We start from the raw sequence: 51,652 nt of genomic DNA, 5'->3' as shown, positions 1-51,652 counted from the left end.
ACCAGCATGATGGAAGAAGAATCTTCGGAAAGGATGTTTAGAATTATCCTTCTGTCTAATCAAAAAAAGAATAAGTCTGTAAGCTGTTTTTCTTGCTTACAAACTTATTATACGAGGAGCGAGAATTATGACCTTTTATCAGGAACTGCAACTGAGTTCTGTGGGCTCGAAGCAGTTGATCAAAAATACCACAGATTCGAAGGAAAAAAGACGACACATTCTGATCTACAATTTCAAAGTATACCTCGTGATGGCATTCTGTGTGGCGGTTGTCTCTTTATACAGCAAACTCACCGGCAGCAATAACAGCGTGGTTGGAGTAACCGTCCTTCTGGCAGTGCTGGTACTCAGACAGGCAGATTTTGGAATACGGACGACACATGGGCTTTTGTGTATTGCAGGTATTTACGGGATTCTGATGGTAGGTCCAGGGATTGCAAATTCAGTATCCGCAGTACCGGCATTTGCAGCGAACATCATTTGCATCATGCTTCTGATGATTCTGGGTTGCCACAACGTGATTATGTATAATCATTCCACATTTGTTCTGGGATATCTTCTTCTACTGGGATATGATGTGACCGGAGCTGAATACATAAAGAGAGTAGAAGGGCTTCTTGTTGGAATGATACTGTGTATGGTGATCTTTTACAAAAACCAGAAAAACCGTCTCTACAAAAGAACATTCCTGGATCTGTTTCGCGAATTCAACCTGAATTCTGCACGCGGCAGATGGTATCTGAAGCTGACTTTGATTGTTTCCAGCGCAATGCTCTTCATGAACCTTCTGGGACTTCCGAGAGCGATGTGGGCAGGAATTGCCTGCATGTCTGTGTGCCTGCCCTTTACCGAAGACTGCATGGGACGCGCAGGAAAACGAGGAATCTTCAATATTGTAGGATGTGTTTTATTTATCGTATTGTATCTGATCCTGCCGGAATCCATGTATCCGTATATTGGCATGATCGGTGGAATAGGCGTAGGCTATTCAGCAGGATATGCCTGGCAGACTGCGTTCAATACTTTTGGTGCCCTGTCTATTGCAGCAGGACTGTTCGGCATGCCGGCAGCAGTAGCGCTTCGTATTGGTGCGAATGTATTTGGTGCGGTTTATACGGTAATCTGCAACAAAATCATTGACAGAGCAGCAACATATTTTACAGTAAGAAAAAGTGCAGAAGCATAAAAGCAGGCTTAAAACTATATATAGAAATTACAGAATCCGGAAGCAGATAAGAGAAAAGTGCTTCCGGATTTTTTTGATAGGAAATTACTCTGTAATGTTCAGATAAAGTAAAAAATAGAGAATTTTGCAGTGCTTAGAGGGGGATTTTATCATGTGTCGTATAAAAGCACGAAAGATAGTGTGATATTACTGTGGGAAAATGACCTGAGTAAGAATAAATGCAGATTAGACCAATGGAAATTCAAGCGAAAAATGACCAGCAAATAAGTAAGTTCAGCGGAAGTCCACAAAAATTTGTTGTGGTCAAGCCTTTTTGTAACAATTACTGGTAGATAGCTGTCCATAGAAATTCTACTAACATAACCGATGAGCAAAAGAGTGTTATCGCCCCTAATACACTGTATGAGTATACTCAATTAGGAAATACTAAAAATATATTGAGCTACTCAGTTGCAAAAATGTCCCGAATAATATATAATATTCGGGACAAAAGGAGGCGAGCATAGTGGCAAAAGGATTCTCAAAACAAATACAAGAGAGAATTGGAAACGCAGTCGATGGCACAATTTTTGTGAACTCTGATTTTGCGGATATTGCTGATCAGGAAACGGTCAGACGAACTCTGAACAGATTAACACAGGCTGGTAGGCTCCGCAGAATACTAAAAGGTGTCTACGAAAAGCCGAAGTACAGCAAGTTGCTTGATGAATATGTAGCGGCCGACCCGGACGCTGTCGCAAAGGCATTGGCGCGAAGTTACCACTGGACCATTGCTCCATGCGGAAATACGGCCCTGAATCTGCTGGGCCTTTCTACACAGGTAACAGCGGTCTGGTCCTACATCAGCGACGGCCCGTATAAGACCTATGAGTGGAATTCCACCAAGCTGGAATTTAAGCATAGAACCAACAAAGAAATCACCGGCCTGTCTTACATGACGAGTTTGGTGATTCAGGCGTTGAAAACTCTGGGAAGAACCAATGTGACGCCGGAGATTATACAGACGCTTTCTGAAAAGCTTTCCGAGGATGAAAAGCAAGCCTGTCTGAGAGAGGCAACGGAATCCACGGATTGGGTTTATGATACGATACGAAAAATGTGCGGAGGTGACACACAATGAGAAATGTAGCACGATTGCCGGAAAGTGACCGGCGCGAACTGTTCCGAAATACAGCAGATAAGATGGGCTTGAATGATGCCATCGTGGAGAAAGATTTTTGGGTATGCTTTACTTTAGATTATCTGTTCCTCCGCTGCCCCTGGAAGAACGCTATTACCTTCAAAGGCGGCACCAGTCTTTCTAAGGCATTCAATTTGATCAGCCGTTTTTCCGAAGATATTGACCTGATTCTGGATTGGCGGGTACTGGGATATAGTAAGGATGAACCATGGGAAAAGCGCTCTAATACGAAGCAGGATGCGTTCAACAAAGAGGCCAATGCGCGGGCGGAAGTTTTCCTTGCGGAGCAGTTTTGTCCCACCATTCAGGTAGAACTTTCTCAAGAGCTTGGCTGTGAGGCAAACATCTACATAGACGAGAAGGATAAGCAGACCGTTATCTTTGCCTATCCGCACCTGTTTACGAATTCCGCTACCTTACAGGTCATTCGTTTGGAAATTGGTGCGTTGGCTGCTTGGACGCCTGCAAAAATTGCTCAGATCGAGCCCTATGCAGCAATCTATTACCCCAAAGTATTTGCGCAAAAGGACACAGCGATTTTGACTGTTGCGCCGGAGCGGACTTTCTGGGAAAAGGCAACGATCCTGCACCATGAAGCCAATAGGCCTGAAAGTTCCGAAATGCCTCAGCGTTATTCACGGCACTACTATGATCTGTACCGCATGTCTATGACACCTGTGAAGGAGGCAGCCTTTGCACAAGTGGAATTACTGAAAACAGTAGTAGACTTCAAAATGAAGTTCTATCCAAGAGCCTGGGCAAAGTACCAAGAAGCAACTCCAGGGACCCTGAAGTTAGTTCCACCGGAATATCGCTTAGATGCTCTTGCGGAAGACTATGCGAATATGCGCGATATGCTCTATGGTAATATTCCTTCTTTTAAGGAAGTCATGAAGGTGATACAGAATTTAGAGAAGGAAATTAACTCAATAAAGAAGTAGGTGAAAAGAGCAATATGAGAAATGAGGTGAATTACCTTTGAATGTAGGGAGCGAGTGTGTGTTCGAGAGCATTGTTGCAAAAATTTTTGAAACTGCTGGATATTCAGTAAACCAGAATGTTAAATTGCAGCACCGGTCAGGAGACATAGATATTGTTGCTGAGAAGGATAATAAGCGTTATTGTGTTGAGGTAAAGTATTTACAGTTATACGAAAGAGCCGTGGAGCGGATCTATTTGACTGGAAAAACATTCGAGATGACGCCTGCAGTTGTGGTGGGAAGCAAAATTGATGAGAGAAAACGTAGTTATTATCTTGAAAAATATCCGGACTTGATTTTGATAGATATAACGAATAAGATGAAAATCAAAAAACCTTTTGGTCCATTTTAGAAAGGTATTTTAAGTCCAAATATGTTATTTTTGAGTTTAAGAATTATAGCGAGCCGATAACTCAAAAAGAAATATATACTACTGAGAAGTATTTATACGCAAAGGCATTGCGCAGTGTAGGAATAATTATTGCCGCACATGGATATGATGAGCACGCCTACTGGGCGGCAAAGGGATGCCTGAGAGAGAACGGAAAACTCATTATTCTTTTAGACACAGATGATTTAATTGCAATGAATAAGCTAAAGGCAGACATGGAAGATCCTTCAATTTACTTATTAGACAAATTAGATAACATGCTTTCAGAATTGGAAAAATAACTGAAAAGTGATAAGGTCAAAGCAAGAGAATAGTCTAAAGATAAGTAAGTGAGCAGCAAGTCAAAAGAATGCCCGGAAATGGATGACCTAAGGATAAGTAAGTATAGAGAGAGTCAAAAGAATGCCGTGAAAGAATACATTTACAAGTTTGAGATAGTATGAGAAAATCTATACAGTACACAAAGGAGGAAACAGCGTATGAAAAAAACAAAACGCGTGGTCTGTATCTTGCTTAGCCTTCTGCTTCTGGCGGGCGTGTTGGCGGATACAGGTGCAGGAGAAAAGACAGGATCAGGCATGGTACAGACTGTACAGGCGGCATCTATCACAAAAAACAAATATACCGGCTGGAAAACAGTAAAAGGAAAACGCAGTTATTATCAGAATGGAGTTATAAAAAAAGGATTCAGCAAAATCGGAAATGACTATTATTGTTTTGATATGAAAGGCGTTCTTCATACCGGGTGGCAGTATACTGGAAAACATTACCGTTATTTTGATAAAAAGAGCGGCAAAATGAAAACAAATACAACTATTCAGGGAAGAAAGATTGACCGAAATGGTGTCTGGACCCCGGTGGTTGTTTTGGATCCGGGGCACTCCGGTAAAGTTGCAAAAGGGTACGAACCGCTTGGACCGGGTTCACGGGAGCGCAAAACAAAAGATACCTCCGGAGCGCAGGGATGCAGTACAAAAGTGAATGAATATCAGCTGACGCTGAACGTGGCAAAAAAACTGCAGAAAGAACTGCAAAATCAGGGATGCAAAGTCATTCTGACGCGCAAAGACAACAAGACGGCGATCAGTTGTGTACAGCGTGCCAGAGTTGCAAATAAAGCGAAGGCAGATGTATATCTCAGAATCCATGCAAATGATGTGGATTTTTCCAGTGCGAATGGCGCTCTGACGATCAGTGTCAGCAGCAGAAACCGTTTTGTTTCCAGAAAAATGGCAAAGCAATGTTACACACTTTCCAAAACAGTACTGGATTCTTACGTCCGTGCGACTGGATGCCGCAAAGAGTATGTATGGGAAAATGATTCTATGAGTGGAAATAACTGGAGTCAGGTGCCAACAACATTGATTGAACTTGGATATATGTCTAATCCTTCAGAAGACCGGAAGATGCAGACTGCTTCTTATCAGAAAAAGATGGTAAAGGGGCTCTCAGATGGAATCAAAAAATATCTGATATCCTGAGCAGGCAGGACAGATGCAGGGAACAAAGACACTGATACAGGCAGAAGAAAAAATCTGAAAGACAGAGAAAGTTTGCCATATCAGAAAAATGTGCTAAAATAAAAAAGATACCGTGACGGCGAACAACGGCAGTTACGAAATATAAAAAGGAGGATATCCCTATGGCATATTTAGGAGAAGAAATCAAGAAACTTGGATTTGGACTGATGCGTCTGCCGAAACTTGATGATGACACGATTGATATTGAGCAGACCAAAAAGATGGTAGATCTTTTTATGGATGCCGGATTTACTTATTTTGATACGGCATGGGCTTATGCGGGAAGTGAGGATGCAATCCGCCAGGCTCTGGTAGAGCGTTATCCACGAGAAAGTTTTAAACTTGCAACAAAGAACGCAGCATGGATCAACTGCAAGACAAGAGAAGATGCGACAGCACAGTTTGAAACATCTCTGAAACAGACAGGAGCAGGATATTTTGATTTTTATCTGCTTCATAATCTGGGCGAAGCACGTACCAAATATTTCGATGATTTTGATCTGTGGAGCTGGGTGCAGGAGAAAAAAGCACAGGGCCTGATCAAACATGTGGGCTTTTCTTTCCATTCCACCCCGGAAGAACTGGAAGCAATCCTGACTGCACATCCGGAGATGGAATTTGTACAGCTTCAGATCAACTACGCTGACTGGGAAAATCCGGCAATTCAGTCCAGAGGATGTTATGAAGTTGCACGGAAACATGGCAAACCGGTAGTCATCATGGAGCCGGTCAAAGGCGGCATGCTTGCAACTCCGCCGGAAAGTGTAGAAAAGATTCTCAAGGATGCAGAACCGGACGCATCTGCAGCATCCTGGGCAGTACGTTTCGCAGCAAATCTGGAAGGCGTGATCACCGTTCTTTCAGGAATGAGCAACATTGAACAGATGCAGGACAACCTTTCTTATATGAAAGACTTCAACGGACTTTCTGACAAAGAAAAAGAAACTCTCGACAGAGCTCAGGAAGAATTAAAGAAAATTCCGTTGATCCCATGTACTACCTGTAATTACTGTGCAAAAGTCTGTCCGAAAGAGATTGGAATATCCGGTTCCTTTACCGCAATGAATTACCTGACATTGTATGGAAGCAAGCCACAGGCACTGCATCAGGAAGAATGGCTGGTTGGCGGACACGGAAGGAAATCTGCGACAGAATGTGTGAAATGTGGAAAATGTGAAGAAGTCTGTCCACAGCATATCAAGATCCGTGATGAACTTGTGAAAGTTTCAGATGAATTGCTGAAGTAAACAGGTATAGAAGCAGTTGACAAAAGAACTACAGAAAATTTAAATAAACTGTTTATAAAACAAAACTCCGGGGAATTCGTTTCTCCGGAGTTTTGTTTGCAATATAAAGAAAAAATGGTAAAAATAGCAGATCAGTCATTTACCTTCCAGTTTTCCAGAAGCTTCAGCTCAATTTTTGTTCCGTCAGGAAGAGAGAACCAGTGATCGTTGATGGCTTTTACCGGATAAGATTTGATCTTTTCCATAATCTCTTCTACAGAATCTACAGCGAGAGAAATGTGATCATATCCGTTTTCAGCAGTGGTATTGATCTCTGTGGTCTCGCAGAGCTGGATACCCTCACGGAACCAGCATTTGCGGGCCGGTTTTTCACCGATCTCGCGCCACATATGCATATCAAATACGTTTTCAAAGAATTTCTGCGCGTCTTCATAAGCGCAGGTACGAATCGCTGCATGGTCAATTTTAGTCATAGAGGAACCTCCTGTAAATATGAAATTAATTAGAATGGTCGGTCTGATAGTAATTCGGGATATATCAGAAATATGTGTTCGACTTGAATAAGAATAGTACAAAACAACAGACTGTGCAATGAAAAAGCAGCAGTATTTCGAAAAATACAATATGAAAATCGCATTTTGCATCGGAATATCTTTACGTACTGCGCTTTTCCTTGACAGACATGCTTTAACTTGCTAAAATATTAAAAGATATAAAGATTGAAACGGCGTTGATTTGATCTGAATCAGCGCCGTATTTTATTTTGAGGAGGTAGTAGCAGAGATGTTAAAAGTATGGATTGCGGGGGCAAGCGGGTAGATTGGCCGGGCACTGAATGATGTACTGGATCCGATGCAGATCGAGGCACTGAACACAGATCTTGATGAACTGGACATTACAGATACGGATGAAGTGATTAATTTTGGTACAGTCAACCGTCCGGATGTGATCATCAACTGTACAGGTATTACAGATACCGATGAATGCGAAAGAAATCCGGAGCATGCATATCGTGTCAATGCACTTGGTGCAAGAAACTTAAGTATCGTTGCCAGAAAGTGCGGTTCTAAGATCGTACAGCTTTCTACAGATGATGTATTTGATGGACAGAGTAAGAAACCGTATACGGAGTTTGATGACACCAATCCGCTGACTGTTTATGGCAGATCCAAGAGAGCCGGTGAATATTATGTTAAAGAATTTACACACAAGCACTTCGTTATTCGCAGTAACTGGGTATACGGACAGGGCGGACGTAATTTCGTAAACCGTGTTCTGGAGGCCGCAGAGGCCGGCAGATCTCTTTCCGTAGCATCTGACCAGTTTGGCTCTCCGACCAGCGCGAAGGATCTGGCAAGAATGATCCTGTATCTGATCAGCACAAATGAATATGGAACTTATCATGTGACCTGCAGCGGTGTCTGCAACCGTTATGAATTTGCACAGGAGATTTTACGGCTTGCCGGAAAGAATATCGAACTGAAATCTGTTCCGACCGAGCAGTCAGACCTCTCTTCTGTCAGACCACCATATGCAGTTCTGGACAATTTCATTCTCCGTATCATTGAGATGTATGACATGCCGGACTGGAAAGAGTCTCTGAAAGAATACATGGATGAAAGAACGGAGGACTAAGATGAAAGAAAAAAACACAAAAGCAAAGACTCCGAACAAAAAAGCAATCGGTCTGACGACCAAGATCTTTATCGCCCTGATCGCAGGTGCAATCCTTGGTATCATTCTCTGCTATCTGGTTCCGGACAGTAGCTTCAAGAAAGATGTAATTATTGAAGGTATCCTTTATGTCATTGGACAGGGCTTTATCCGTCTGATGAAGATGCTGGTTGTACCGCTGGTATTCTGTTCTCTGGTCTGCGGAAGCATGGCGATCGGAGATACCAAGAAACTCGGAACCGTAGGTGTGAGAACACTGGCTTTTTATCTTGCAACCACTGCACTGGCAGTTTGCGTTGCGCTTGGAGTCGGAAACCTGATCAATCCTGGTGTCGGACTTGATATGAGTGCGATTCAGAGTTCAGCAGCGTCTGTAGAAACGATGGAGGCAACTTCCCTTACCGATACGATCCTCAACATCATTCCGGACAACCCGATCAATTCTCTGGCAAGCGGAACCATGCTTCAGGTTATCGTATTTGCCCTGATCGTCGGCGTAATCCTTGCAAAGATGGGAGAGCGTGCAGAGACAGTAGCAAACTTCTTCAGCCAGTTCAATGACATTATGATGGAAATGACCATGATGATCATGAGCCTTGCACCGATCGGAGTTTTCTGCCTGATCAGCCGTACGTTTGCAAACATCGGTTTCAGCGCATTCATTCCGCTGGCAAAATATATGATCGGTGTACTGCTTGCCCTGGCGATCCAGTGCTTCGGTGTATATCAGATCCTGCTCAAGATCTTTACAGGTCTGAATCCGATCCGTTTTATCAAGAAATTTTTCCCGGTTATGGCATTCGCATTCTCAACTGCTACATCCAATGCGACCATTCCGATGTCTATTGATACTCTTTCCAAGAAGGTCGGTGTATCCAAGAAGATTTCTTCCTTCACCATCCCGCTTGGTGCAACGATCAACATGGATGGTACTTCCATCATGCAGGGTGTTGCGGTAGTTTTTGCGGCACAGGCATTTGGCATCCACTTAAGCCCGATGGATTACGTAACTGTTATCGGAACAGCAACACTTGCTTCTGTAGGTACCGCAGGTGTACCGAGTGTTGGTCTTGTAACCCTGACTATGGTATTCAACTCTGTAGGTCTTCCGGTAGAGGCAATCGGTCTGATCATGGGTATCGACCGTATCCTGGATATGACAAGAACGGCAGTCAACATTACAGGTGATGCTGTCTGCACAACTATTGTTGCACATCAGAATGGTGCTCTTGACAAAAAAGTATTTAATGAAACAGACTGAAAATGAAATGATCTGAAAAAAGCGACTGTACATATCAAAACGTGTACAGTCGTTTTTTTTCTGTACGGAACAATTTGGTTTGCCGTATGGACAACGCGAATACAAAACAGGTTGCATTCATGATATGGCTTCGGCTATAATACGAAATATCAGGATTGCAGAGGTGTGAACCTGTATGGCAATCCACAGATATCACTTTAAGAAAGCGAGAATAAAATATGAGTATATTGAATGTAGAACATCTGACCCATGGCTTTGGAGACAGAGCTATCTTCTCAGATGTTTCTTTTCGGCTCCTCAAAGGAGAGCATATAGGGCTTGTCGGTGCAAATGGCGAAGGTAAGTCTACTTTTATGAGCATTGTCACAGGGAAGCTGATGCCGGATGAGGGTAAGGTAGAATGGGCAAAAAATGTGCATGCCGGATATCTCGATCAGCATGCGGTCCTTGAAAAAGGCATGACAATTCAGGAAGTCCTGAAATCTGCCTTTGATCCACTTCTTCAGAAAGAACAGAGAATGAATGAAATCTGTGATCTTCTCGGAAGTGCAGATGAAGAAGAGATGAATACACTGATGGAAGAATTGGGAACCATTCAGGATGAACTGACTCTGCATGATTTTTATGTGATCGATGCAAAGGTAGAAGAGGTTGCGAGAGCACTTGGACTTCTTGATCTGGGACTTGACCGTGATGTAACAGACTTAAGCGGTGGTCAGAGAACAAAGGTGCTCCTGGGTAAACTTCTTCTGGAGAAACCGGACATCCTTCTTCTCGATGAGCCGACCAACTATCTTGATGAGGAACATATCGCATGGCTGAAACGCTATCTGCTGGATTATGAAAATGCGTTTATCCTGATCTCTCATGACATTCCGTTTCTGAATGAAGTGGTTAATATCATCTACCATATGGAAAATCAGGAACTGAACCGTTATGTGGGTGACTATGATCATTTCCAGGAAGTGTATGCAGTTAAAAAAGCACAGCTGGAAGCGGCATATCGTCGTCAGCAGCAGGAGATCAGTGAACTCAAAGATTTTGTTGCGAGAAACAAAGCTCGTGTCTCTACCCGAAATATGGCAATGTCCAGACAGAAGAAACTGGACAAGATGGATGTGATCGAACTGGCAGCAGAAAAACCGAAGCCGGAATTCAATTTCCGTTACGGAAGAACTCCGGGCAAGATGCTTTTTGAAACACATGACCTTGTGATCGGCTATGAGGAACCGTTGTCAAAACCACTGAATTTCACCATGGAACGCGGACAGAAGATCGCACTGGTCGGAACAAATGGTATCGGAAAAACAACTCTTCTCAAGAGTATTCTAGGACTGATCCCGTCTCTTAAAGGCAGCTGCGAGCGTGGAGAAAATCTCCAGCTGGGATATTTCGAACAGGAAGTAAAGGGGGATAACCGCACAACCTGTATCGAAGAACTCTGGCAGGAATTTCCGTCCTATACACAGTACGAAGTGCGTTCTGCCCTTGCAAAATGTGGCCTGACGACCAAACATATCGAGAGTCAGGTAAGAGTCTTGAGTGGTGGCGAGCAGGCAAAAGTCCGTCTGTGCAAACTTGTCAACAGAGACACCAATGTTCTGCTTCTTGACGAGCCGACCAACCATCTGGACGTAGACGCCAAAGATGCATTAAAGAGTGCTCTCAAAGAATACAGAGGAAGCATCCTTCTGATCTGCCACGAACCGGAATTTTATCAGGATGTGGTAAATGAAGTCTGGGATATGAGCAAGTGGACGACCAAAATCTTCTAAATGGAGGACATATTGTGAGGAATACAAAAATGAAAAAGATACTGGCAGTTGTTCTTGCATCGACAGCAGTATTTGTGGGTATGACCGGCTGCAGCGCACCGGGACATACGATACGAGCAGGTTCGGCACCGGTTGGTGGTGTCTACTATATGATGACCAATGCACTGGTAGACATGGCAGAAAAGGAAATTACAGATTATGAATTTGATATCCGGACGACGACAGGATCGGTGGCCAATCTGAGACTTCTTTCTGAGGATTATATCCAGATGGGAATCGCACAGGCAGATATCATTAACAACGTTTATTATGGAGAGGGCGATTACAAAGGAAAAAAACTTCTTCAGGGATACAGTGCGATCGGAAGTCCGTATACAGAGGTGATGCAGATCGTGGTCAGAGCAGATTCCGGGATTGAATCTCTGGATGATCTGCAGGATAAAACGGTCAGTGTAGGAGCGGAAGAATCAGGAAGTGAGCAGAATGCAGAACAGATTCTGGCAGCCTGTGGTCTGACGGATGGTCTTGTAAAAACCGTAAATCTGGATTATACAGAATCTGCGAAAGAACTTGAAGCAGGAGAAATCGATGCTGTTTTCTGCACTTCAGGTCTGAAAACAACCATGATCGATGAACTTTCCAGACAGTGTGACATCCGGCTACTGGACATTGATCATACAGTTGAAAAAAGAATGAAAGGTGAGTATCCGTTTTACTTAAGAACCGTGATTCCGGCCGGAACATACATCGGACAGGAGAAAGAGGTTTCCACACTGGGAGTCAAAACAGTTCTGTGTGTAAGTAATAAAATGTCAGAGGATGTGGCATATTCCCTGACAAAGATCATGAATACCAGAGAAAAAGAACTGCAGTATTCTACCGGTGTTACGATTGAGCAGGACGACAGCCGTGCAGCATCGGGAATTACGATCCCATTCCATCCGGGAGCACTTAAGTATTACGAAGAACAGGGAATTCAGGTTGAAAATACTTCAACAAAGGGAACAGAGAGGTAAAGACGAGAATGAATATTACACTGGATATGTATCAGACCATTGCGGTTGCCGTGGTGGCACTGATGCTTGGAAAATTTTTGCGAAACAGGATCTACCTGCTGGAAAAGTTCTGTATTCCCTCACCGGTTATTGGCGGACTGCTTTTTGCCGTGTTTACCTGCGTCTGCTATGCGACAGGAGTGGCGGAGTTTTCGTTTGATGATACTTTGAAAGAAGTGTGTATGGTATTTTTCTTTACATCAGTAGGATTTCAGGCCAATCTGAAAGTCCTGAAACAGGGAGGAAAATCACTGGTCGTATTTCTGGTACTGGTACTGACACTGATCATATCCCAGAACTTCCTGGCAATCGGTCTGGCGAAGCTTCTCGGAATTGATTCTTATATCGGGCTTTGTACGGGCTCGATCCCGATGGTAGGAGGTCACGGAACAGCCGGTGCATTCGGACCGGTTCTGGAGGATTTTGGTGTTTCCGGTGCAACGACATTCTGCACAGCGGCAGCAACGTTCGGTCTGATCGCCGGAAGTATGATCGGCGGTCCGATCGGAAGCCGTCTGGTAGAAAAGAAAAATCTTCTGTCTACGGTAGTGCCGGTGGATGACAGCATTCTGGCAGAAGATGAAAAGAAACATGAACGACATGTATCGATGTATCCGTCGGCTGTTTTTCAGCTGATTCTTGCGGTCGGTGCAGGAACGATCGTGTCTTATTTTCTGTCTATGACCGGAATGACATTTCCAATCTATATCGGAGCGATGATCTGTGCTGCCATTATCCGTAACATTTCTGAATATACCGGAAAATACACGGTTTATATGGGCGAGATTAATGACATGGGTGGTATCTGCCTGTCACTGTTCCTGGGAATCGCAATGATTACCCTGAAACTCTGGCAGCTTGCGGCACTGGCGCTGCCGCTGGTAGTCCTTCTGACGGGGCAGGTGCTTCTGATGTTTCTGTTTGCAAGATTTGTGGTATTCAATATTATGGGAAGAGATTATGATGCAGCAGTTCTGGCGGCGGGAACCTGTGGATTCGGTATGGGTGCGACACCGAATGCTATGGCCAATATGCAGGCAATCTGTGATAAATACGAACCGTCTGTAAAGGCGTATCTTCTGATACCGCTGATCGGAAGCTTGTTTGCAGATTTTATCAACAGTCTTACGATTACGTTTTTTATTAATTTTCTTTAACTGAATTGGGGGGAAGGGAACCATGTTTGGATTTGGTAAAAAAATCAAAGAAAGAAAAGAAAAAATAAAAAAATACAGAGTGGATACAGAAAATCTGGCTGTTCCGGAAATCCACATAGGAGATAAAAAAGAAGAGTCGGGTGAAAGCAGAGAAGACGAATCCATCACCTATGATGAAGTTGCTGTTCCGGAAATCCATGTACGTAAAAAGAAACATGAATGAAAAGATGTGGTTACTGTTAACAGGTAATATCCCGCGAGGTGTTTTGACCAATAATTGACTGTGGACGGAGTGAACAGTAAATTATTATGTATAGAGGAAAGAACATGACAGGGCATGTATGTCCATGATACGATAAAACAGTAAGTAACGCTGAAAAAAACGTTTTATGGGAGGTTTTTATGCACAAGGAGGTTAACCATCGAATCCGTAAGCATTTTAACGAGGGCATCTATAATGTTGCCCGCTACACAGAGATCGTGCTTTCTATCGTGATCCTGATCGTGATTGCACTTGCCGGTATTCGCCTGATCTATGCAATTACAGAGACATCCGTCATGGATATGGATATTGACTTTTTTACAAGGTTTCTGGCGAATGCCCTGTCACTGGTAGTCGGTGTGGAGTTTGTCAAGATGCTCTGCCGGCATTCGGCACAGACAGTTGTAGAAGTCCTGATGTTTGCAACCGCCAGACAGATGGTCGTGGAACATATGGCGCCTGCACAGACTCTGATCGGGGTCATTGCCATTGCCATCCTCTTTGCCATCCGGAAATTCCTGATGACAGAGGACAGCGATATGGCACATGCACCATTTAAGAAAAGCAAAGACCAAAAAGAAGTGGCTGAGGATGTGTCCTGCTGTGAACAGGAAGAAAAATAAGAATTACTTTCTTCCTCTGCTCAGCGTACTGTTGTGATATTCTGTGGAGAACGTCACATCACGTCCGAACCATGCCGGCGGTGTGTAGGAATTTGCGGCGTCTTCGGATGCAAATTCCACCTCTGCAAGCAGCAGCCCTTCATAATCATCATGAAAAACATCCAGCTCGATCGTGAGCCCGTCTTTTTCGGGAATCAGATAACGGGTTTTGGATATGACAAGTCCGTCTGCTTTGGGCTTCAAATGTTCATAGGCCTCCTGTGTCAGTGGAAGATTATATTCTTCTCTGGACATGAGGCCTTTTGATTTGTATGTCAGGTAGTAGTCATTATCCTGTCTGCGGATGCGGACGACCGGGGAAGTACAGAGATATCCCTGTTCGATTCTGTGGAACGGGTATGCAGAAAGGTTTTCCGGAAGCTGTTCTTTTTCAATCAGATATTTTCTTTCAATTTCCATATACAAGACTCCTTTAAATGCTGGTTTTGAGAAAAAATGATTTATTATTTGTGGATTTAGTATATCCCTTTTGGAGCAGAAATGCTATACTGAATACCAGTATGGCTATTCAAAAAGGAGGAACTTTTTTATGAGCAAAAAAGTATATATTTTTCTTGCAGACGGATTTGAAGATATTGAAGGCCTGACCGTAGTGGATCTGATGCGCCGCGCAGACATTGACATAAAGACTGTTTCAATCAGAGATTCCAGGGAGATCACGACTTCTCATGGAATCAACATGCAGACAGATCTGCTGTTTGCAGAGACAGATTTTACAGATGCAGATATGCTGGTACTTCCGGGAGGAATGCCGGGAACGAAGTATCTGGGTGAATATCAGCCGCTCCGTGATCTTCTGACAGATTTTTATAAAAAGGGCGGAAAGGTTGCGGCTATCTGCGCAGCACCGACTGTACTGGCTTCTCTTGGATTTCTGGATGGAAAAAAAGCAACTGCATATCCTTCCTGCATGGATGGTCTTGCCGGAGCAGAGCGCTCCTCTGACAAAGTTGTTGTGGATGGCAATGTGACGACCAGCAGAGGACTTGGAACAGCCGTAGACTTCGCACTCAGTCTGATCGGACAGCTTCTGGGAGAAAAAAAGGCAGATGAAATTGCTGAATCCGTGGTTTACAGCCGGAAATAAAGGAAAACAGGGCTTTTTCGTAAAAAAATACTGGTGTTTTTAAATACGTTGTGCTATACTACGATAATGACTGTAATTGTATCTCTTAATACAGGGATACAGATGCCTGAACTATAGAAAACAGGCACAGGGATAAAGATTATAGGTAGAAGATAAGTAGCTGTGAACTACCGATCAGCTACGATTATAAGAAATCTAACCTGAAAATTAAGGAGGAACAGGAAACATGAGTTTACAGGTGGAAAAACTGGAAAAGAACATGGCGAAACTTACAATCGAGGTTTCTGCTGAAGATTTAGAGAAAGCTATGCAGGCTGCATATCAGAAAGCAAAAGGAAGAATCACTCTTCCAGGATTCCGTAAAGGAAAAGCTCCAAGAAAAATGATCGAGCAGATGTACGGCAAGGGAATCTTCCTTGAAGACGCTGCAAATTCTCTGATTCCGGAGCACTACAGCAAAGCACTGGAAGAATGCGACCTTGAGATCGTATCCCAGCCGGAAATCGACGTAACACAGGCTGAACCAGGAAAAGCTTTCATCTTCACAGCAGAAGTAGCTGTAAAACCGGAAGTTATTCTTGGTGAGTACAAAGGTGTAGAGGTTCCGAAGTCTGAAACAGAAGTAACAGACGAGGACGTTGAAGCTGAACTGAAAAAAGAGCAGGAGAAAAACTCCAGAACAGTTACAGTAGAAGACCGTGGAGCAGAAAACGGTGACATCACAACAATCGATTTCGAAGGATTCGTTGATGGCGAAGCATTCGAAGGCGGCAAAGGAACAGACTATCCGCTGACACTTGGTTCCGGTTCTTTCATCCCGGGATTTGAAGATCAGCTGGTTGGATCCAAAGCCGGAGATCATGTAGAAGTTAAAGTTACATTCCCGGAAGAATACCAGGCAAAAGAACTGGCTGGCAAAGAAGCTGTATTCCAGTGTGACGTTAAGAAAGTAGAAGCAAAAGAACTTCCGGAACTGGATGATGATTTTGCACAGGACGCTTCTGAATTCGATACTCTTGCAGAGTACAGAGAAGACATCAAGAAGAACCTGACAGAAAAGAAAGAAAAAGAAGCACGCGCTGCAAAAGAAAATGCAGCTGTAGATAAAGCAATCGAAAACGCTGAGATGGAAATCCCGGACGCTATGCTGAATACACAGGTTCGCCAGATGCTGGATGATTTCTCCAGAAGAATGCAGTCCCAGGGACTTACCATGGAGCAGTACTTCCAGTTCACAGGAATGACTCTTGAGAAAATGCAGGAAGAAATGAAGCCACAGGCTCTGAAGAGAATCCAGACAAGACTTGTTCTTGAAAAAATTGCAGAAGTTGAAAACATTCAGCCAACAGATGAAGAAGTTGAAGAAGAATTCAAGAAAATGGCTGATGCATACAAGATGGAAGTGGAGAAGATCAAAGAACTGCTTGGTGACCGCGAGTTAGAGCAGATGAAGAAAGATATGGCTGTACAGAAAGCCGTAACTCTCGTTGCTGACGAAGCAAAGGAAGCCTGAGCAGACGTTAATCCTGAACCACTGGAATCGACGAATGGAGGCATAGTATATATGAGTTTAGTACCATATGTCATTGAACAGACAAGCAGAGGAGAGAGAAGTTACGATATTTATTCCCGTCTTCTGAAAGACCGCATTATCTTTCTTGGAGAAGAAGTAAATGACGTAAGTGCCAGCATTATCGTGGCACAGCTTCTGTTCCTGGAAGCAGAGGATCCGAGCAAGGATATTCAGCTGTATATCAACAGTCCGGGTGGCTCTGTAACAGCAGGTATGGCTATTTATGATACCATGAAATACATCAAGTGTGATGTTTCCACAATCTGTCTCGGAATGGCAGCCAGCATGGGTGCTTTTCTTCTGGCAGGCGGAACCAAGGGCAAGAGATATGCCCTGCCACACTCTACGATCATGATTCATCAGCCGTCAGGCGGTGCACAGGGTCAGGCAACAGAGATTCAGATCGTTGCAGATCACATCGCCCAGACCAAACGAACCCTGAATGAGATTCTGGCAGAGAACACAGGACAGCCTTATGAAGTAGTGGAAAAAGACACAGACCGCGACAATTATATGACTGCTGAAGAAGCAAAAGCATACGGACTGATCGATGGTGTTGTCGAGCATAAATAAAGCAGACAGAAGGAACCTCTTTTCAGGGGGTTCCTTTTGTGCCATATCAATACGGAAAGGAAACGAGAATTATCTATGGCAGAAAAAATGAGAGATGGAAAAGTCAGATGCTCTTTTTGTCACAAATCAGAAGACCAGGTCCGCAAGCTGATCGCAGGACCGGAAGGAGTCTTTATCTGTGATGAGTGTATAGGCATCTGCTCAGAGATTATGGAAGAAGAACTGGCTCAGTACGAAGCAGAGAATGTTTATGATTCTGATATCAATCTGCTGAAACCAGAAGAGATCCATAAGATTCTGGATGACTACGTCATCGGACAGGATGAAGCGAAGAAAGCACTGTCTGTGGCAGTCTATAACCATTATAAGAGAATTACCGCATCCAAAAATCTTGATGTGGAACTGCAGAAAAGTAATATTCTGATGCTTGGACCGACCGGTTCCGGTAAAACACTTCTGGCGCAGACACTTGCCCGCCTTCTGAATGTACCGTTTGCGATCGCAGATGCTACAACACTTACAGAGGCCGGCTATGTTGGTGAGGATGTAGAGAATATCCTTCTCAAGATCATTCAGGCGGCAGATTATGATATCGAACGTGCACAGTATGGAATCATCTATATTGATGAGATTGACAAGATCACAAGAAAATCCGAAAATGCATCGATCACCCGAGATGTATCTGGTGAAGGTGTACAGCAGGCTCTTCTGAAGATTCTGGAAGGTACTGTGGCAAGTGTTCCGCCACAGGGTGGACGTAAACATCCGCATCAGGAATTTATTCAGATCGATACAACCAATATCCTGTTTATCTGCGGTGGTGCATTTGATGGAATCGAAAAGACCATTGAGGCACGGCAGGATACCAAATCCATCGGATTTGGAGCAGATGTATCTGTGCAGGAAGAAAGAAATATCGGAGAAGTTCTGAAAGATGTTATGCCGGAAGACTTTATCAAATATGGTCTGATTCCGGAATTTATCGGACGTGTGCCGATCGTGGTTACGTTAGACGGACTGGATGAGGAAGCACTGATCCGTATTCTCAAAGAGCCAAAGAACTCTCTGACCAAACAATATCACAAATTATTCGAACTGGATGGAGTGGAACTGGAATTCCAGGAAGACGCGCTGAAAGAAGTTGCCAGAAAATCTCTGGAACGCAAAACTGGTGCCAGAGGACTTCGTTCTATCATGGAGAAATCTCTGATGGATCTGATGTACCGTACTCCTTCCGATGATACGATATGCAAATGCATCATCACAAAAGATGCAGTAGACGGAACCGGAGAACCGGAAGTGGTTCATGGTGAACAGCCTGCTGTACAGCAGAGTACCACAAGAAGAAAATCCCGTTCCAGAAAGACAGGAAAGCCGGAAACGGCTTAAAGAAGGGACTGAAGATACATGAAACAGCCAATTAGCATTCTTCCGGCGATTGCACTCCGCGGAACGACCATCCTTCCGGATATGATCGTACACTTTGATGTCAGCAGAGAACGCTCGATCAAGGCTATAGAGGCAGCAATGCTTCATGATCAGAAGATTTTTCTGGTTACACAGAAGGATTCGGAAGTAGAGAAGCCGAAAATGTCTGATCTGTATCAGGTGGGAACCGTTGCCTACATCAAACAGGTAGTGAAGCTTCCACATGATCTTCTCAGAGTACTGGTAGAGGGAGTTGAGCGTGCAGAACTTCTGGGACTGGAACAGGAAGAGCCGTTTCTCAAAGCAGAGACGGCACTTTTTGAGCCGGACGGAGCACATTATGCAAATTCACTTCGGGAAGCCATGTTCCGCAGTATTCAGGAACTTTTCCAGAGATATTGTATGGAAAGTGGCAAGATCAGCAAAGATCTTGCTGCACAGATCATGAATATCACAGGACTGGAAGAACTGATCACGCAGATATCCGTGAATGTGCCACTGACCTATCAGAATAAGCAGAAGATTCTGGAGGCCGTCAGTCTTGAAAGTCAGTATGAGGTCCTTGCGGCAATTTTAAGCAATGAGATCGAGGTACTTCAGATCGGTCATGATCTGCAGCGAAAACTGAAGGCACGTGTGGACAAGAATCAGCGAGACTATATTCTGAGAGAGCAGTTAAAACTGATCAGAGAAGAACTTGGCGAGGACAATACAGCGGATACGGCAGAAGAGTACCGTCAGAAAGCAGAGGCACTGGATGCACCGCAGGAAGTAAGGGATAAGCTGAATAAAGAAATTGACCGCTTTAGAAGTATGAATAATGGTGCTGCCGAGAGCAGTGTGCTCAGCACTTATATTGAGACACTTCTTGGACTTCCGTGGAATAAAAAATCCGAAGATTCCACAGATCTTAAAGAAGCATGGAAGATTCTGGAAGAAGGACATTATGGTCTGAAAGATGTCAAGGAACGTATCATGGAATTCCTGGCAGTGCGCAAACTGACATCCGGTGGCAAGAGTCCGATTCTCTGTCTGGTAGGACCTCCTGGAACAGGTAAGACTTCCATTGCCAGGTCCGTAGCAGAAGCTTTGCACAAGAAATATGTGCGTATCTGTCTGGGTGGAGTCCGTGATGAAGCGGAGATTCGTGGCCATCGCAAAACTTATGTCGGAGCCATGCCAGGACGTATTACGACAGCTCTTTCACAGGCAGGGGTCAGCAATCCACTGATGCTTCTCGATGAGATTGACAAGACGAGCAGTGATTACAAGGGAGATACTTCCGCAGCACTTCTTGAGGTGCTGGATCCGGAACAGAACAGTCATTTTAACGATCATTATGTGGAAGTTCCACAGGATCTTTCCGAGGTGCTTTTTATTGCAACGGCCAATGATATGGACGGCATCCCGAGACCACTTCTTGACCGTATGGAAGTGATTGAGATTTCCGGATATACAGAAAATGAAAAAGAACATATCGCAAAAGAGCATCTGATTCCGAAGCAGCTGGAAGTCAATGGTATTCCAAAAGGCAAGCTTGTCATTCAGGCACCGGCACTCCGTAAGATCATTACACTTTATACCAGAGAAGCCGGTGTGCGTAGTCTGGAGCGTAAGATTGGACAGATCTGCCGTAAGGCAGCACGTGAGATCATGGAAAATGATCAGAAGAAAGTGACGGTCAACAGCAAAAATCTGGAGAACTATCTTGGTAAAGCCAGATACAGCTATCTGATGGCAAACAAGAAAGATGAAGTTGGAATTGCCAGAGGACTTGCATGGACACAGGTTGGCGGTGATACACTGCAGATTGAAGTCAATGTAATGCCTGGCAAGGGAGAACTTGTCCTGACCGGACAGCTTGGAGATGTGATGAAAGAATCGGCACAGGCGGGGATTTCCTATATCCGTTCTGTGGCAGACAAATATGATATTTCCCCGGAATTTTTCCAGGAAAATGATATCCATGTACATATTCCGGAGGGAGCCGTTCCAAAAGACGGACCTTCTGCGGGTATTACGATGGCAACTGCCATGCTTTCTGCAATCATCGGCAGAGAAGTGCGTGCAGATGTGGCAATGACCGGTGAGATCACGCTTCGCGGACGGGTACTTCCGATCGGCGGACTGAAAGAAAAACTTCTTGCAGCGAAATACGCCAGAATCAAACAGGTACTGGTACCGAAGGAAAACAAACCGGATATTCAGGAGATGGATGCCGAGATTCTTGACGGACTGAAAATCTCCTTTGTAGATAACATGAATGAGGTGCTTCACGAGGCACTTGCACGATAATCGAAAGAGGATTTTGAGTTTATGGTTATAAAAAGTGCAGTTTTAGACATTGTATGCGGCATTACCAGCAAAATTCCGGATACCGGACTGCCGGAAGTCGCATTTGCAGGCAAGTCAAATGTCGGCAAATCATCTCTGATCAATGGACTGATGAACCGTAAGGCACTGGCACGTACCAGTGCACAGCCCGGTAAAACACAGACGATCAATTTTTACAAGATCAATGAAGAGATTGATCTTGTGGATCTTCCGGGATATGGATATGCCCGTGTGACACCGGCAGAAAAAGAAAAATGGGGAAGGATGATTGAGAATTATCTTCATACTTCCCGAAATCTCAAAGCCGTTTTTCTTCTGATCGACATCCGTCATGATCCATCTGCAAATGACAGACAGATGTATGAATGGATTCTTCACAACGGATATGAACCGATCATTATTGCAACGAAACTGGATAAACTGAAACGCAGCCAGGTTCAGAAGAACCTGAAAGCCATAAGAGAAGGTCTTGGTCTTAAGAAAGGAACAACTGTGATTCCTTATTCAGCAGAGACAAAGCAGGGAAGAGACGAAATCTGGGAACTGATCGAATCTCTGACCGGCGAAGAACCTTCCGAGGAAGCCTGAAAGGACTAAAAAGATGGGAATCATCAAAGCGGCAAAACTTGCATTTGACTATTTAAGATATGACGAAGACGGAAATGTAGAAGCTACGCAGCGAGCAGTTGATGGAGTAGATCTGGATATTCAGGCTGGTGAATTTGTAGCTGTGCTGGGACATAACGGTTCCGGAAAGTCTACATTTGCAAAACACATCAATGCACTGCTGATCCCGACAGAAGGTACAATCTGGATAGATGGGATCGATACGGCGAAAGAGCCGGAGCTCTGGAAGGTCCGTCAGAAGGCGGGAATGGTATTTCAGAACCCGGATAACCAGATCATCGGAACCGTAGTGGAGGAAGATGTGGGATTCGGACCGGAAAATATGGGGATATCTACCGGAGATATCTGGAAACGTGTGGATGAAAGTCTTCAGAAGACCGGAATGACAGCATATCGTCATCATTCACCGAATAAACTTTCCGGAGGACAGAAGCAGCGTGTGGCGATCGCCGGTGTGATGGCAATGCGTCCGCAGTGTATTGTTCTGGATGAGCCGACTGCCATGCTGGATCCGAACGGACGCAAAGAAGTGCTGGAAGCTGTTCACCAGCTCAATCGACAGGAGAATGTCACAGTTGTTCTGATTACACACTATATGGAAGAAGTCATTGATGCCGATCGCGTGGTTGTTATGGATGGCGGTCATGTAGTGATGCAGGGAACACCAAAAGAAATCTTTTCTCAGGTCGAAACACTGAAAAAGTATCGTCTGGATGTGCCGCAGGTCACATTGCTGGCACATGAACTGAAACAGTCCGGAGTGGATATTCCGGATGGAATCCTTACTACGGAAGAGTTGGTAAATGCCTTATGTCAATAGAATTAAAAAACGTAACATACACATACAGTCCTGGAACTTCTTATGAGATCCATGCATTAAAAGACATCAATCTGAATATTCCTGACGGACAGTTTATCGGTGTGATCGGACATACAGGCAGTGGGAAATCCACGTTGATCCAGCATCTGAATGCACTGATTCAGCCGACATCCGGTGAAGTGCTGTACAATGGAGAAGATGTGTGGGCAGAGAACTATAACAGACGTGCACTGCGCAGTGAAGTAGGTCTGGTATTCCAATATCCGGAGCATCAGCTTTTTGAAAGTGATGTGCTTTCTGATGTCTGCTTTGGACCGATGAATCAGGGAAAGAGCAGAGAGGAAGCCGAGGAAGAAGCAAAGAAAGCGCTTCAGCAGGTTGGTTTCAAAGAAAAAAATTTCAACAAATCTCCGTTTGACCTTTCCGGAGGCCAGAAGAAACGTGTGGCGATTGCCGGGGTTCTGGCAATGAATCCGAAGATCCTGATTCTGGATGAGCCGACTGCCGGTCTGGACCCAAAGGGAAGAGATGAGATTCTGGATCAGATTGCAGAACTTCACAAAGTTCGTGGCATCACGATCATTCTGGTATCACACAGCATGGAAGATGTTGCCAAATATGTGGAACGCCTGATCGTAGTCAATCACGGAAAGATTGCTTTTGACGATACACCGAAAAAGGTTTTCTCACATTATAAAGAGCTTGAGGAAATGGGACTTGCAGCTCCTCAGATCACCTATATCATGCATGCCCTGAAGGAAAAGGGACTTCCAGTAGATCCTTCTGACACGACGGTGGAAGAGGCGAAAGAAGATATCCTGCGTGCACTTCGGGAAATGAACTCTCCTTTGCTGAAGGGAGGCGCTCAGAATGATTAGAGATATTACGATCGGACAGTATTATCCGGCAAAATCGGTGATTCATAAACTGGATCCGAGAACGAAGCTGTTTGGCACACTTGTTTTTATTGTATCCGTATTTTTGTTCCATACAGTGGTGGGATATGCAGTTGCAACGGTATTTCTGGCAGGAATGATCCTGGTATCTACCGTTCCGGTGAAGTTTATCTTTAAGGGTCTGAAAGCGATTTTTATGATTCTTCTGATCACGATGGTCTTTAATATCCTGCTGACACCGGGAGAAGCAATCGTTACTCTGGGAATCTTTAAGATCACCAGAGAGGGTATTTCGATGGCAGTGCGTATGGCAATCCGACTGATCTATCTGGTGATCGGATCTTCACTGATGACACTGACAACGACACCGAATCAGCTTACAGATGGTCTGGAGAAAAGCCTTCGTCCATTAAACAAGATTCATGTACCGGTACATGAGATTGCGATGATGATGTCAATCGCACTCCGTTTTATTCCAATCCTTCTGGAAGAGACGGACAAGATCATGAAGGCGCAGATTGCCCGTGGTGCAGATTTTGAGAATGGTAATCTGATCCAGAAAGTCAAAAATATGGTTCCACTTCTGGTACCACTGTTTATTTCTGCATTTCGCCGTGCGAATGATCTGGCGATGGCGATGGAAGCACGTTGCTATCATGGCGGGGACAATCGTACGCAGATGAAACCGCTGAAATATAAAAAGAGAGATCACATTGCATATCTGATTCTGTTTGCATATCTTGCAGTGGCAATCGGATTTCGCGTGGTTGGTTTATAAGAATAGAGATGGTTCTTGCTGTAAAAGGCGAGAGCCATTTTTACCATAAATGGAGGATAAGATGAAAAGAGTTGGACTTGTAGTTGCGTATGACGGAACGAATTACAGTGGCTGGCAGATCCAGCCGAATGGAATCACCATTCAGGGTGTGCTTAACGATGCACTGACAGATCTTCTTGGCGAAAAAATAGAGATTATGGGTGCCAGCCGTACCGATGCCGGAGTGCATGCACTTGGTAACGTAGCTGTGTTTGATACGAATACGCGCATTCCGGGAGAAAAGATTTCCTATGCGCTGAACCAGAGACTGCCGGAGGATATCCGGATCCAGTTGTCAGAAGAAGTGGAAGCAGATTTTCACCCAAGGTACTGTGACAGTGAGAAAACATATGAATATCGTATTCTGAACCGTAAATTTCCGGTTCCGACCGAGCGCCTGTATTCGTATTTTTATCATTATAAGCTGGATGTGGACAAGATGCGGGAGGCGACATCTTATCTGATCGGACGTCATGATTTTGCAAGTTTCTGCGGAACAGGTGCACAGGTCAAATCCACAGTCCGCACGATCACCGGAATTGATGTCTGGAGAGATGGAGATATTGTGACGATCCGTGTCAGAGGTGAGGGATTTCTTTACAACATGGTGCGCATCATTGCGGGAACGCTGATCCAGGTTGGAAACGGACAGTATCCGCCGGAACGCGTAAAGAAGATCCTTGATGCATGTGACAGATCCGTATCCGGACCGACCGCACCGGCACATGGACTGACATTGATGGGAATTGAATTTTTTGACTGAAAAGTAAATGCATATACACAGGAAAGACAGCACTTTATGTTCTGTCTTTTTTGTGTGCTGAAATCTGCTGATTCGTGGTTATAACCACATCTTTAGGATGGAATGTATATTATATTAGATTTGCGTAGAAAATATACAAGACCATAAGGAGGGTTTATCATGGGTAATACAGAAAATAAGATGTTTTGCTTTCAGTGTCAGGAAACGGCAGGCTGCAGTGGATGTACGGTATCAGGGGTGTGTGGTAAGAAACCGGATGTTGCAGCCATGCAGGATCTGCTTGTTTATGTGACAAAAGGATTAAGTGCTGTGACCACAAGACTTCGTTCTGAAGGAAAAGAAATTGAGGATTATGTAAATGAGATGATCATCGTGAATCTGTTTACAACAATCACGAATGCGAATTTTGATAAAGATTCCATTATTGAACGAATCAAAAATACCTTAGAGAAAAAAGAAGAACTTTTTCAGAAAGTGACAGATACAGAGAATCTTCCGGAAGCTGCAATCTGGAATGGAACAGAAGCAGAATATGAAGCAAAAGCTTCTCAGGTGGGAATCCTTTCCACAGAGAATAAGGATATCCGAAGTCTTCGTGAACTGATTACGTATGGCCTGAAAGGACTGGCTGCCTATGCGAAACATGCAGCAGCACTGGCCCATACAGATGGTGAGATCGATGCATTTTTGCAGAAAGCACTTGCGGCAACGCTGGATGATTCTCTGAGTGCGGACGAACTGACGGCACTGACACTGGAAACCGGAAGTTATGGCGTGAAAGTAATGGAACTTCTGGATAAGGCCAATACGGATACGTATGGAAATCCGGAGATCACAAAAGTTAATATTGGGGCTGGAAAGAATCCAGGAATCCTTGTTTCCGGACATGATCTTCGTGATCTGGAGATGCTTCTTGAGCAGACACAGGGAACTGGCGTAGATGTTTATACACATTCCGAGATGCTTCCGGCACATTATTATCCGGCCTTCAAAAAATATCCGAACTTTATCGGAAATTACGGAAATGCATGGTGGAAACAAAAAGAAGAGTTTGAGAGTTTTCATGGACCGATCCTGATGACGACAAACTGTATCGTTCCGCCAAAGGACAGCTACAAAAACCGTATGTATACGACCGGAGCGGCTTCTTATCCTGGATGTGTGCATATTCCGGGCGGTGTCGGGGAGGAAAAAGATTTTTCTGCAATTATTGAACAGGCGAAGAAATGTCAGGCACCGGAAGAAATTGAGCATGGTGAAATTGTAGGAGGTTTTGCGCATGCGCAGGTACTTGCCCTGGCAGATAAAATTGTCGAAGCAGTCAAATCCGGGGATATCCGCAAATTTGTTGTCATGGCAGGATGCGATGGACGTGCAAAATCCAGAAATTATTATACCGATTTTGCAAAAGGCCTGCCGAAAGATACGGTGATCCTGACAGCCGGCTGCGCAAAATACAAATACAATAAACTGGATCTGGGAGATATCGGTGGAATTCCGCGAGTCCTTGATGCAGGACAGTGTAACGATTCTTATTCTCTGGCAGTGATCGCGCTGAAGTTAAAAGAAGTTTTTGAACTGAATGATATCAATGAACTTCCGATCGTGTACAACATTGCGTGGTATGAGCAGAAAGCGGTGATCGTGCTTCTGGCACTTCTTTCTCTTGGAGTGAAAAACATTCACCTGGGACCGACTCTGCCGGCATTCCTTTCTCCGAATGTTGCAAAGATTCTGGTAGAGAACTTTGGAATCAGCGGAATCGGGACAGTAGAGGAAGATCTTGAGAATCTGATTGGATAAAAAATGATGTTATGCTTGACTAACCGCACCTGTATATGATTAAATCAACAAGAATCAATCATATATATCTATTATATGAGGGAGTAGTGGCGCATAGCGTGGCAAGTCAACATCCTGACCGCTGGTCTGGCTTGTCTTAAATAACGAGACTCATGTATGGCAAAGTTACTGTAAAGGTAACGTTCTGTTTGCTGTACATGGAGTCTCGTTTTTGCGTTATAAGGAATTATAAAGCTACACAAAACTCAAATAAAAACAGGAGGAGACAAAATGAAAGATGCATTTATGATGTCCCGGGAAGAACTGCTTGCCAAAACCGGTACAGACAGTGAAAAAGGTCTGAATCCGGAGCAGGTCGAAAAATCCCGCAGCACCTATGGCACAAACTCTTTTGTCCGTCAGAGTCACGAATCTCTGGCAAAAAGAATCTGGGATGCATCCACGGAGCCGATGCTGGTCATGCTGATCTTTGCGGCGATCATTACACTGGCAGTCAACATCACAAGATATTTTACCGGTGGAGAATACAATTTCCTGGAGTGTGTCGGTATCTTTGCTGCGATCGCACTGTCTGTTGTGATCACGATCATTACAGAAGGCAAAAGTGCAAAAGCATTTGAAGCATTAAATAAAATCAATGAAGATACACTGATCAAGGTCATTCGTAACGGAGAACCGCAGCTGATCACGCAGAAAGAGATCGTTGTGGGTGATATCATCATGATCGAGACCGGTGATAAGATCGTTGCGGATGGACGGCTTCTGGCAGGTAATGATCTTTCCGTAGATGAATCGGCACTGACTGGAGAAAGCCTTCCGGTCAAAAAAGATGCCGAATTTGTCTGTCAGAGTGGAACACCGGTAGCAGAACGTGCAAATATGTTGTACTCAGGATGCTTTGTTTCCGGTGGAAACGGTCAGATGCTGGTTACAGGTGTTGGTAATGATACTGAGTTTGGTCAGATCGCACAGGAGCTTTCTTCTATCGAAAAAACAACCACACCGCTTCAGGAAAAGCTGGATAAACTCGGCAAACAGATCACAGTTCTGGGAGCATCCGCAGCAGCGATCGTTTTTGCAATCGAGGTCATTCAGTTTGTAATGAACGGACAGCTTAATCTGGATACGGTATCAGATGCTTTTATCACAAGTATCGTCCTGATCGTAGCGGCTGTTCCGGAGGGACTTCCGACGATTGTGGCAGTTTCTCTGGCACTGAATATCATCAAAATGTCCAGAGAGAGTGCACTGGTCAAAAAGATGATTGCATGCGAGACGATTGGCTGTGTCAATATCATCTGTTCTGACAAAACCGGTACGCTTACCGAGAATAAGATGACTGTTCAGAAAATTTATACGAAGGGTGAATTGATTGATCCGGAACAGTTAAAAGAGGAAGTTCTTCTTAAAAACTACTGCATCAACAGCAATGCAAACATTTCCATGGAAGACGGAAACTGGTCCTTCATCGGAAATCCGACCGAATGTTCTCTGCTCGCGGCTGCCTCAAAAGCCGGTGTGGATTATCAGAAACTTCGTCATGAAGCAGACATTGTCCGTGTATTCCCGTTCTCTTCTCAGAATAAGGATATGAGCACGATCGTCCGTGAAAACGATAAAGAAATCCTGTATGTGAAGGGAAATCCGGAGAAAATCCTTTCTCTCTGTACCGGGATTTCTGAAGAAGAAAAAGAAAAGAACTTCCGCCTGATGGAAGAATTCCAGAGCAAAGCGGGACGTTTGCTTGCTTTTGCACATAAAGAACTGGATGGTCCTTACGATGACGAGGCACAGGAAGACGTGGAACAGGGATTGATTTACGATGGCTTTGTTGTAATCTCTGACCCGCTGAGTCCGGATGTGTATGAATCCATTCGAAACTGCCGTAGTGCAGGAATCGAAGTAAAAATGCTGACAGGAGACAATATCCGTACAGCAAGAGCCATTGCCAATGAACTGCATATGCTGGATGATGACCACATTGCAGTGGAAGCATCTGACATTGAAAAGATGACAGATGAAGAGCTGAAAGAAGCCCTGAAGAAGATTCAGGTAATTGCAAGAAGTACCCCTCTTGTCAAGATGAGAGTTGTAAAACTTCTCAAAGAGCAGGGAAATGTCGTGGCTGTTACCGGTGACGGAATCAATGATGCACCGGCGATCAAACATGCCGATGTCGGTATTGCCATGGGTATTGCAGGAACAGATGTTACCAAGGAAGCAAGTGATATGGTACTTCTTGATGATTCTTTCTCCACGATCATCAAGGCGGTACAGTGGGGACGTGGAATCTATGAGAACTTCAAACGTTTTATCCAGTTCCAGCTGACCGTTAATGTATCTTCTGTAGTGGTTGTTATCTGTTCGATCCTTGCTGGATTCAGTGCTCCGTTTACCGCACTGGAACTTCTGTGGATCAACATTATCATGGATGGACCGCCGGCACTGACACTTGGTCTGGAACCGATCCGTCCGGATCTTCTGAAACACAAACCGACAAAAAGGAATGAAAACATCATTTCAAAGAAAATGTTGCTTCGTATCTTTGTAAACGGAATTTATATTTCAGTAATCTTTATGATACAGCATTTCAGGAATTTCCTTGGTGCAGCACCGGAGGAAGAAGCAACCGTACTGTTTACATTGTTTGTACTGTTCCAGTTATTTAATGCATTTAACTGTCGTGAGCTGGACGATACACCGATGTTTAAGAACCTTCTGAAAAACAAACTGATGCTTGGAGTATTCCTTCTGGTTTTGATTCTGCAGGGAATCATCACACAGTTTGGGGCTGCTGTATTTGAAACAGTGCCATTGTCTGTGGGCATGTGGGGCAAGATGCTCCTGACTGCTTTTACTGTGATCATTCTGAATGAAGGGATAAAAGCAGTGAAGAGACTGTTCAGACGAAAATAGAGATCAGATACACTTATATGCAATGATCGTTACTGTGCCTTTGCCAGGGTAGCGTTTCATTGCATATCTTTTGGGAAAAGCTTCGATGAGATCAGGAAGCTTGACATAACCATAGGTACGGGCATCAAAGTCAGGTTTTGCACGTTTGATATACTGACCGGCAGAGCTGACGTTGACGTAGCTGTCATCATCCTGGTATTTGTCCCAGGCAATACGCAGTAATTTGTGGATTTCCCTTAATTCCTTTGCTTTGCGGCGTTCTTCTGCGGCTTCCTGGAGATTGCGTTTTTGATTTTTGGAAGTTTTGGAGACAGAAGAAGGGTGGCTGTCAGGATCTTTGTTCAGGTTTTCAAGATAAACAAATTCGTCGCAGGCATTACGGAAAGGTTCCGGGGTTTTCTTTTCGCCTACTCCCATAACATAAACACCAGATTCATGAAGTTTGATTGCCAGAGGGGTATAGTCACTGTCGCTGGCGACGATGACAAAAGCATCGTAGATGCCACTGTGGAGCAGATCAAGAGTATCGATCACAAGTGCCATGTCGGTGGCATTTTTACCGGCGACGTAATCAAACTGCTGTTCAGCTTTGATGGCGAGACGTTTGAGTTCATTTTCCCAGTTTTTGAGTGAACCTTTGCGCCAGTTTCCGTAGGCTCGCTTTACGACAATGCGACCGTTTGCGGAGATTTCCTGGATGACAGCTTCCAGTTTGGAGAGCTGTGTATTATCCGCATCAATCAACATTGCAATATTTTTAAGATTTTTCATCAGATAATTTCTCCTTAAGTTGTATAAAAGTTATCAATAAGACTATAGCATTTTCAGAAATGATTTTCCAGTAAGATTCTTTATAATTATGGATGTATCGGGAAGAATGTGTTATGATTGGAGGAATATCTGCAGGAGGTATGTGTATGATCACGTTTTTAGCATCATTATTTATAAAAGACAGCAGAAATTACAAGGAGCCTGAGGTGCGGCAGGCTTATGGTGTCCTGAGTGGGGCAGTAGGGATCGGGTTGAATATTCTGCTGTTTCTCGGTAAATGGATTGCAGGAACCATCAGTGGTTCGATCGCCATTACGGCAGATGCATTTAATAACCTTTCGGATGCGGGATCTTCGATCATTACCCTGATCGGTTTTCGACTTTCCGGACAGGAACCGGACCCGGAGCATCCGTTCGGACATGGAAGGATGGAATATATCTCAGGGCTGCTTGTCTCAGTGGCAATTCTGGTTATGGGATTTGAGCTGATCTGGTCATCATTTGGGAAGTTGAGAGACCCGGAACCAATCGAAAGCAGTGCACTGGTATTTGGCATTCTGATCTCTTCGATTCTTGTGAAACTGTATATGTTTTTTTACAATCATTCCCTGAGCAAAAAACTGGAAAGTGCAGCGATGAAAGCAACTTCGGTGGACAGTTTGAGTGATACTGTGGCAACGACACTTGTTCTGATCGCGACTGTGATCAGTAAATATACAGGATTGATTCTGGATGGCTGGTTTGGTATTCTGGTCGGATTGTTTATTGTTTATACAGGTGGTTCTACACTGAAGGAGACCATTGATCTTCTTATCGGACAGCCGCCGAAAAAAGAATTTATTGATGAAATCAGGGAAATTGTTCTGGAGCATTCCCTGGTATATGGGATGCATGATCTGATCGTTCATGATTATGGGCCGGGACGAAGAATGATCTCACTTCATGCGGAAGTAGATGTAAATGGTGATATTCAGGACATTCATGAACAGATTGATCATATTGAGCATGAACTACAGGAAAAACTGCATTGTTCAGCAACAATCCATATGGACCCGATCGTAACCGATGATAAAGAGGTTCTGGAAATGAAAGCGAAGGTTGAGGAAATGGTTCATTTTCTGGATGAATCGTTCAGTATGCATGATTTCCGAATGGTAAAAGGCCCGACCAGAACAAATCTGATCTTTGATGTGGAGGTTCCGAGGAAGACATCGTTTACAGATAATGAGATCATGAACTGGCTGAAAGAACAGATACATGGTCTGCCTGGAAGTAAATATTTCGCAGTGATACAGATCGATCATGAGTATTATTAGATGAGAGTATGATAACAGGCAGGGACGAGAGAAAGATAATTCGTTCCTGCCTGTTATATGCATAAGACACTGGCAGAACCTGTGCTGCGTTTCTGGATTTCTCTGCTCATCTATTAATCACTGCTTTTGCAAACTCGCACCTGAAGGTGCTCAGACAGAGCAACGCAGTGATAATTAGAGCATTCGAAATCCTAGAAGCCTCGCAGGGTTCTTTCCGCGTCTTATGTATATAATTCGGCAGGAGAAGTTTGGCTCCACTCGTCCCTGGTTGTTGAATCATGGAGATGAGGAGCGGATTGTATTAGGGCAGTGTGTTGGAGTTAGGGAGAATGTGTCGAGCGAAATTTCCAATGATTTAGCACTTTGAAAACGGAATACGGGGTTTACATGTGTGTTTAAATCACCTATAATGAAAATGTATAAGAACGATATGTGCTGAAAGGCGGTGGAAGTATGGAGGGTAATGATATGCCAGATCAGGAGTTAAAAACAATGTATATCAGTTGGTTTATGGATTTGCAGCGTATTAAGAAATCCAGCAATGGAGCGGACATCCCGGAACTGGAGTATCAGATTAAAGGAATGATTGCCAGACTTTCTTCTATGGGAGTAAATGTGGAAGATCTGACATTGTGAAGTGAAATAAGAATGACGATGTAACTAAGAAAAGAGTGTAGCCCTGTAGTTGGTTTAACGGGAACTACACTCTTTTGTTTTTGTACCTGCATGGAGTTGTCAGAGGTGTCTATTTTTCATGAAATTTCATATAAGCGAGTCCGGTAACATCGGCAAGCACCCATCCGATCGGAATCGCCATCCAGATGCCGGTTTCTCCAATATATGCGGAAAGGATATACGCCAGAGCTACACGGGTTCCGAGTGATATGACGGTCAGGACGACGGACATGACCGGTTTCTTGACTGCACGATAGTAACCATACAGCAAAAACAGACAGCCGATTCCGCAGTAAAAAGCTCCCTCGACCCGGAGATAACGTACACCGGAAGCAATAACTGCAGTTTCTTTTGCACTGACAAAGATCCGCATCAGCGGTGCGGCAAAAATACATACTACCGCTGAGATTACAATACAGAAAAGAAAACTGATCAGGAACGATTCTTTCGTTCCCTTGCGGATTCGATCTTTTTTGCCAGCACCGTAGTTCTGGGCGATAAAGGTAGAATATGCATTACCGAAATCCTGCACCGGAAGATAAGCAAACGTATCAATCTTGACAGCGGCGGCAAAAGCAGCCATAATGACCGGTCCGAAGCTGTTTACCAGTCCCTGCACCATCAGAATACCAAAGTTCATGACAGACTGCTGGATGCATGTCATAGAAGACAGATTTCCAATTTCACCAAGGATCTGGTGGTTGAATCGCAGATTCTCTCTGGAAGGCAGCAGATCACGGCATTTCAGCAATACATAGAGCGTAATGCCGATGCCTGAAACATACTGAGCGATGACTGTCGCCAGTGCTGCCCCACGGATACCCCATGGGAGCACAGCCACGAACAAAAGGTCAAGTCCGATATTCAGGACAGCAGAGATGGCAAGAAATACCAGTGGGATCGTGGAGTTTCCAAGAGCACGGAGCAGACAGGAAAAGTAATTATACAGCGAGGTGGCAATGATACCTGCAAATATCACAAGCAGATAAGCCTTCATGCCATCCCATACCTCGTCCGGCACCCGCAGGAAATGCAGGATCGGATCAATTCCTATGTACACCAGGACATTCAGAAGCACAGTGACAGCCATGATCAGCACAAAAGCATGTACGATTGCACTGCACAGAGAATCCTGGTCGTTTTTTCCCCTATAAATAGAAAAAAGAGCTCCCGATCCCATGCTGAGTCCAAGAAAGATAGAAGTCAGAAAAGTCATCAGAGTATAAGCAGATCCCACCGCCGCCAGCGCATTGCTTCCGAGCACACGCCCGACGATCAGCGTATCCGCAATATTATAGAACTGCTGCAGAAGATTGCCGGCCATCATCGGCAGTGCAAACAGCAGCAGCGAGCGGGAAATTTTCCCCTCGGTCAAGTCATGATACATTTTTTGTTACCTCATCCAAAATCTCAAAAATTCAATACAGGGTTTACACTTTTCTGGCAAACCACTATAATGATTATATCATAAAAAAATAATCTGAAAAGGTGGTGAAATTATGGGAGAAGGTGAAGAAATGACAAGGTTGGAACTTTTAACAGTACTTTTGTCGATCAAGGCATTACTTGAGGGCGATAACCAGGAAAAAGCACTGGAACTTGTAAATGAAGTCATTGCAGAGGCAAAAAGAAAAGATAACTGATATAAGTAACTGATGATAGAGAGTGTAAATCCTGTATTGAGTTTCTGAGATTTACACTCTTTTTTATGTGTCGGGTGAAAAAGTCAGAGAATTTTATATTATGTATACAATTTTAAAATATTAACAAAAATAAGAGCTAAATAAAATAATATTTGGTTAATCTGTTTTGGCACTCAGTGCTATACTTCTAACCGTAAAAAGTAAACAGAACTTAACAAAACCTCCTTTCACAAAACAAAGTTGAAGGCTGCTAAGCATCAGATTTTTGGAGGAAAAGACAAATGAATACTTTAAAAGCTGAAAAAAGAAGCATGGACGTTAAGGCAAAAAGACTGAGAAGAGAAGGATACGTTACAGGTAATGTATTTGGTCGTGAGATCGAAGGTTCCATCCCAGTAAAAATGCTGAAGACCGAGGTTGACAAACTGTTAAAGACTGACCACAAAGGAAGCCAGGTTATGCTGGATGTAGATGGTCAGACATACGATGCACTGATTAAAGAGGTTGACTTCAATCCACTGGCAGGCAGAGTAGATGAGATTGATTTCCAGGCACTGGTAAGCAATGAAAAAGTACATTCCGTTGCTGAGATCGTAATCGTAAACCACGACAAAGTAGCAGAAGGTGTTCTTCAGGAGAACATGGAAGAGGTAAACTACAGAGCTTATCCATCCGCACTGGTTGACAAAGTAGAAGTAGATGTAGCCGGACTTAAAGTCGGTGACACCATCCGTGTCAAAGACCTGAGCCTTGCAAAAGATGCAGATATCGACATCAAAGATGATCCGGAAGCTGTTGTACTGACTGTTGTGGCTGTACACAACGGAGCCGTTCCGGAAACTGTAGCACCTGAGGAAGCAGCTGAAGAGTAATGGGAACGGCCCAATTGTCCGTTTGTTTGTAAACTAGAGAAACTTCTGCGCTGGGAGGACACTCGAAGTTACATTTGCTGGGAACTACCCAGCGGCCCGCCAGTTTGACAACTGAAGACCCTGAGGGGGACTATCTTACAGTTGCGAAAGCCGAATGTCCCCCTCAGACACACCCTTTTTGGCCACGCCTGGTTCATCAAGACAGAACAGTGTTGATGCTAACTGTCGAGGCTGTTTCGCTGGCGCGAAAGGCGCGGCAACTTGAGTTGGTAATAGGTGTAGTTCCCGCGAGCACGCCGAAGGCGTGGCGTCGACGGGCTAGTAGTATGATAAAATAACAGGATATCTTCTCCATACGAGAGAGAAGACTCCTGTTATTTTTATTTTGTAAAATCTATAAATTAAGAAAACAAAGACTCAGGGAGCATCAGTGCAAGCCTGAATCCCATTCATACGAAAGTCTTCCGGCCTGAAACACCAGGAGAATTTTTCAAAGGGCTCCACATAAGACAAAATTTCCGTCAGACATTTAGCCCAGGGGTTGTCAGGGGACTGGCCAAGTCCCTTGACGGTTTTCTTATATCCCAATATAAACAAAAGTCCCCAGAGAAATTCCTCTGCTAAAAAATGTCAATATAAATTGACGGGCGCATGGGAAGTTCCCAGGATTTCCTCAATCCTATCCTGCATCTCCGCAATCGTATGTTTCCTTGACCGTGCACATTCCTGTGCCTGACAGTCGCAGATCAGGCACTTGCGGTACGATGGACGGGAAAGTTTATGTCCATCTGTTCCAATTACATCCATATCAAATAAACGTCCATAAGGATGGGACTCCTCAATCTGTTGGGTGAGATCTTTGATTTTTTCTGCAGAAGCGTCAACACAGAGCAGCATCTCATCTCCTGTAATATCATGGAAAACACGAGACTCAAGAACTTCCATATCTGCTGCGGAAAGATCATGCAATAAAACATCTTTTCCTGCTTCGAATCCTTTCCGGATCAGAGGCGTCGTCTTGATCGGACCTGGAATATTCATACAAAAAGAAATTACAGGCTTCTGATATTTTTCTATAAATTCATTCTGAATCTGCACGCGCCTGTCACGGCAGAACATCATATCGGTGATAGTAACTTCCTGACCTTGCATATCTTAAAATTCCCTTCAGTAAGTAAAATAGTTGTGTTCAGTTAAAATCTATCCCAGCTGTTAAAAATCCTGTTTTTATAAGTGATGAGTAGTAATAAACAGGTGCCTGATTTGTATATTTTCAGAAATGTCGGACCCAAATCAGGAGCATAGACATTTGGAATATTGTTTATGAAATGAAATCGTCGGTCTGCCTGAAGAATTAATAATGTATTACATTTTCACACTCGCGAATCCGTTCAAGTACCGGCTGTGCCTCCGGACTGCGGAAATAGTTCAGTGTAGTTTCTGGAACAAGCTCCTCAAGAAGTTCCCAGTTTTCTTCCTTCAAAGCCTGACGTACCGTGGACGCACTGATCGCTTTTCCGTTATTTTCTTTACGTGGGACGATCACACATTCAATTCCGTTCTCCGGCAGTTTCTCAGACATGATCTGATTGTAGATGCCAGTAACAAGACTTGTCGGTTCCTCTCCAACATAACGCCGATTGATTCCAAGTGCAGCTGCGATCCTGGTAAAAACAGTCAGATCCAGCATGGCATGGCTTTCGATCACTGCCTTTTCGTCTTTCTGGAAATAACTTGGAAAAGTCGCATTGCTGATGATGTACGGGCCGCTGTCATGATAACGGATATTTGTAAGATGAGCAGTCCCTTCCATGACCAACTTCTTACGTACCGCAAAAGGAACCAGACTGGCATCTTCGCTGACAATAAACAAATGAAGAATATCATTTTCGGCAGCAGCTTTTTCTACCAGATACTGATGACCGAGGGTAAAAGGATTGGCGTTCATCACAAGAGCAGCCACCCGTGGTGCATCTTCTTTCTGTTTTTCCAGAGTATTCAGATAACCGGAAAAACCGGTACGCTTATTTTCCATAAAGACAATCTGTCCATTGATCCGGGCAATCTCATAAAAGCCAAGATCTCCGAAAAATCTGGCAGAATCACATTTCGTATAAAGAAACAGATGCGTATTTCCTCTGGAAAACTGCAGCTCGATCAGATGACTGACGATCGAATTCATCAGCCCCTCACCCTGATGCTCATGACTGACCGCCATACACCGAAGCGTATTTCCAAAACAGCTTCCCGTTGCGATCAGGTTCATTTCATCATCATACATCCCGCAGGTATAATCCAGATTTCCGTCTCTGCGGATTCCCTCTGCCGTAAGCAGTTCATCCACCAGACGGTTGCCGCGCTTATCTGATGCGGCGATTTGTGTTATAAAATAATCGGACATAAAACTCTCCATTCCGCCGCCTTCCACCGCGGCACAAAAATATTATAATAATTTTATAACAGTCACAAAAAGATGTAAAGAAAAATACAATTCGTAAATGGAATGCCGTAAATGGAATGAGGATATATACAGATTTTTTTGTAACATTTTCCGCATTCAGATGTTATATTGGTGAAAGAGAAAAAATCAGGGAAGGGGGAAAACAGATGTGGATAATGAAATCTTATTAAAGCTTTACAGTCTTTATCAGAAAGAACTTTACCTGTATCTGTATTCCCTCTGCGGGGACAGACATCTGGCGGAAGATCTGCTGCATGAGACATTTCTCAAAGCACTGCTGGCATTGCCGGAGGGGCATACGAACATGCGGGCATGGCTTTATATGGTGGCGAGAAATTTGTTTTATAATCAACAGAAAAAGAAATCCCGGGAGATTCTGCTGGAAGGACAGGAGTATTTTCCTGAGAAAAAAACGGACGAAGATCTGCTTGAAAAAATTATCGAGGAAGAAAACTGGCGGATGCTTTACCAGGCAATCCGCAGACTGGAGATAAAGAAACGGGAAATTATTCAAATGCAGTATTTTGGCGGAATGTCTCAAAAAGAGATCGCGGCGGTTTTACATATCACGCCGGAGAATGTGCGTGTACTGGCATACAGGGCAAAAAAAGAGCTGAAAAAGGATTTGACAGAGTTAAAAACGGAATAGCAAGATAAGTGAAAAGCGTAAAAACAGTGCAGCGTATGTAAGCAGAATCTGATTAAACAGAGAGGAGGAAATGCAATGACATATCGTGAATTACTGAAATTATATAAGCAGGGTAAACTGGAAGACAGCGCAAAGAAACAGATAGAAGCGGAAATCGAGAAACAGGATGCAATCAGTGAATTTCTTTATGAAGAAGGTACGATACCAGATTTTTCAGATCTGGAGGGAGAGCAGGACTATTTCAATGATTTAAAAGGCGAAAATTCGATGTCGGAACGACAGGACAGTAAGATAGGGGACAGCGTAGAAAAACAAGCGAAGAATCAGATCATAGAAAAAAGTAAGTCTGCCGAAGACTCACAAAATGGTCAGGAGGATGAGCTTAACAGGCAATTCATAAAAGAAATCCAGCGTTCTATCCGCAGAGCCTTTATCAAAATGGGACTGGCAGTAGGAGCCGCAGTCCTCGCAGTTGTTCTGTGTGCAGTTTTTATCCTTCCAAAAGCTGTATCCAAATTTTATTATGACCCTAATGAAGTTGCAGGAAAATACGAAGAAATGATCACGACCAGGATGGAACTGGATCTGTCCGTTTATTCGGAGCTGTTTCTGCCTGGAAATCACCGGGATCAGGTCAATGCAGTATCGAGGGGTTACGGTGAATACGATATCGTCATTCCGCAAACCACCAGCTGGACCGGAAAATCTACTTCTGTCAGCGGACGTCTGGTGAGGGGAAAACTTACTCTCTATGATAATAATATCCTGAGTCGTCCGATCATGCAGTTCTACCTTCCGGGAGACGAGGATGCATGGGTGGCGTGGGAAGTTGACGAAAACGGCAAAGAAACAAAAATGGACACGGAGGCTCGTAAACAGGAAAGTATTCAGTATTCCAAAGAGGAAATCGCAGAATACAATGACAACGACTGGTATCTTGCCTATGTTTCTATAAATGACATCATGGATTACAAAGATTTTATTGAGTGGTTTCAGAATCTGTCCGATCAGAAAGAACTGGAATGGGGAGCTCTCTGGTGTGCGGTCCATACAGAAGACGAAGATGGTTATCTCGTAGAACCAAACATTGGTTTCTGTCCCCTGCCATCCGGAATGAGCATCAGCTGGGACAGAGAAACATATCCATACCTGTCTCTTCTGGATAATTCAGATTCGTACGATCGGGTAGAAGCAAATGATGAAAAAACCATGCAGACGCACTTTATCAGCATGCTCTCCTACATTCAGGATCATGATAATATCCTTTCCATGATGGGACAGACAACGGATTCCCCGAACAGATATCAGGATATGATTGATTATGTGCAGAAAAACGGACTGAAGATTCATGGCTTTGCAGTCAGCGCAAAAAAGAATACTCTTCTTGAATTATATAAGGAAGATGTGGTATCTTATATTCAGACAACACCACAGAATTAAGAAAGAAGTGCAGACATATACGCGGGTGTATGTCTGCATTTCGCATTTATTGCGGAAGAAGTCGTGAGTATTTAACAAAATCAATGCGGAGCAATTATTTAGTTATGAGCAAGTAGCAAAGCGGATTGCGAATATCCGCTTGCTTATACAGGAGGGAACAGCATGGGAATTACAGAAATGTTAGATGAATTAAAAAGCAAAGCACGCCGTGATGAAAAACTTCGGGCAGAGCTTCTGGAAACACGTAAGGATGCACAGCCGCTCAGTGCATTCTGTCGGAAATGCAGGGAACTGGGATATGAGATTTACGATATGGACCTCATCACCGCCGGAGAAGAATTTTATGCCACCATGCGCAGAAGCACCAATGGCGGCGGGGAAAATTCTCCGATGCTGGAAGGTGAGGACGATTTTTACGAGTTATTTTTCGCGGGATTGGAGTAAATTATGAACATATGCATTTATGGAGCTTCCAGTGCAGAACTGGAGCAGATCTATTATGATAAAACAGAAGAACTTGGCAAAATGATGGCAAAGCGGGGACATGGCCTTGTGTTTGGCGGTGGAGCGACCGGAATGATGGGAGCAGCAGCCAGAGGCGTCGATTCCGAAGGTGGTTATATTCTTGGCATTGCTCCACGTTTCTTCGATAAGCCGGGAGTTCTCTATGAGAATTGCAGCGAATTCATTTTTACAGAAACCATGCGTGAGCGCAAAAAACTTCTCGAAGAACGTTCAGACGCAACGATCGTAACACCAGGCGGGATCGGAACTTACGAAGAGTTTTTTGAGATTCTGACACTCAAAAGCCTGCGCAGGCTGGACCGTCCGATCGTCCTTTACAATATCAACGGATACTATGATGGAATGAAGGCACTTCTTCAGCATACCGCAGACGAGAAATTTATGGATGATTCCAACATGGAACTCTGTGCATTCATGGATGATCCGGAGCAGATCCTGGCATACATAGAAAGTTACAGATAGTTATCAAATGAATCAGCAATTTGAAGCAGGATAAAGTGGCAGATAATTGATGTCCATAGAAAAAATCCATGTAAATAAAGAATTACAGGAAGAATATTGTATGAACAAAAGAATTGTTTCCATAATCCGGAAACTGAGCAAAACAGAACAGGAAATAAGCCTCACAGAACTGGCAGAGGAATTCCGGATTTCCCAGCGAAGCGTCCGAAATGATCTGAATGCGATCAACGATCTTCTGATCGGACAGGGACTTGCAAATCTGAAATTAGGAAGAGGCGGCAAAGTCCTGCGGGAAAGTGATTTTGCAGAGATTCTGGAAAGTCTCGATGAAAAAGATTTCTACGATTACAAACTATCCAAAGAAGAACGTAAAAAGATTGCCTCGGTCCTTCTGGTGACAGCACAGGGTTATATCACGCTTTCAGAGATCGCAGACCACATGGCAGTCAGCCGTGCGACAGTGATCAACGATCTCGACGAGATCAAGGCATATATCCATACCGGCAACCTGGAAGTCCGTTCCCATCCAAATAAGGGACTGAGCGTGGAGGGAACTGAGAGCGACCGGCGGGTTTTTCTCCTGAGTCTGGTCAACTATAGCCCGGATGCAGCCAGAGAAGATGTTGTACAAAAGCAGATCGCCGTCGATGAAGAACGCAGTGCTCTTCTTGGCAAGATTCTCTATGAGCAGGAACATGCACACGAATGTTTTCTGAGTGATTCTTCTTTCCGCAAGATCCAGATTTATCTTGGAATCATGGCGAAACGTATGGCACAGGGCTGCTACATGGAACCGCGTCATCGGAAAGACAACAGCAAGCACACGATGGCAGAGGATATCCTGAAATACGTCGGTCAGTACTGTGCGCTGGAGATCAACGAAGACGAGATTCAGTTTTTAAGCGAACTTCTGACTTTCGGAAGATATATGAAACAGAAACATTCGGATCCGGATTCTGTAAAGATCCAGATGCTGACACGACAGTTCATCGAAAAAATCTCTCAGACCACAGAAATCCTCCTGACACAGGACTATGATTTCTTTGAAAATCTTTCCAAACATCTGGAATCCACGTTTGCACTTGCAGCTCCGCTCAATGACAGAAATCCTGTGATCGATAGCGTAGTAGAGGAAAATCCGCGGATCCTTGAGGCAGTACAGAAAAATCTTCCGATGATTGAAAGCTACGCCGGACGGAAACTGACAGAGGCAGAGACAGGCTATATTGTTGTCCATCTCTGTGCCGCGATCGAGAGAAAGAAAAATCAGGAGATTTCCTTTCGCGTGATTGTAGCCTGCCATGCCGGGATCGGAACTTCACAGCTTCTTCTGGAACGACTGAAAAAACATTTTAACTTCCGGATCACAGATATTGTTTCCTCACATGAGGCAGGAAATCTCAAAGCGGGTCAGGCAGATCTCGTGATCTCTACCGTGCCGTTGAAACACTGTGAGATTGAAAATATTGTCGTATCACCGCTTCTGGGAGATGAAGACTACATAGAGATCGGAAACAAAGTCGACCAGCTTCGTGCGCGGGAAGTTTTTACAGATACACCGGAAACAGAAGCCAAAACACCTGAAACTCTGCTGAATGCGATTGGTACGATCCTTTATGACAAAGTGCCGGATGAAGCTGGTGCACTGATGACAGAAATCGGCAAAAAGGTCGCAGATTTTTTCCAGACAGATCCTGTGGTAGCAGAAGGATATTCCCCGGCATTGAGTCAGCTGCTTCCGGCATCTCATATCCAGCTTGATATAGAATGCGAAAACTGGCAGCAGGCAGTCCGAAAATCCGCCCGGAAGCTTCTGGAGCTTGGATATATCGAAGAAACTTACATGGATGCGATGATCCATAACATCGAAGAAAACGGGCCATATATCGTACTGACGAAAGGTTTTGCCCTTCCACATGAAGGCATTGACAAAGGTGTATATAAGACCGGGCTGAATCTGATCCGTCTGAGCAGACCAGTCAACTTCGATGCAGAAGAATATGATCCGGTAGAGTTTGTGTGCTGTATGAGTGCCACGGATCACAAGACACATCTCAGGGCATTTTTTAATCTGGTAAATATGCTGAAAGAACCGGGATTTTTGCAGGCACTTCGGGAATGTCAGACAGCAGAAGAGGCAGCAGAAGTAATCCAGCAGTATGAAGTGAAGACAGATAAAAACTGAATACTGCACAGAATTAGAGAGCAGGGTGCAGAGATACATATAGAATGTTCATGAACAAAAGAACAGAAAGCAGGGATAAAATGATCTGGAAAGAGTTAAAAGATACATTAATCTTTCTGAAGCTGAAAGCAGCCGACAACAAAGAAGTGCTGCAGATCATGGGAGATGCCATGATTCAGGAAGGATACGGGGAAGAAGGGTTTACAGAGGCACTCCTGGAGCGGGAAAAAGACTATCCGACAGGCTTGGACGTGGACGGGATCGGAGTTGCAATCCCGCACACAGATGCGGAACATGTCAAAAAGGAAGGAATCTCGATTGCAGTGCTGGATGAGCCGATCGTTTTTGATGCAATGGGAGAAGAGGATTATCAGATTCCGGTGAAGATTGTGATCATGTTCACGGTTGCAGGAAAAGATAAACACATCGACCGCCTGCTGCAGATCCTGGATATGATTAAGGATGAACAGATCCTTAAGGGACTGTTGGCAGCAAAGAACAAAGAAGAAGTTCGGACAGCGATACAGAAAAGAGAAAAAACATGTTAAAGAAAAAAGTGATCGCGGCATGTGGTGGGGCAGTGGCAACTTCCACTATAGCGGCGAATAAAATTGTGGAATTATGCAAAAAAAACGGGATTGATGTGGAAATCTGCCAGATTCGTATTTCGGAGATTGAATCAAATCTGGAAGGAACCGATCTGATCGTCACAACATCCAGGATCAAGCGGGATTATGGAATTCCTTATGTGAATGGAATGGCTTTTATTTCCGGAATCGGAGAGGAAGCGACAGAAGCAAAGATCCTGGAAGTATTGAAGCAGTGACTGGATGGCTTACAGGCAATAGTACGTGGAGGATTTTGGCATAAATATGGCAGAATCCAAAGATATCATTTGATGCAGGGAGGTTTAAACAAGGTGAATTTACTGGAGAAGGCAGTAGATGTCATCAACAATATGGGGGCTTCATCTCTCCTTCCGTTGACGGTTGTTTTCCTGAGTCTGTGTTTTGGGGTAAAACCAGGCAAAGCGATTCGCTCCGGTCTGATGATCGGTGCCGGATTTGTCGGGATCAACCTGATCGTGGAGATGATGAACAGTCAGCTTGGGACAGCGGCGGCAAAAATGTCGGAACGTTTTGGCTTGAATCTCCGGGTGGTCGATCTTGGATGGCAGGGGGCATCTCCGATGGCGTGGGCATCCTGGCTTTCGGCGATTGCGATACCGCTGGCAATCCTGGTGAACATCGTCATGCTTGGAATGAAACTTACCAGAACGGTCAATATCGATCTCTGGAACATCTGGCATATGACGTTTACCGGGGCACTGGCATATACGGTGACAGGAAAGCTCTGGATCGGCATTCTGGGAGTGGCTTTTCATGCCGCGATCGTTTATAAACTGGGAGATCTGTGGGCTCCTTTTATAGGAGGATATTTTGAACTGACGGGGCTTACGGTGCCGCATGGCACGGCATCCTATATGGCACCGGTGGCGTGTCTGACGGACTGGATCATCGAAAAAATCCCCGGAATCCGCGATATCAATTTTTCAATCGATCAGCTTCAGGAAAAAGCAGGTGTGCTTGCAGAGCCGATCGTTATTGGCGGAATTATGGGAACGGCAATCGGACTCCTCGCAGGCGACCGTCCGGACGATGCTTTTATGCTGGGAATCCAGATGTCTGCCGTGATGGTGCTGATGCCGCAGATCGTAAAATGTATCATGGAAGGACTGCTTCCATTGTCAGAGCGTGCTAAGAAAATCCTTTCGAAGCGGTTCGGAAACGGAGAGTTTTATATCGGGTTGGACCCGGCAGTTCTGCTCGGAGATTCACAGGTAGTGACGGCGGGGCTTCTTTTTATCCCGATCACGCTTCTGATCGCAATGATCCTTCCGGGAAATCAGGTGCTTCCATTCGGTGATCTGGCAACGATCAGTTTCTTTATTGCGATCGCTGTTGCGGTACATAGGGGAAATCTTTTCCGCACACTGATCTCAGGAAGCCTGATCATGACGATGACTTTGTGGATCACGAACCAGACGATCCCATGGGTGACAGCACTTGCAAAAAGTACAGGTGCGCTGAGCGGAGACGGACTGGCAGCCGCGATGGATCAGGGAGGAAGCCCGATCACGTATATTTTTGTGGAGCTGTTTCAGCGTGATAATCTTGCAGGGCTGCTGATCATAAGCGGGATTTATATCGTCTGCCTGGCAGTGTCGGTGAAATATTCCAGAGCAGAAAAAGCCCGGGGCGAAGATGAGGAGCTGTAGAAGAAAGCACATTTTCTATTAAAATATGAATACAAAGAATGGTTGAAAAATTTTCCAAAATTCTGGAAAGGCTTTCAACCATTCTATTTTTTTGCAAAAAAAGGGGAAAGACCTTTGACTGTTTTTCACATAACCATCGTGTTAGCATAGAATCATCAAAAGGAACACAAAACAAACGGCCGTAAAAGCAAAAAGAAAATGTCAGAACAAGAAGACAGAAAGACAGGAACGTAACGAGACAGAAAAGAGCAACAAAGAACTGAAGATAATGCAGATGAAAATTTAAAGGAGGAAAAAAGAATGCTGACAATGATGTTAAATGGAATTCAGTATGTGATCGATATGGGAGCTTCCGTAATGCTTCCAATCGTGATCGCGATCATCAGTATCTGTATGGGAATTAAAGTAGGAAAAGCAATCCATTCCGGATTGATGATCGGTGTAGGTTTTGTAGGACTTTCGCTTCTCATCAATATGATGAGCGACCAGTTGGGACCTGCAGCACAGGCGATGTCAGAAAGATTTGGACTGACATTGAACGTAGTTGATATCGGATGGCCGGGAGCATCCCCGATGACCTGGGCTTCCAGTATCTCAACGATCGCCATTCCGGTGGCAATCCTGGTAAACGTGGTCATGCTTCTCACAAAGCTTACAAAGACCGTGAACATCGACGTATGGAACATCTGGCACATGGCTTTTACAGGAGCCATCGCTTACACAGTAACAGGAAACTTTGGAGTTGGAATCCTCGGAGTAGTCGTACACGCAGCGATCGTTTACAAAATGGGAGATCTGTGGGCACCTCTGATGCAGGATTATTTCGGACTTGACGGACTGACCGTTCCTCACGGCGGCGGTTCCTGCATGGGTGTGATCGCCTGTGTGATCGATGCGATCCTGGACAAGATTCCTGGAATCCGCAAGATCAGCATCACAGCAGATTCACTTCAGAAAAAGATCGGTGTATTTGGAGAGCCGATCATCATCGGTGGAATCCTTGGAACAGCCGTAGGTTTCCTCGCAGGTTACACACCAAAAGATGCACTTCCACTTGGAGTAAACATGGCAGCGATCATGGTACTGATGCCAAAAGTAGTGTCCTGTATTACGGACGGGCTCGTACCACTTTCTGAGAGAGCAAAAGAAATCCTGACAAAGAAATTTGACAACGCAGAGTTTTATATCGGACTGGACCCGGCGATCCTTCTGAGAGATTCTCAGGTTATCACAGCAGGACTCCTTTTTATCCCGCTGACACTGATCCTCGCAGTCCTTGTACCTGGAAATGAAGTTCTTCCATTCGGAGACCTTGCAACCATCGGATTCTTCACATCCGTAGCAGTAGCTGTTCACAAAGGAAATCTTTTCCGTACCCTGTTTTCCGGAAGTGCCATCATGTATATGACTATCTGGATCTCCAACCAGACAATTCCGTGGATGACAAAACTTGCAGAAGTAACAGGATCCCTTCAGGGCGGCGGCAGAGTTGCAGCACTGGATCAGGGAGGAAGCCCGATCACCTATGTATTTACACAGTTATTTGTAAAAGAAAATTTAAGCGGTGCGGCAGTGATCGCAGCAATCTACGCAGCCTGCCTCGCATTCACCGTATATTCCGTAAAGAAACAGAAAAAAGGATCTATGACCAGAGAAGGAGAAAAAGCTCATGACGAAACAGTATTTATTGGGGATTGATATAGGAACAAGTGCATGTAAAGTTGCATTATTTGGAAAAGACGGCAAAGTAGAAGCGGCAGTTTCAGAAGGTTATCCGGTGTATTACCCGCATCCGGGCTGGGCAGAGCAGAACCCGGATGAATGGTGGGAGGCTGTGTGCAAGGCTATCTGGACAGTGATCAGTTCCAGCGGCGTTTCACCGGATGATATCGCAGGAATCGGCATTGACGGACAGAGCTGGTCCGCCATTGCAATCGATGAAGAAGGAAAAGTACTTACAAACACACCGATCTGGATGGATACCAGAGCACAGAGCATCTGCGACAGAGTGAATGCAGAAGTGGGCGGCGAAAAGATATTCGAACTCTGTGGAAACATGCTCCAGCCGTCCTATACCACAGCCAAGATCCTCTGGTACAAAGAAAATATGCCGGAAGTTTATGCAAAAACATACAAGATCCTTCAGTCCAACAGTTTTATCGGATATCGTCTGACCGGTGCGATCACACAGGATGTCAGCATGGGATACGGACTGCACTGCTTCAATATGCGGACCGGAAAATGGGACTATGAAATGTGCGAGGCACTTGGCATACCGGCAGGCTTTCTTCCGGAAGTGGTTGCATGTCACCAGATCATCGGAACGGTAACAGAAAAAGCGGCAGAGCAGACAGGACTGAAAGTTGGAACACCAGTAGCAGCAGGTGGGCTGGATGCAGCATGTGGAACTCTTGGAGCGGGTGTCATCCATCCGGGAGAGACACAGGAGCAGGGCGGCCAGGCGGGCGGCATGAGCATCTGCATCGACGAATATGCGGCAGATCCACGTCTGATCCTTGGATATCATGTCGTTCCGGATCAGTGGCTTCTCCAGGGCGGAACCGTTGGAGGCGGCGGAGTCATGAGATGGCTGGAACATGAATTTGGCGATTATGAGAGAGTTGTTGCAGTAGAAAAAGGAAAAACTTCCCTTCATCAGTACAATGAAGAGGCAGAACAGGTTCCGGCAGGAAGCGACGGACTGGTATTTCTCCCATACATGGCAGGTGAGCGTTCCCCGATCTGGGATCCAAATGCAAAAGGCGTTTTTTATGGGCTTGATTTTTCCAAGACCAAGGGACATATGATCCGTTCCTGTATGGAAGGTGTGGCATATTCCCTGAAACATAACCTGGATGTTGCAGAACAGGCAGGCGCTTATGTCAAAGAACTTCGCGCAGTCGGCGGTTCGGCAAACTCCGCACTTTGGATGCAGATCAAGAGTGATATCACCGGAAAACCGCTTGTCGTACCGTTTTCTGATACAGCGACTACCCTTGGTGCGGCGATCCTGGCAGGTGTAGGCGTCGGAATGTATGAGAATTTTGAAGATGCCGTTGCACAGACCGTGCAGATCACCAGAAGGTATGAACCGAATCATGCAAACGATAACGTATATGGAAAAAATTATGAGACGTATCTGGCGCTGTATGAGAATCTGAAGGATCTCATGAAGAAAAACGCAGAATAAAATGCAGCTATAATTAACCGGGCGGGTGATAAAAATCTGCCAGCACAAACATAAATGGAGGACAGTAACATGAAAGCAGGAGTTGTACACGCAAGAGAAGACATCAGATTTGAAGAAATAGAGAAATCAGTCCCGAAAAAGGGACAGGTGCTGATCAAAGTAAAATATACAGGGATCTGCGGTTCCGATGTACCGAGAGTAAACGGAGATGCCTGCCACTTTTTCCCGAATGTTCTCGGACATGAGTTTTCCGGAACTGTGGAAGCAGTCGGCGAAGGTGTGACAAAGATCCGTCCAGGCAGCAGAGTTGCAGGTGTGCCGCTGGTACCATGCATGAAATGCCCGGACTGCCAGAAAGGAAACTATTCTCTCTGCAAACATTACAGTTTCATTGGTTCCAGAGAATTTGGAAGTTTTGCAGAATACGTTGTAGTTCCGGAGCAGAATGCGGTTCCGTTTGAAGACGAAGTATCTTTCGAACAGGGTGCGTTCTTCGAACCGGCAACCGTAGCTCTTCACGGACTGAAACGTGTGCCATGGAACGGTGGCAAGACCGTAGCAATCCTGGGCGGCGGTACGATCGGAATGTTCGTGATGCAGTGGGCAAAGATCTTTGGTGCAAGAGAAGTTGTTGTATTTGATATCAATAACGAACGTCTGGAACTTGGCAAACGCCTTGGAGCAACAGCAGGGATCAACACGCTGGAAGAAGGTTTTATGGACAGAGCAAAGGAACTGACCGAAGGACAGGGCTTCGATTATGTATTTGAGACAGCAGGAAATACCATCACTATGCGTATGGCATTCGAACTTGCGGCGAATAAAGCAAATGTCTGCTTCGTAGGAACTCCGACAAAAGACCTGACCTTCACCGTCAAGGAATGGGAAAACATGAACCGTAAGGAATTCAATCTGACAGGTTCCTGGATGTCTTACAGCGCACCGTTCCCGGGAGAAGAGTGGAAACTTGTCGCACATTACTTCAAGACAGGTGAGCTGAAATTCGACGAGTCCTTCATCTTTAAGAAGCTTCCGTTAAGTCAGATCGCAGATGCATTTGAAATGTACAAGACACCTGGATTTGTGAAAGGAAAGATCCTGATCGACAGTGAACAGTAAATCGGATGTTGCTGTGAGAGACAGTAAATGGACACGACAAACGACATAGCAGACAAGGAGAAAGTTATGATCACAACAGTAACAATGAATGCGGCACTGGACAAAGCCTATTTCATGAATCATGTTATCGAAAATGGAACCGTCATGCGGGTGCAGGAATGCCGCACGACGGCTGGTGGAAAGGGATTAAACGTAGCAAGGGCGGCTTCCATCTGTGGAGCAGACGTACAGGCGACAGGGCTTGTTGGCGGGTTTAATGGACAATATCTGGAATCCCTGCTGGACAAGGATGAGATCCCACATCAGTTCGGGCACGTTAAGGGGGAGACACGAAGCTGCATCAACATTCTGGATGAGGGTTATGGATCTACAGAATATCTGGAGCCAGGCTTTGAAGTGGCACCGGAAGAAGAACAGGATTTTATGAAAAAATTCCCGGAGATCATCCGCGACAGTGCTGTAGTCACCATTTCCGGAAGTATTCCCAGGGGACTAAAGAAAGATATCTATGGAAGGATGATCACGATCGCCAAAGCCATGGGAAAAACAGTTCTTCTGGATTCCAGCGGCGATACACTTAAGAATGGCATCACAGCAGGACCGAATCTGGTGAAGCCAAACCAGGATGAGATCGAGCAGCTTTTTGACACAAAGATCACTTCTCTCAAAGAAGTCATTGCCTGTGCAAAGAAGATCCACGAAATGGGAGTGGACAATGTTGTGATCTCGCTTGGAAAAGACGGTGCACTTCTGGTATGCGAGGAAGGTGTTTTTAAAGGAAAACCGCCGAAAGTGGAAGCGGTCAATGCAGTTGGATGCGGCGACTCCATGCTGGGAGCTTTTGCGGTAGCGTTTGAACGCGGGTATACGGCAGGAAGAGCGTTGAAGTATGCCATTTCTGTTGCTACTGCAAATGCAGTATCCCCAAATACAGGGAAGTTTGAGTATGAGCAGTGTGAGGATCTTTTTGACAGGGTAAGCATTGAAAAATTATGATGCCGGGATTTTAGACATAGAGCTGAAAATTTACAACAAATTGAAGAATTACGATTACAGGAGGACATGGAAATGAGTCTTGTTACAACAAAGGAATTATTACTGGATGCACAGAAAAACGGATACGCTGTAGGTGCATTTAATGTAGAAAATATGGAAATGGTACAGGCAGTCGTAGCTGCCGCAGAAGAGCTGAACTCTCCGGTCATCATGCAGACGACTCCGTCTACCGTGAAATACGCAGACCTGGCATATTTCTATGCAAATGCCAAAGTGGCAGCCGATATGGCTTCTGTTCCGGTCGTGATGCATCTGGATCACGGCAGCAGTTTTGAACTTGCCATGCGTGCTTACAGAACCGGATATACTTCCATCATGATCGACGGTTCCCACGAAACGTATGAAGACAACATCAAAGTTTCCAAAGCAGTCGCAGATGCCTGCCATCCGGGCGGCGTTCCGGTAGAAGCAGAACTTGGCAAAGTTGGCGGCAAGGAAGATGACCTGGACGGCGGTGAGGGAGATCCTTACACAAATCCGCAGGAAGCAGCAGAATTTGTAAAAAGAACCGGCGTGGATTCTCTTGCTGTTGCAATCGGAACCGCACACGGCGTTTACAAAGGGGAGCCCAAACTGGATCTGGACAGACTCAGCGAGATCCGCAAGGTCGTAGATATCCCGCTGGTACTCCACGGAACCTCCGGTGTGCCGGATGAAACTGTAAAAGAGTGCGTAAAACGAGGCATCTGCAAAGTGAACTATGCGACGGACCTTCGAATCGCTTTCTCCAAAGGTGTCAAAGCAGTGATGGCAGAAGATCCAGATGTCTTTGATCCAAAGAAATACAACGCAGCAGGACGCGAAGAAGTTAAGAAATACGTCATGCAGAAGATCATGGTCGTAGGAAGCAACGGAAAAGCAAAGTGACGGCAAGATAAAATCAGCTGACTTGAAAAAGTAAATTCCAGTGCACAGATAAATTCCACCGTGCTTTTAAAATCTGCCTGAAATCGAACGATTTTTGAGGAAAAATGCTGGATTTCTGTTATAATCATAATAATT

Annotated in this window: 48 protein-coding genes; 42 read left to right on the top strand and 6 right to left on the bottom strand. The window is 44.6% G+C overall.

Annotated elements, in window-relative coordinates; all coding sequences use genetic code 11:
* The first annotated feature begins 127 nt into the window (after positions 1–127).
* The 6 genes from KQI91_RS07005 (at position 128) to KQI91_RS06980 (ending at position 6,504) form a co-directional block, all read left to right on the top strand.
* Positions 128–1,186, top strand: a complete 1,059-nt coding sequence (locus KQI91_RS07005; protein ID WP_216392136.1) for an FUSC family protein — start codon at positions 128–130, stop codon at positions 1,184–1,186.
* Between the two features lie 505 nt (positions 1,187–1,691).
* Positions 1,692–2,306, top strand: coding sequence for a DUF6088 family protein (locus tag KQI91_RS07000; protein ID WP_216392135.1), 615 nt, complete (start codon positions 1,692–1,694; stop codon positions 2,304–2,306).
* A complete protein-coding gene (locus KQI91_RS06995; protein WP_216392134.1) occupies positions 2,303–3,307 on the top strand; it encodes a nucleotidyl transferase AbiEii/AbiGii toxin family protein in 1,005 nt (334 codons plus the stop codon). The genes KQI91_RS07000 and KQI91_RS06995 overlap by 4 nt, the downstream gene beginning before the upstream one ends.
* Before the next feature lie 58 nt (positions 3,308–3,365).
* Entirely contained in the window at positions 3,366–3,698 is a 333-nt protein-coding gene (locus KQI91_RS06990; RefSeq protein ID WP_216392133.1) for a restriction endonuclease, read from the top strand.
* Positions 3,699–4,216: 518 nt separating this feature from the next.
* Positions 4,217–5,218, top strand: a complete 1,002-nt coding sequence (locus KQI91_RS06985) for an N-acetylmuramoyl-L-alanine amidase (protein ID WP_216392132.1) — start codon at positions 4,217–4,219, stop codon at positions 5,216–5,218.
* A gap of 161 nt (positions 5,219–5,379) precedes the next feature.
* Positions 5,380–6,504 carry an aldo/keto reductase gene (locus tag KQI91_RS06980; protein WP_216392131.1) on the top strand — a complete coding sequence of 375 codons (1,125 nt, stop codon included), beginning with the start codon at positions 5,380–5,382 and terminating at the stop codon, positions 6,502–6,504.
* Between the two features lie 131 nt (positions 6,505–6,635).
* Here the strand turns inward: KQI91_RS06980 and KQI91_RS06975 are convergent, their stop codons facing one another.
* Positions 6,636–6,977 (bottom strand): VOC family protein, encoded by a 342-nt coding sequence (locus KQI91_RS06975; RefSeq protein WP_216392130.1) that lies wholly within the window; start codon positions 6,975–6,977, stop codon positions 6,636–6,638.
* A gap of 346 nt (positions 6,978–7,323) precedes the next feature.
* Between KQI91_RS06975 and rfbD the strand changes: the two genes are divergently transcribed.
* The 7 genes from rfbD (at position 7,324) to KQI91_RS06940 (ending at position 14,311) form a co-directional block, all read left to right on the top strand.
* Positions 7,324–8,139 (top strand): dTDP-4-dehydrorhamnose reductase, encoded by an 816-nt coding sequence (gene rfbD / locus KQI91_RS06970; RefSeq protein ID WP_330654481.1) that lies wholly within the window; start codon positions 7,324–7,326, stop codon positions 8,137–8,139.
* Between the two features lies 1 nt (position 8,140).
* Complete coding sequence (locus KQI91_RS06965) at positions 8,141–9,439, top strand: dicarboxylate/amino acid:cation symporter (RefSeq protein ID WP_216392129.1); 1,299 nt, start codon at positions 8,141–8,143, stop codon at positions 9,437–9,439.
* Between the two features lie 218 nt (positions 9,440–9,657).
* Complete coding sequence (locus KQI91_RS06960; RefSeq protein ID WP_216392128.1) at positions 9,658–11,214, top strand: ABC-F family ATP-binding cassette domain-containing protein; 1,557 nt, start codon at positions 9,658–9,660, stop codon at positions 11,212–11,214.
* A 14-nt stretch (positions 11,215–11,228) separates the two neighbouring features.
* The gene (locus tag KQI91_RS06955) at positions 11,229–12,230 is read left to right on the top strand and encodes a TAXI family TRAP transporter solute-binding subunit (protein WP_330654480.1); all 1,002 of its coding nucleotides are present in this window, start codon (positions 11,229–11,231) and stop codon (positions 12,228–12,230) included.
* Between the two features lie 8 nt (positions 12,231–12,238).
* Positions 12,239–13,426, top strand: a complete 1,188-nt coding sequence (gene gltS / locus KQI91_RS06950; RefSeq protein ID WP_216392127.1) for a sodium/glutamate symporter — start codon at positions 12,239–12,241, stop codon at positions 13,424–13,426.
* Positions 13,427–13,448: 22 nt separating this feature from the next.
* Entirely contained in the window at positions 13,449–13,649 is a 201-nt protein-coding gene (locus KQI91_RS06945) for a hypothetical protein (protein ID WP_216392126.1), read from the top strand.
* A 179-nt stretch (positions 13,650–13,828) separates the two neighbouring features.
* The gene (locus tag KQI91_RS06940) at positions 13,829–14,311 is read left to right on the top strand and encodes a transporter (protein WP_216392125.1); all 483 of its coding nucleotides are present in this window, start codon (positions 13,829–13,831) and stop codon (positions 14,309–14,311) included.
* Positions 14,312–14,314: 3 nt separating this feature from the next.
* Here KQI91_RS06940 and KQI91_RS06935 read toward each other — a convergent pair whose 3' ends face one another.
* Entirely contained in the window at positions 14,315–14,770 is a 456-nt protein-coding gene (locus KQI91_RS06935) for a CYTH domain-containing protein (protein ID WP_216392124.1), read from the bottom strand.
* A gap of 130 nt (positions 14,771–14,900) precedes the next feature.
* Here KQI91_RS06935 and KQI91_RS06930 point away from each other — a divergent pair, with 130 nt between their 5' ends.
* The 12 genes from KQI91_RS06930 to KQI91_RS06875 all read left to right on the top strand — a co-directional run bounded on the left by KQI91_RS06930 (position 14,901) and on the right by KQI91_RS06875 (position 30,008).
* Positions 14,901–15,458 (top strand): DJ-1 family glyoxalase III, encoded by a 558-nt coding sequence (locus tag KQI91_RS06930; RefSeq protein ID WP_216392123.1) that lies wholly within the window; start codon positions 14,901–14,903, stop codon positions 15,456–15,458.
* Between the two features lie 226 nt (positions 15,459–15,684).
* The gene (gene tig / locus KQI91_RS06925; protein WP_216392122.1) at positions 15,685–16,971 is read left to right on the top strand and encodes a trigger factor; all 1,287 of its coding nucleotides are present in this window, start codon (positions 15,685–15,687) and stop codon (positions 16,969–16,971) included.
* A gap of 51 nt (positions 16,972–17,022) precedes the next feature.
* The gene (clpP, locus tag KQI91_RS06920; protein ID WP_015542128.1) at positions 17,023–17,604 is read left to right on the top strand and encodes an ATP-dependent Clp endopeptidase proteolytic subunit ClpP; all 582 of its coding nucleotides are present in this window, start codon (positions 17,023–17,025) and stop codon (positions 17,602–17,604) included.
* Between the two features lie 75 nt (positions 17,605–17,679).
* Positions 17,680–18,993 carry an ATP-dependent Clp protease ATP-binding subunit ClpX gene (clpX, locus tag KQI91_RS06915; protein WP_216392121.1) on the top strand — a complete coding sequence of 438 codons (1,314 nt, stop codon included), beginning with the start codon at positions 17,680–17,682 and terminating at the stop codon, positions 18,991–18,993.
* 18 nt (positions 18,994–19,011) lie between these two features.
* Positions 19,012–21,327, top strand: coding sequence for an endopeptidase La (gene lon / locus KQI91_RS06910; protein ID WP_216392120.1), 2,316 nt, complete (start codon positions 19,012–19,014; stop codon positions 21,325–21,327).
* A 21-nt stretch (positions 21,328–21,348) separates the two neighbouring features.
* On the top strand, positions 21,349–21,954 hold the full coding sequence (gene yihA, locus KQI91_RS06905) for a ribosome biogenesis GTP-binding protein YihA/YsxC (RefSeq protein WP_216392119.1): 606 nt from the start codon (positions 21,349–21,351) through the stop codon (positions 21,952–21,954).
* A gap of 13 nt (positions 21,955–21,967) precedes the next feature.
* Complete coding sequence (locus KQI91_RS06900; RefSeq protein WP_216392118.1) at positions 21,968–22,813, top strand: energy-coupling factor transporter ATPase; 846 nt, start codon at positions 21,968–21,970, stop codon at positions 22,811–22,813.
* Entirely contained in the window at positions 22,804–23,691 is an 888-nt protein-coding gene (locus KQI91_RS06895) for an energy-coupling factor transporter ATPase (protein WP_216392117.1), read from the top strand. Before KQI91_RS06900 ends, KQI91_RS06895 begins: the two co-directional genes overlap by 10 nt.
* On the top strand, positions 23,684–24,487 hold the full coding sequence (locus tag KQI91_RS06890; protein ID WP_216392116.1) for an energy-coupling factor transporter transmembrane component T family protein: 804 nt from the start codon (positions 23,684–23,686) through the stop codon (positions 24,485–24,487). Before KQI91_RS06895 ends, KQI91_RS06890 begins: the two co-directional genes overlap by 8 nt.
* 61 nt (positions 24,488–24,548) lie before the next feature.
* Entirely contained in the window at positions 24,549–25,289 is a 741-nt protein-coding gene (gene truA, locus KQI91_RS06885; protein WP_216392115.1) for a tRNA pseudouridine(38-40) synthase TruA, read from the top strand.
* 159 nt (positions 25,290–25,448) lie between these two features.
* Entirely contained in the window at positions 25,449–27,092 is a 1,644-nt protein-coding gene (gene hcp, locus KQI91_RS06880; RefSeq protein ID WP_216392114.1) for a hydroxylamine reductase, read from the top strand.
* A 270-nt stretch (positions 27,093–27,362) separates the two neighbouring features.
* Complete coding sequence (locus tag KQI91_RS06875) at positions 27,363–30,008, top strand: calcium-translocating P-type ATPase, PMCA-type (protein ID WP_216392113.1); 2,646 nt, start codon at positions 27,363–27,365, stop codon at positions 30,006–30,008.
* A gap of 3 nt (positions 30,009–30,011) precedes the next feature.
* On the opposite strand, the gene KQI91_RS06870 is transcribed toward KQI91_RS06875, so the two are convergent.
* Positions 30,012–30,779: an NYN domain-containing protein gene (locus KQI91_RS06870; RefSeq protein ID WP_216392112.1), complete on the bottom strand. Its 768-nt coding sequence runs from the start codon at positions 30,777–30,779 to the stop codon at positions 30,012–30,014.
* A 146-nt stretch (positions 30,780–30,925) separates the two neighbouring features.
* Here KQI91_RS06870 and KQI91_RS06865 point away from each other — a divergent pair, with 146 nt between their 5' ends.
* Both KQI91_RS06865 and KQI91_RS06860 read left to right on the top strand, forming a co-directional pair.
* Positions 30,926–32,095, top strand: a complete 1,170-nt coding sequence (locus KQI91_RS06865) for a cation diffusion facilitator family transporter (RefSeq protein WP_216392111.1) — start codon at positions 30,926–30,928, stop codon at positions 32,093–32,095.
* A 468-nt stretch (positions 32,096–32,563) separates the two neighbouring features.
* The gene (locus tag KQI91_RS06860; protein WP_253288410.1) at positions 32,564–32,731 is read left to right on the top strand and encodes a hypothetical protein; all 168 of its coding nucleotides are present in this window, start codon (positions 32,564–32,566) and stop codon (positions 32,729–32,731) included.
* Positions 32,732–32,840: 109 nt separating this feature from the next.
* On the opposite strand, the gene KQI91_RS06855 is transcribed toward KQI91_RS06860, so the two are convergent.
* Positions 32,841–34,157: an MATE family efflux transporter gene (locus KQI91_RS06855; protein WP_216392109.1), complete on the bottom strand. Its 1,317-nt coding sequence runs from the start codon at positions 34,155–34,157 to the stop codon at positions 32,841–32,843.
* Between the two features lie 112 nt (positions 34,158–34,269).
* Between KQI91_RS06855 and KQI91_RS06850 the strand changes: the two genes are divergently transcribed.
* Positions 34,270–34,413: a hypothetical protein gene (locus KQI91_RS06850; protein ID WP_216392108.1), complete on the top strand. Its 144-nt coding sequence runs from the start codon at positions 34,270–34,272 to the stop codon at positions 34,411–34,413.
* 281 nt (positions 34,414–34,694) lie between these two features.
* Entirely contained in the window at positions 34,695–35,285 is a 591-nt protein-coding gene (locus KQI91_RS06845) for a 50S ribosomal protein L25 (protein WP_216392107.1), read from the top strand.
* A gap of 630 nt (positions 35,286–35,915) precedes the next feature.
* Here the strand turns inward: KQI91_RS06845 and citX are convergent.
* The gene (gene citX / locus KQI91_RS06840) at positions 35,916–36,437 is read right to left on the bottom strand and encodes a citrate lyase holo-[acyl-carrier protein] synthase (protein WP_216392106.1); all 522 of its coding nucleotides are present in this window, start codon (positions 36,435–36,437) and stop codon (positions 35,916–35,918) included.
* A 202-nt stretch (positions 36,438–36,639) separates the two neighbouring features.
* Positions 36,640–37,686, bottom strand: a complete 1,047-nt coding sequence (citC, locus tag KQI91_RS06835; protein WP_216392139.1) for a [citrate (pro-3S)-lyase] ligase — start codon at positions 37,684–37,686, stop codon at positions 36,640–36,642.
* Between the two features lie 208 nt (positions 37,687–37,894).
* Here citC and KQI91_RS06830 point away from each other — a divergent pair, with 208 nt between their 5' ends.
* From KQI91_RS06830 to fba, 13 genes are all read left to right on the top strand, one after another.
* Positions 37,895–38,395 (top strand): RNA polymerase sigma factor, encoded by a 501-nt coding sequence (locus KQI91_RS06830; protein ID WP_216392105.1) that lies wholly within the window; start codon positions 37,895–37,897, stop codon positions 38,393–38,395.
* A gap of 75 nt (positions 38,396–38,470) precedes the next feature.
* Complete coding sequence (locus KQI91_RS06825) at positions 38,471–39,835, top strand: anti-sigma factor C-terminal domain-containing protein (RefSeq protein ID WP_216392104.1); 1,365 nt, start codon at positions 38,471–38,473, stop codon at positions 39,833–39,835.
* A gap of 162 nt (positions 39,836–39,997) precedes the next feature.
* Positions 39,998–40,279: a hypothetical protein gene (locus KQI91_RS06820; protein ID WP_015542148.1), complete on the top strand. Its 282-nt coding sequence runs from the start codon at positions 39,998–40,000 to the stop codon at positions 40,277–40,279.
* 3 nt (positions 40,280–40,282) lie between these two features.
* Positions 40,283–40,822: a TIGR00730 family Rossman fold protein gene (locus KQI91_RS06815; RefSeq protein WP_216392103.1), complete on the top strand. Its 540-nt coding sequence runs from the start codon at positions 40,283–40,285 to the stop codon at positions 40,820–40,822.
* Between the two features lie 100 nt (positions 40,823–40,922).
* Entirely contained in the window at positions 40,923–43,007 is a 2,085-nt protein-coding gene (locus KQI91_RS06810) for a BglG family transcription antiterminator (protein WP_216392102.1), read from the top strand.
* An 80-nt stretch (positions 43,008–43,087) separates the two neighbouring features.
* A complete protein-coding gene (locus KQI91_RS06805; protein WP_216392101.1) occupies positions 43,088–43,555 on the top strand; it encodes a PTS sugar transporter subunit IIA in 468 nt (155 codons plus the stop codon).
* Positions 43,549–43,833, top strand: a complete 285-nt coding sequence (gene gatB, locus KQI91_RS06800; RefSeq protein WP_216392100.1) for a PTS galactitol transporter subunit IIB — start codon at positions 43,549–43,551, stop codon at positions 43,831–43,833. The genes KQI91_RS06805 and gatB overlap by 7 nt, the downstream gene beginning before the upstream one ends.
* 93 nt (positions 43,834–43,926) lie before the next feature.
* Complete coding sequence (locus KQI91_RS06795) at positions 43,927–45,285, top strand: PTS galactitol transporter subunit IIC (protein WP_330654478.1); 1,359 nt, start codon at positions 43,927–43,929, stop codon at positions 45,283–45,285.
* 300 nt (positions 45,286–45,585) lie between these two features.
* The gene (locus tag KQI91_RS06790; RefSeq protein WP_253288408.1) at positions 45,586–46,983 is read left to right on the top strand and encodes a PTS galactitol transporter subunit IIC; all 1,398 of its coding nucleotides are present in this window, start codon (positions 45,586–45,588) and stop codon (positions 46,981–46,983) included.
* Positions 46,955–48,475: a xylulokinase gene (xylB, locus tag KQI91_RS06785; protein ID WP_216392098.1), complete on the top strand. Its 1,521-nt coding sequence runs from the start codon at positions 46,955–46,957 to the stop codon at positions 48,473–48,475. The genes KQI91_RS06790 and xylB overlap by 29 nt, the downstream gene beginning before the upstream one ends.
* Before the next feature lie 69 nt (positions 48,476–48,544).
* Positions 48,545–49,594 (top strand): galactitol-1-phosphate 5-dehydrogenase, encoded by a 1,050-nt coding sequence (locus KQI91_RS06780; RefSeq protein WP_216392097.1) that lies wholly within the window; start codon positions 48,545–48,547, stop codon positions 49,592–49,594.
* A gap of 27 nt (positions 49,595–49,621) precedes the next feature.
* Positions 49,622–50,590, top strand: coding sequence for a 1-phosphofructokinase (gene pfkB / locus KQI91_RS06775; RefSeq protein ID WP_330654477.1), 969 nt, complete (start codon positions 49,622–49,624; stop codon positions 50,588–50,590).
* 72 nt (positions 50,591–50,662) lie between these two features.
* Positions 50,663–51,517, top strand: coding sequence for a class II fructose-1,6-bisphosphate aldolase (gene fba, locus KQI91_RS06770; protein WP_216392096.1), 855 nt, complete (start codon positions 50,663–50,665; stop codon positions 51,515–51,517).
* The last annotated feature ends 135 nt before the right edge of the window (positions 51,518–51,652 follow it).

Source organism: Blautia sp. MSJ-19 (assembly GCF_018918125.1).
Classification (GTDB): domain Bacteria; phylum Bacillota; class Clostridia; order Lachnospirales; family Lachnospiraceae; genus Blautia_A.
Note: the sequence above shows the minus strand (reverse complement) of the source record. Positions and strands in the feature narration are given on the sequence as shown.

What these genes read in the sequence shown, in the direction of transcription:
- KQI91_RS06855 (WP_216392109.1), bottom strand. Translation starts at nt 34,157, where the DNA reads ATGTATCATGACTTGACCGAGGGGAAAATTTCCCGCTCGCTGCTGCTG.
- clpP (WP_015542128.1), top strand. Translation starts at nt 17,023, where the DNA reads ATGAGTTTAGTACCATATGTCATTGAACAGACAAGCAGAGGAGAGAGA.
- tig (WP_216392122.1), top strand. Translation starts at nt 15,685, where the DNA reads ATGAGTTTACAGGTGGAAAAACTGGAAAAGAACATGGCGAAACTTACA.
- KQI91_RS06940 (WP_216392125.1), top strand. Translation starts at nt 13,829, where the DNA reads ATGCACAAGGAGGTTAACCATCGAATCCGTAAGCATTTTAACGAGGGC.
- KQI91_RS07005 (WP_216392136.1), top strand. Translation starts at nt 128, where the DNA reads ATGACCTTTTATCAGGAACTGCAACTGAGTTCTGTGGGCTCGAAGCAG.
- KQI91_RS06945 (WP_216392126.1), top strand. Translation starts at nt 13,449, where the DNA reads ATGTTTGGATTTGGTAAAAAAATCAAAGAAAGAAAAGAAAAAATAAAA.
- truA (WP_216392115.1), top strand. Translation starts at nt 24,549, where the DNA reads ATGAAAAGAGTTGGACTTGTAGTTGCGTATGACGGAACGAATTACAGT.
- KQI91_RS06810 (WP_216392102.1), top strand. Translation starts at nt 40,923, where the DNA reads ATGAACAAAAGAATTGTTTCCATAATCCGGAAACTGAGCAAAACAGAA.
- KQI91_RS06960 (WP_216392128.1), top strand. Translation starts at nt 9,658, where the DNA reads ATGAGTATATTGAATGTAGAACATCTGACCCATGGCTTTGGAGACAGA.
- KQI91_RS06825 (WP_216392104.1), top strand. Translation starts at nt 38,471, where the DNA reads ATGACATATCGTGAATTACTGAAATTATATAAGCAGGGTAAACTGGAA.
- KQI91_RS06860 (WP_253288410.1), top strand. Translation starts at nt 32,564, where the DNA reads ATGCCAGATCAGGAGTTAAAAACAATGTATATCAGTTGGTTTATGGAT.
- KQI91_RS06790 (WP_253288408.1), top strand. Translation starts at nt 45,586, where the DNA reads ATGCTGACAATGATGTTAAATGGAATTCAGTATGTGATCGATATGGGA.
- KQI91_RS06935 (WP_216392124.1), bottom strand. Translation starts at nt 14,770, where the DNA reads ATGGAAATTGAAAGAAAATATCTGATTGAAAAAGAACAGCTTCCGGAA.
- KQI91_RS06850 (WP_216392108.1), top strand. Translation starts at nt 34,270, where the DNA reads ATGGGAGAAGGTGAAGAAATGACAAGGTTGGAACTTTTAACAGTACTT.
- KQI91_RS06900 (WP_216392118.1), top strand. Translation starts at nt 21,968, where the DNA reads ATGGGAATCATCAAAGCGGCAAAACTTGCATTTGACTATTTAAGATAT.
- KQI91_RS06805 (WP_216392101.1), top strand. Translation starts at nt 43,088, where the DNA reads ATGATCTGGAAAGAGTTAAAAGATACATTAATCTTTCTGAAGCTGAAA.
- KQI91_RS06995 (WP_216392134.1), top strand. Translation starts at nt 2,303, where the DNA reads ATGAGAAATGTAGCACGATTGCCGGAAAGTGACCGGCGCGAACTGTTC.
- KQI91_RS06875 (WP_216392113.1), top strand. Translation starts at nt 27,363, where the DNA reads ATGAAAGATGCATTTATGATGTCCCGGGAAGAACTGCTTGCCAAAACC.
- KQI91_RS06895 (WP_216392117.1), top strand. Translation starts at nt 22,804, where the DNA reads ATGTCAATAGAATTAAAAAACGTAACATACACATACAGTCCTGGAACT.
- KQI91_RS06980 (WP_216392131.1), top strand. Translation starts at nt 5,380, where the DNA reads ATGGCATATTTAGGAGAAGAAATCAAGAAACTTGGATTTGGACTGATG.
- KQI91_RS06870 (WP_216392112.1), bottom strand. Translation starts at nt 30,779, where the DNA reads ATGAAAAATCTTAAAAATATTGCAATGTTGATTGATGCGGATAATACA.
- pfkB (WP_330654477.1), top strand. Translation starts at nt 49,622, where the DNA reads ATGGACACGACAAACGACATAGCAGACAAGGAGAAAGTTATGATCACA.
- fba (WP_216392096.1), top strand. Translation starts at nt 50,663, where the DNA reads ATGAGTCTTGTTACAACAAAGGAATTATTACTGGATGCACAGAAAAAC.
- gatB (WP_216392100.1), top strand. Translation starts at nt 43,549, where the DNA reads ATGTTAAAGAAAAAAGTGATCGCGGCATGTGGTGGGGCAGTGGCAACT.
- KQI91_RS06890 (WP_216392116.1), top strand. Translation starts at nt 23,684, where the DNA reads ATGATTAGAGATATTACGATCGGACAGTATTATCCGGCAAAATCGGTG.
- xylB (WP_216392098.1), top strand. Translation starts at nt 46,955, where the DNA reads ATGACGAAACAGTATTTATTGGGGATTGATATAGGAACAAGTGCATGT.
- citC (WP_216392139.1), bottom strand. Translation starts at nt 37,686, where the DNA reads ATGTCCGATTATTTTATAACACAAATCGCCGCATCAGATAAGCGCGGC.
- citX (WP_216392106.1), bottom strand. Translation starts at nt 36,437, where the DNA reads ATGCAAGGTCAGGAAGTTACTATCACCGATATGATGTTCTGCCGTGAC.
- clpX (WP_216392121.1), top strand. Translation starts at nt 17,680, where the DNA reads ATGGCAGAAAAAATGAGAGATGGAAAAGTCAGATGCTCTTTTTGTCAC.
- KQI91_RS06820 (WP_015542148.1), top strand. Translation starts at nt 39,998, where the DNA reads ATGGGAATTACAGAAATGTTAGATGAATTAAAAAGCAAAGCACGCCGT.
- KQI91_RS06780 (WP_216392097.1), top strand. Translation starts at nt 48,545, where the DNA reads ATGAAAGCAGGAGTTGTACACGCAAGAGAAGACATCAGATTTGAAGAA.
- KQI91_RS06815 (WP_216392103.1), top strand. Translation starts at nt 40,283, where the DNA reads ATGAACATATGCATTTATGGAGCTTCCAGTGCAGAACTGGAGCAGATC.
- lon (WP_216392120.1), top strand. Translation starts at nt 19,012, where the DNA reads ATGAAACAGCCAATTAGCATTCTTCCGGCGATTGCACTCCGCGGAACG.
- KQI91_RS06965 (WP_216392129.1), top strand. Translation starts at nt 8,141, where the DNA reads ATGAAAGAAAAAAACACAAAAGCAAAGACTCCGAACAAAAAAGCAATC.
- hcp (WP_216392114.1), top strand. Translation starts at nt 25,449, where the DNA reads ATGGGTAATACAGAAAATAAGATGTTTTGCTTTCAGTGTCAGGAAACG.
- KQI91_RS06985 (WP_216392132.1), top strand. Translation starts at nt 4,217, where the DNA reads ATGAAAAAAACAAAACGCGTGGTCTGTATCTTGCTTAGCCTTCTGCTT.
- KQI91_RS06975 (WP_216392130.1), bottom strand. Translation starts at nt 6,977, where the DNA reads ATGACTAAAATTGACCATGCAGCGATTCGTACCTGCGCTTATGAAGAC.
- yihA (WP_216392119.1), top strand. Translation starts at nt 21,349, where the DNA reads ATGGTTATAAAAAGTGCAGTTTTAGACATTGTATGCGGCATTACCAGC.
- KQI91_RS06930 (WP_216392123.1), top strand. Translation starts at nt 14,901, where the DNA reads ATGAGCAAAAAAGTATATATTTTTCTTGCAGACGGATTTGAAGATATT.
- KQI91_RS06865 (WP_216392111.1), top strand. Translation starts at nt 30,926, where the DNA reads ATGATCACGTTTTTAGCATCATTATTTATAAAAGACAGCAGAAATTAC.
- KQI91_RS06845 (WP_216392107.1), top strand. Translation starts at nt 34,695, where the DNA reads ATGAATACTTTAAAAGCTGAAAAAAGAAGCATGGACGTTAAGGCAAAA.
- gltS (WP_216392127.1), top strand. Translation starts at nt 12,239, where the DNA reads ATGAATATTACACTGGATATGTATCAGACCATTGCGGTTGCCGTGGTG.